Annotated in this window: 56 protein-coding genes (2 of these 56 only partly in view); 23 read left to right on the top strand and 33 right to left on the bottom strand. The window is 59.5% G+C overall.

All coding sequences use genetic code 11. The features are described from left to right. The 10 genes from cpaB to LRK71_RS11315 all read left to right on the top strand — a co-directional run. Window positions 1-183 carry the 3' end of a Flp pilus assembly protein CpaB gene (gene cpaB, locus LRK71_RS11360; RefSeq protein WP_232403717.1) on the top strand. Its footprint begins 678 nt before the window's first position, so 183 of the gene's 861 nt are visible here — the last part of the coding sequence; its start codon lies beyond the left edge, outside the window; its stop codon occupies window positions 181-183. A 243-nt stretch (window positions 184-426) separates the two neighbouring features. Then, window positions 427-1,821: a type II and III secretion system protein family protein gene (locus LRK71_RS11355; RefSeq protein WP_232403715.1), complete on the top strand. Its 1,395-nt coding sequence runs from the start codon at window positions 427-429 to the stop codon at window positions 1,819-1,821. Window positions 1,822-1,841: 20 nt separating this feature from the next. Beyond that, on the top strand, window positions 1,842-2,471 hold the full coding sequence (locus tag LRK71_RS11350) for an OmpA family protein (protein WP_232403713.1): 630 nt from the start codon (window positions 1,842-1,844) through the stop codon (window positions 2,469-2,471). Between the two features lie 139 nt (window positions 2,472-2,610). Next, window positions 2,611-3,849 (top strand): CpaE/TadZ family protein, encoded by a 1,239-nt coding sequence (locus LRK71_RS11345; RefSeq protein WP_232403711.1) that lies wholly within the window; start codon window positions 2,611-2,613, stop codon window positions 3,847-3,849. Window positions 3,850-3,893: 44 nt separating this feature from the next. Then, window positions 3,894-5,339, top strand: a complete 1,446-nt coding sequence (locus LRK71_RS11340; RefSeq protein ID WP_232403703.1) for a TadA family conjugal transfer-associated ATPase — start codon at window positions 3,894-3,896, stop codon at window positions 5,337-5,339. A 2-nt stretch (window positions 5,340-5,341) separates the two neighbouring features. Then, window positions 5,342-6,310: a type II secretion system F family protein gene (locus LRK71_RS11335; protein WP_232403701.1), complete on the top strand. Its 969-nt coding sequence runs from the start codon at window positions 5,342-5,344 to the stop codon at window positions 6,308-6,310. Between the two features lie 10 nt (window positions 6,311-6,320). Beyond that, window positions 6,321-7,301 (top strand): type II secretion system F family protein, encoded by a 981-nt coding sequence (locus LRK71_RS11330; protein ID WP_232403689.1) that lies wholly within the window; start codon window positions 6,321-6,323, stop codon window positions 7,299-7,301. Between the two features lie 2 nt (window positions 7,302-7,303). Then, window positions 7,304-7,912 carry a tetratricopeptide repeat protein gene (locus LRK71_RS11325; protein ID WP_408636001.1) on the top strand — a complete coding sequence of 203 codons (609 nt, stop codon included), beginning with the start codon at window positions 7,304-7,306 and terminating at the stop codon, window positions 7,910-7,912. 25 nt (window positions 7,913-7,937) lie between these two features. Continuing rightward, window positions 7,938-8,786 (top strand): tetratricopeptide repeat protein, encoded by an 849-nt coding sequence (locus LRK71_RS11320; RefSeq protein WP_232403687.1) that lies wholly within the window; start codon window positions 7,938-7,940, stop codon window positions 8,784-8,786. 2 nt (window positions 8,787-8,788) lie between these two features. After that, window positions 8,789-9,295 carry a prepilin peptidase gene (locus LRK71_RS11315; RefSeq protein WP_232403677.1) on the top strand — a complete coding sequence of 169 codons (507 nt, stop codon included), beginning with the start codon at window positions 8,789-8,791 and terminating at the stop codon, window positions 9,293-9,295. Between the two features lie 90 nt (window positions 9,296-9,385). On the opposite strand, the gene LRK71_RS11310 is transcribed toward LRK71_RS11315, so the two are convergent. Further along, a complete protein-coding gene (locus tag LRK71_RS11310; RefSeq protein ID WP_232403675.1) occupies window positions 9,386-10,765 on the bottom strand; it encodes a methyl-accepting chemotaxis protein in 1,380 nt (459 codons plus the stop codon). Between the two features lie 514 nt (window positions 10,766-11,279). Here LRK71_RS11310 and LRK71_RS11305 point away from each other — a divergent pair. Continuing rightward, on the top strand, window positions 11,280-12,587 hold the full coding sequence (locus LRK71_RS11305; RefSeq protein ID WP_232403673.1) for a DUF8689 domain-containing protein: 1,308 nt from the start codon (window positions 11,280-11,282) through the stop codon (window positions 12,585-12,587). 16 nt (window positions 12,588-12,603) lie between these two features. On the opposite strand, the gene LRK71_RS11300 is transcribed toward LRK71_RS11305, so the two are convergent. Beyond that, on the bottom strand, window positions 12,604-13,347 hold the full coding sequence (locus LRK71_RS11300) for a LytTR family DNA-binding domain-containing protein (RefSeq protein ID WP_232403671.1): 744 nt from the start codon (window positions 13,345-13,347) through the stop codon (window positions 12,604-12,606). A gap of 48 nt (window positions 13,348-13,395) precedes the next feature. Here LRK71_RS11300 and LRK71_RS11295 point away from each other — a divergent pair, with 48 nt between their 5' ends. Both LRK71_RS11295 and LRK71_RS11290 read left to right on the top strand, forming a co-directional pair. Further along, complete coding sequence (locus tag LRK71_RS11295; protein WP_332460259.1) at window positions 13,396-13,878, top strand: DUF2306 domain-containing protein; 483 nt, start codon at window positions 13,396-13,398, stop codon at window positions 13,876-13,878. After that, on the top strand, window positions 13,878-14,396 hold the full coding sequence (locus LRK71_RS11290; RefSeq protein ID WP_232403659.1) for a hypothetical protein: 519 nt from the start codon (window positions 13,878-13,880) through the stop codon (window positions 14,394-14,396). The genes LRK71_RS11295 and LRK71_RS11290 overlap by 1 nt, the downstream gene beginning before the upstream one ends. 109 nt (window positions 14,397-14,505) lie before the next feature. On the opposite strand, the gene folD is transcribed toward LRK71_RS11290, so the two are convergent. From folD to ruvC, 17 genes are all read right to left on the bottom strand, one after another. Beyond that, the gene (gene folD, locus LRK71_RS11285) at window positions 14,506-15,408 is read right to left on the bottom strand and encodes a bifunctional methylenetetrahydrofolate dehydrogenase/methenyltetrahydrofolate cyclohydrolase FolD (RefSeq protein ID WP_232403657.1); all 903 of its coding nucleotides are present in this window, start codon (window positions 15,406-15,408) and stop codon (window positions 14,506-14,508) included. Between the two features lie 39 nt (window positions 15,409-15,447). Further along, window positions 15,448-15,753 (bottom strand): chorismate mutase, encoded by a 306-nt coding sequence (locus LRK71_RS11280; protein WP_232403655.1) that lies wholly within the window; start codon window positions 15,751-15,753, stop codon window positions 15,448-15,450. A 58-nt stretch (window positions 15,754-15,811) separates the two neighbouring features. Next, complete coding sequence (locus LRK71_RS11275; protein ID WP_232403654.1) at window positions 15,812-17,488, bottom strand: formate--tetrahydrofolate ligase; 1,677 nt, start codon at window positions 17,486-17,488, stop codon at window positions 15,812-15,814. Window positions 17,489-17,675: 187 nt separating this feature from the next. Continuing rightward, window positions 17,676-18,251 carry an MOSC domain-containing protein gene (locus LRK71_RS11270; RefSeq protein ID WP_232403644.1) on the bottom strand — a complete coding sequence of 192 codons (576 nt, stop codon included), beginning with the start codon at window positions 18,249-18,251 and terminating at the stop codon, window positions 17,676-17,678. 142 nt (window positions 18,252-18,393) lie between these two features. Next, a complete protein-coding gene (ftsH, locus tag LRK71_RS11265; protein WP_232403636.1) occupies window positions 18,394-20,316 on the bottom strand; it encodes an ATP-dependent zinc metalloprotease FtsH in 1,923 nt (640 codons plus the stop codon). 75 nt (window positions 20,317-20,391) lie between these two features. Beyond that, a complete protein-coding gene (gene tilS, locus LRK71_RS11260; RefSeq protein WP_232404162.1) occupies window positions 20,392-21,669 on the bottom strand; it encodes a tRNA lysidine(34) synthetase TilS in 1,278 nt (425 codons plus the stop codon). 5 nt (window positions 21,670-21,674) lie between these two features. Then, window positions 21,675-22,523 carry a tol-pal system protein YbgF gene (ybgF, locus tag LRK71_RS11255; protein WP_232403635.1) on the bottom strand — a complete coding sequence of 283 codons (849 nt, stop codon included), beginning with the start codon at window positions 22,521-22,523 and terminating at the stop codon, window positions 21,675-21,677. A 4-nt stretch (window positions 22,524-22,527) separates the two neighbouring features. Further along, window positions 22,528-23,028: a peptidoglycan-associated lipoprotein Pal gene (gene pal / locus LRK71_RS11250; protein WP_232403633.1), complete on the bottom strand. Its 501-nt coding sequence runs from the start codon at window positions 23,026-23,028 to the stop codon at window positions 22,528-22,530. 111 nt (window positions 23,029-23,139) lie between these two features. Beyond that, window positions 23,140-24,477 carry a Tol-Pal system beta propeller repeat protein TolB gene (gene tolB, locus LRK71_RS11245; RefSeq protein ID WP_408636000.1) on the bottom strand — a complete coding sequence of 446 codons (1,338 nt, stop codon included), beginning with the start codon at window positions 24,475-24,477 and terminating at the stop codon, window positions 23,140-23,142. A 136-nt stretch (window positions 24,478-24,613) separates the two neighbouring features. Further along, window positions 24,614-25,762 carry an energy transducer TonB gene (locus LRK71_RS11240; RefSeq protein ID WP_232403631.1) on the bottom strand — a complete coding sequence of 383 codons (1,149 nt, stop codon included), beginning with the start codon at window positions 25,760-25,762 and terminating at the stop codon, window positions 24,614-24,616. A 15-nt stretch (window positions 25,763-25,777) separates the two neighbouring features. After that, entirely contained in the window at window positions 25,778-26,278 is a 501-nt protein-coding gene (locus LRK71_RS11235; protein WP_232403630.1) for an ExbD/TolR family protein, read from the bottom strand. Window positions 26,279-26,281: 3 nt separating this feature from the next. Further along, window positions 26,282-26,977 (bottom strand): protein TolQ, encoded by a 696-nt coding sequence (gene tolQ / locus LRK71_RS11230; protein WP_232403628.1) that lies wholly within the window; start codon window positions 26,975-26,977, stop codon window positions 26,282-26,284. A 176-nt stretch (window positions 26,978-27,153) separates the two neighbouring features. Continuing rightward, window positions 27,154-27,540 carry a tol-pal system-associated acyl-CoA thioesterase gene (ybgC, locus tag LRK71_RS11225; protein ID WP_232403627.1) on the bottom strand — a complete coding sequence of 129 codons (387 nt, stop codon included), beginning with the start codon at window positions 27,538-27,540 and terminating at the stop codon, window positions 27,154-27,156. Between the two features lie 78 nt (window positions 27,541-27,618). Next, window positions 27,619-28,284, bottom strand: a complete 666-nt coding sequence (locus LRK71_RS11220) for a hypothetical protein (RefSeq protein ID WP_232403625.1) — start codon at window positions 28,282-28,284, stop codon at window positions 27,619-27,621. 146 nt (window positions 28,285-28,430) lie between these two features. Next, on the bottom strand, window positions 28,431-29,462 hold the full coding sequence (gene ruvB, locus LRK71_RS11215; RefSeq protein WP_232403622.1) for a Holliday junction branch migration DNA helicase RuvB: 1,032 nt from the start codon (window positions 29,460-29,462) through the stop codon (window positions 28,431-28,433). A 70-nt stretch (window positions 29,463-29,532) separates the two neighbouring features. Further along, window positions 29,533-30,225 carry a Holliday junction branch migration protein RuvA gene (gene ruvA / locus LRK71_RS11210; RefSeq protein ID WP_232403621.1) on the bottom strand — a complete coding sequence of 231 codons (693 nt, stop codon included), beginning with the start codon at window positions 30,223-30,225 and terminating at the stop codon, window positions 29,533-29,535. Next, window positions 30,222-30,719, bottom strand: a complete 498-nt coding sequence (gene ruvC / locus LRK71_RS11205) for a crossover junction endodeoxyribonuclease RuvC (protein WP_232403618.1) — start codon at window positions 30,717-30,719, stop codon at window positions 30,222-30,224. The genes ruvA and ruvC overlap by 4 nt, the downstream gene beginning before the upstream one ends. 349 nt (window positions 30,720-31,068) lie before the next feature. Between ruvC and LRK71_RS11200 the strand changes: the two genes are divergently transcribed. After that, entirely contained in the window at window positions 31,069-31,287 is a 219-nt protein-coding gene (locus tag LRK71_RS11200; protein WP_232403617.1) for a DUF1127 domain-containing protein, read from the top strand. A gap of 325 nt (window positions 31,288-31,612) precedes the next feature. Here LRK71_RS11200 and LRK71_RS11195 read toward each other — a convergent pair whose 3' ends face one another. The 3 genes from LRK71_RS11195 to LRK71_RS11185 form a co-directional block, all read right to left on the bottom strand. Beyond that, window positions 31,613-31,957 (bottom strand): hypothetical protein, encoded by a 345-nt coding sequence (locus LRK71_RS11195; RefSeq protein WP_232403615.1) that lies wholly within the window; start codon window positions 31,955-31,957, stop codon window positions 31,613-31,615. 104 nt (window positions 31,958-32,061) lie between these two features. Next, on the bottom strand, window positions 32,062-32,934 hold the full coding sequence (locus tag LRK71_RS11190) for a 50S ribosomal protein L11 methyltransferase (protein WP_232403613.1): 873 nt from the start codon (window positions 32,932-32,934) through the stop codon (window positions 32,062-32,064). A 101-nt stretch (window positions 32,935-33,035) separates the two neighbouring features. Continuing rightward, window positions 33,036-34,271: an MFS transporter gene (locus tag LRK71_RS11185; RefSeq protein ID WP_232403611.1), complete on the bottom strand. Its 1,236-nt coding sequence runs from the start codon at window positions 34,269-34,271 to the stop codon at window positions 33,036-33,038. Between the two features lie 190 nt (window positions 34,272-34,461). On the opposite strand from LRK71_RS11185, the gene LRK71_RS11180 reads away from it, so the two are divergent. Further along, complete coding sequence (locus tag LRK71_RS11180; protein WP_232403609.1) at window positions 34,462-35,535, top strand: YeeE/YedE family protein; 1,074 nt, start codon at window positions 34,462-34,464, stop codon at window positions 35,533-35,535. A 4-nt stretch (window positions 35,536-35,539) separates the two neighbouring features. On the opposite strand, the gene LRK71_RS11175 is transcribed toward LRK71_RS11180, so the two are convergent. Continuing rightward, complete coding sequence (locus tag LRK71_RS11175) at window positions 35,540-36,115, bottom strand: hypothetical protein (RefSeq protein ID WP_027239326.1); 576 nt, start codon at window positions 36,113-36,115, stop codon at window positions 35,540-35,542. 97 nt (window positions 36,116-36,212) lie between these two features. Beyond that, window positions 36,213-38,408 (bottom strand): primosomal protein N', encoded by a 2,196-nt coding sequence (locus tag LRK71_RS11170; protein ID WP_232403607.1) that lies wholly within the window; start codon window positions 38,406-38,408, stop codon window positions 36,213-36,215. Between the two features lie 97 nt (window positions 38,409-38,505). Here LRK71_RS11170 and fsa point away from each other — a divergent pair, with 97 nt between their 5' ends. The 4 genes from fsa to LRK71_RS11150 all read left to right on the top strand — a co-directional run bounded on the left by fsa (window position 38,506) and on the right by LRK71_RS11150 (window position 42,562). Beyond that, a complete protein-coding gene (gene fsa / locus LRK71_RS11165; protein WP_232403605.1) occupies window positions 38,506-39,159 on the top strand; it encodes a fructose-6-phosphate aldolase in 654 nt (217 codons plus the stop codon). Between the two features lie 589 nt (window positions 39,160-39,748). Further along, window positions 39,749-40,459 carry a DUF484 family protein gene (locus LRK71_RS11160; RefSeq protein ID WP_232403603.1) on the top strand — a complete coding sequence of 237 codons (711 nt, stop codon included), beginning with the start codon at window positions 39,749-39,751 and terminating at the stop codon, window positions 40,457-40,459. Window positions 40,460-40,533: 74 nt separating this feature from the next. Next, window positions 40,534-41,475, top strand: coding sequence for a tyrosine recombinase XerC (locus LRK71_RS11155; protein WP_232403601.1), 942 nt, complete (start codon window positions 40,534-40,536; stop codon window positions 41,473-41,475). A 394-nt stretch (window positions 41,476-41,869) separates the two neighbouring features. Then, a complete protein-coding gene (locus tag LRK71_RS11150; protein WP_232403599.1) occupies window positions 41,870-42,562 on the top strand; it encodes a CDP-alcohol phosphatidyltransferase family protein in 693 nt (230 codons plus the stop codon). Between the two features lie 212 nt (window positions 42,563-42,774). Here the strand turns inward: LRK71_RS11150 and LRK71_RS11145 are convergent, their stop codons facing one another. Next, window positions 42,775-43,227 (bottom strand): methylated-DNA--[protein]-cysteine S-methyltransferase, encoded by a 453-nt coding sequence (locus tag LRK71_RS11145; protein ID WP_232403597.1) that lies wholly within the window; start codon window positions 43,225-43,227, stop codon window positions 42,775-42,777. Between the two features lie 209 nt (window positions 43,228-43,436). Here LRK71_RS11145 and LRK71_RS11140 point away from each other — a divergent pair, with 209 nt between their 5' ends. After that, window positions 43,437-43,820 carry a hypothetical protein gene (locus LRK71_RS11140; protein WP_232403595.1) on the top strand — a complete coding sequence of 128 codons (384 nt, stop codon included), beginning with the start codon at window positions 43,437-43,439 and terminating at the stop codon, window positions 43,818-43,820. A 95-nt stretch (window positions 43,821-43,915) separates the two neighbouring features. Here the strand turns inward: LRK71_RS11140 and ileS are convergent, their stop codons facing one another. Beyond that, window positions 43,916-46,831 carry an isoleucine--tRNA ligase gene (ileS, locus tag LRK71_RS11135; RefSeq protein WP_232403594.1) on the bottom strand — a complete coding sequence of 972 codons (2,916 nt, stop codon included), beginning with the start codon at window positions 46,829-46,831 and terminating at the stop codon, window positions 43,916-43,918. 402 nt (window positions 46,832-47,233) lie between these two features. Here ileS and LRK71_RS11130 point away from each other — a divergent pair, with 402 nt between their 5' ends. Continuing rightward, complete coding sequence (locus tag LRK71_RS11130; RefSeq protein WP_232403584.1) at window positions 47,234-47,689, top strand: group III truncated hemoglobin; 456 nt, start codon at window positions 47,234-47,236, stop codon at window positions 47,687-47,689. A 526-nt stretch (window positions 47,690-48,215) separates the two neighbouring features. On the opposite strand, the gene LRK71_RS11125 is transcribed toward LRK71_RS11130, so the two are convergent. Genes LRK71_RS11125 through LRK71_RS11115 form a run of 3 tightly spaced genes read right to left on the bottom strand, consistent with a single transcriptional unit; the run spans window position 48,216 to window position 51,126 of the window. Further along, window positions 48,216-49,247 carry a YcjF family protein gene (locus LRK71_RS11125; protein ID WP_232403582.1) on the bottom strand — a complete coding sequence of 344 codons (1,032 nt, stop codon included), beginning with the start codon at window positions 49,245-49,247 and terminating at the stop codon, window positions 48,216-48,218. Continuing rightward, entirely contained in the window at window positions 49,244-49,729 is a 486-nt protein-coding gene (locus tag LRK71_RS11120) for a GNAT family N-acetyltransferase (RefSeq protein ID WP_332460258.1), read from the bottom strand. Before LRK71_RS11120 ends, LRK71_RS11125 begins: the two co-directional genes overlap by 4 nt. Then, window positions 49,726-51,126 (bottom strand): YcjX family GTP-binding protein, encoded by a 1,401-nt coding sequence (locus tag LRK71_RS11115; RefSeq protein WP_408636004.1) that lies wholly within the window; start codon window positions 51,124-51,126, stop codon window positions 49,726-49,728. Before LRK71_RS11115 ends, LRK71_RS11120 begins: the two co-directional genes overlap by 4 nt. Before the next feature lie 124 nt (window positions 51,127-51,250). Between LRK71_RS11115 and truA the strand changes: the two genes are divergently transcribed. Beyond that, window positions 51,251-52,030, top strand: coding sequence for a tRNA pseudouridine(38-40) synthase TruA (gene truA / locus LRK71_RS11110; RefSeq protein WP_232403578.1), 780 nt, complete (start codon window positions 51,251-51,253; stop codon window positions 52,028-52,030). Between the two features lie 40 nt (window positions 52,031-52,070). Here the strand turns inward: truA and LRK71_RS11105 are convergent, their stop codons facing one another. Continuing rightward, on the bottom strand, window positions 52,071-52,877 hold the full coding sequence (locus LRK71_RS11105) for a thioesterase family protein (RefSeq protein ID WP_232403568.1): 807 nt from the start codon (window positions 52,875-52,877) through the stop codon (window positions 52,071-52,073). A gap of 3 nt (window positions 52,878-52,880) precedes the next feature. Continuing rightward, window positions 52,881-54,116, bottom strand: a complete 1,236-nt coding sequence (locus LRK71_RS11100; RefSeq protein WP_232403566.1) for an acyl-CoA dehydrogenase family protein — start codon at window positions 54,114-54,116, stop codon at window positions 52,881-52,883. Between the two features lie 74 nt (window positions 54,117-54,190). On the opposite strand from LRK71_RS11100, the gene LRK71_RS11095 reads away from it, so the two are divergent. Then, window positions 54,191-55,177, top strand: coding sequence for a 2-hydroxyacid dehydrogenase (locus tag LRK71_RS11095; protein ID WP_232403564.1), 987 nt, complete (start codon window positions 54,191-54,193; stop codon window positions 55,175-55,177). Window positions 55,178-55,220: 43 nt separating this feature from the next. Here the strand turns inward: LRK71_RS11095 and gcvH are convergent, their stop codons facing one another. Together gcvH and LRK71_RS11085 are read right to left on the bottom strand one after the other, a co-directional pair. After that, a complete protein-coding gene (gcvH, locus tag LRK71_RS11090) occupies window positions 55,221-55,580 on the bottom strand; it encodes a glycine cleavage system protein GcvH (RefSeq protein ID WP_232403562.1) in 360 nt (119 codons plus the stop codon). A gap of 207 nt (window positions 55,581-55,787) precedes the next feature. Continuing rightward, a protein-coding gene (locus tag LRK71_RS11085) for a glutamine synthetase family protein (protein WP_232403561.1) crosses the window boundary here: on the bottom strand, window positions 55,788-56,779 show its 3' portion. The gene runs 469 nt beyond the window's last position; 992 of the gene's 1,461 nt are visible here — the last part of the coding sequence; its start codon lies beyond the right edge, outside the window; it ends in the stop codon at window positions 55,788-55,790.

The following is a 56,779-nucleotide window of genomic DNA, read 5'->3' as shown; positions in this document are numbered from 1 at the left end:
TCGCTATCGCTAGTTGGGGCCGGTGACGATACCGTTGCTTCTGTCATAGAGGTGAACCAGCGCAGTCTTTTGGGGCTGGGCGAACGCCAGACACCAGAGCCGGTAGAGCAAAAACGCGTCTGTACCATCCGCACCCGGCGCGGCGCAGAGGTGGTCGAGATCCCGATCCCCTGCACCAACTGATCGGGACTGATGCCCCAGGGGCCACCATCTAGCCCCGGCAATAACTGATGTGTTCTCAACAAATTGCCCCATGTGCCGAGCCGCCCAGACAGGGGGGCTCGGTTTTGTCTGTTGCTGCCGACCCACAGCAAAGCCGCCTCAGAAGCCATTGATTCTTGCAATAATTCACGAATTGCAGCACAGTGCCTCACAACACCGGGCAAAAAGACCCGAAATCGAGGCGTGATCGGAAAGGCAGGTCACATGAAAATTCGTAGAATTATGACGGCGGCGCTCACTGGGCTTTCGCTGCTCTGCATGAATGCGCCAGATATGGCGCAGGCCAATGGGCTGCGGGTTGTCAAACGCGGCACCTCTGTCACCCTGGACGTACCAATGAACCGTGCGGTGGTGGTCGAAAGCGACGACCCCTTTGCCGAGCTGAGCATTGCCAACCCCAATATCGCCGATATCTCATCCCTATCGGATCGCACCATCTATGTGCTGGGCAAATCGCCGGGGTTGACGACGCTGACCCTGTTGGATGCCTCTGGTCAGTTGATCACCAATGTGAACGTACGGGTTGCGGCCGATGTGTCTGAATTCAAACAGCGCCTTGGCCAGATCCTGCCCGGTGAAAAGATCGAGGTCCGCACCGCCAATGACGGTATCGTGCTGTCCGGCAATGTCTCTAGCGCGGCCCGGCTGCAACGTGCCCTTGATCTGGCCGAACGCTATGCCCCTGAACGCGTCAGCAACCTGATGAGCGTCGGCGGTGTGCAGCAGGTTATGCTCAAGGTACGCTTTGCTGAAATGCAGCGCTCGGTCTCCAAGGCGCTGCATTCGTCAATCGCCCTAGGCAGCCAACACGGCAATACGGCTGGCGAGACCGGGCAATTTCTGGTTGGCAGTAATGGCCTCGGCAGCCCGCTCGAAGTCAAAGACGGCATTGCCGGTGCCCTGGCCTTTCAGTTTGGCATCGGATCCATGCAGGTCGGCCTGCTGCTGGAGGCTCTTGAGAAAAAGGGGGTGGTTCGCACCCTGGCCGAACCAAATCTCTCGGCCCTTTCAGGCCAGGAGGCCAAGTTTCTTGCGGGCGGTGAATATCCGATCCCGGTGGCACAAGAGGGCGGCACGTTTTCCATTGAATTCAAACCGTTTGGCATCGAGCTGAACTTTATTCCCCGTGTGGTTGATGGCGATCTGATCAACCTGGAACTCCGCGCGGCCGTTTCCGCCATCGACACCACCAATTCCGTCACCACCGGCGGGGTGGAAGTCAGCGCCTTTTCCCGGCGCGAAACCTCTACCACGGTTGAATTGCGCGACGGTGAAAGCTTTGCGGTGGCTGGTCTGGTGCAGGATGATTTCCTCGACAACAGCTCGCAGGTACCTTGGATTGGCGATGTGCCCATTCTTGGCAGCCTGTTCCGCAGCGCCGACTATCAGCGCAATCAGACCGAACTGGTGATCATTGTCAGCGCCCACCTGGTCACGCCCACCCGTGGCGAAGCCCTCAGCCTGCCGACCGATCGCATCAAGCCGCCAAGCGAGGCCGAACTGTTCCTGCTGGGCCGTACGGCCAATACACAGAAAGGCCCCGCCAGCGAAGTCGCCAGGCAAGACTTCAACGGCTCTTACGGCTATGTGATGGACTGATCTAAAGGATGACCGGGAAAATGATCAAAAGCATGACCCTCGTTGGGCTGGTTCTTAGCATCACAGCCTGCAGCTATAACCAAGCGGGAGAGACCTTGGATGAAAGCCTTCTGGGGGCCTCGACGCGCAATAACGCCGCGATGATGAGCGGCGAAAATGGCTATGCCATCCAACTGGCGACGCGCTTTGCCGAGGAAGTCCCAACCACCATCAACTTTGCTTTTGATGACGCCAGACTGGACGGCGAATCCCGCGCTGTTCTGGATCGTCAGGCCGGCTGGATCAAGCAATTTCCCGAAGTGCGCTTCCGCGTCTATGGTCATACCGATTCTGTTGGCAGCAGCAGCTACAACAAACGCCTGGGCCTGCGCCGCGCTCGCGCTGCCGTCAACCATCTGGTCAGCCGTGGCATCAGCCGCAATCGCCTAGAGGCCATGGTATCGCAGGGTGAAAGCCAGCCCCTGATCCTGACCCAACAGGCCGAGCGCCGCAATCGCCGCACAGTGACCGAGGTCAGCGGCTTCCTGAAGCGCCATCCTACGGTTTTGGACGGGAAATATGCGCAGATAGTCTACCGCGACTATGTGGCCAGCGCCGTGTCCACTACCACGCTCACGTCCAAGCAAGCACTGAGCGCCAACCTAGAATAGGTAAGGTTCCTTTAATAATTCCCTACATTTGGGGCTTTTTGGCCCCAATCTTGCCCAGATCTTCATCGACATTAAGCCTCAGAGGTAACCTGCGTTCCGTCTTACGTCAGGCTACTTTGAAACCAAGAGGATGATGTCGATGAGCAGTGAAGTATCACAAACAGAAACCCCTGCCATTGTCGCCTGCACCATCAGCCGCGACGTGCAGAACTTTGACCTCTTGATTGAAGATATGGAAGCGGCCCTGGGCGAGGCTTGGGGCGATCTGGGCTTTAACGAAACCCTAGCGTTCTTTGCCCAACCTGAAGCCGAAACGCTCGAATTTGTCGCCCTGGCGATGGATGGCGAAGACGAAGCTAACCTGGCCCAGATGGGAGAGATCATCAGCCAGGCCAAGGCGCGCGACATCAAGGTAATCCTGATCGCCGAAGAGGTCAGCCCAGCGGCGTTGCATACCCTGCTGCGCCAGGGGGCCGATGAATTTATCCCCTACCCGCTGCCGGAACGCGAATTACAGGCGGCAATTGACCGGCTGAGCACCCCTGAACCAGAGCCCGTCGCTGCAAGCACCCTGCACCCGCTGAAGAAAAATGCCCGCCGTGAAGGCGCGGTTGTCGTTTGCCATGGGCTGGCCGGGGGCACTGGTTCGACCACCCTGGCCGTGAACCTCGCCTGGGAACTGGCAGAAATGAGCACGCAGAAATCGCCTTCGGTCTGCCTGTTGGATTTCGATATGCAGCAAGGATCTGTATCCACCTATCTGGACCTGCCCCGCCGAGAGGTGGTGATGGAGATGTTCAACGAAACCGAAAACATGGATGCCGAAATGTTTGGCCAGGCCCTGTTGCCGTTTCAGGAAAAACTGCAGGTTCTGACCGCCCCCAGCGAAATGATTCCGCTCGAATACATCACAGTCGAAGATGTGGAACGCGTGGTGGAAATGGCCCGCAGCCATTTTGATTTTGTCGTCATTGATATGCCTCATACGCTGGTGCAATGGTCTGAAACCATCCTGCAGATGGCGCATGTATATTTCGCCCTGATCGAGCTGGACATGCGCTCTGCCCAGAACGCGCTGCGGCTGAAACGGGCACTGCAATCCGAAGGCCTACCTTTTGACAAGCTGCGCTTTGCCCTGAATCGGGCGCCAAAGTTCACCGATCTCAGCGGTAAAAGCCGGGTCAAACGGATGGCCGAAAGCCTGGACATTGCCATCGATCTGCAACTGCCCGATGGCGGCAAGCCCATCACCCAAAGCTGCGACCACGGGCTGCCGCTGGCCACATCCAACGCCAAGAACCCTCTGCGCAAAGAGATCGCCAAATTGGCGCGCTCTCTGCATGATCTGGGGGCCAGTGAGGCCGAGGCCGCCGCCTAGTTTCGAACCTCTGAAACGTCATAGAGCAACCTTGGGGGTCTCTCATGTTTTCCAAATACAAGAAGCCAATCGCAAAACCAAAAGCAGAAACCGCCAAACCAGCGGTCCCAGCCCCTGCCCCCGCGTCGGCTGACAGGCCAAGCGCCAGCCTGCGCCGCCCCACAACCGCGCGTATTGCCGCCGAGGCCACAGCCCAGGACAAGGAGCGCAAACGCCAGGAGCGACTGAGCGACATCAAGGTTCAACTCCACCGCGATCTTCTGGAAAACCTCAATCTGGCAGCCCTAGAAACCGCCCCCGAAGCAGAACTGCGCGGCGAGATATCGGCCATCGCCTCAGAGCTGCTTGAGGAAAAGGGCGTTGTACTCAACCGCGAAGACCGAATGACCCTGAACAAGGAACTCTACGACGAGGTTACCGGCCTTGGCCCGCTAGAGACCCTGCTGCAGGATGACACCGTCAGCGATATTCTTGTCAATGGTCCGCATCAGATCTTTATCGAGCGCAGCGGCAAACTGCAGCTGAGCAATATCGCCTTCAAGGATGAAAAGCACCTGATGCGGATCATCGACAAGATCGTCTCGGCCGTTGGTCGCCGGGTCGATGAAAGCCACCCTTATGTCGATGCCCGCCTTGCCGATGGTTCGCGTTTCAACGCTATGGTGCCCCCGGTCGCAGTGGATGGCTCGCTGGTTTCGATCCGGAAATTCAAAAAAGACAAGCTGGGCATTGATGACCTGGTTGAATTTGGCGCCTTCACCGAAGAAATGGCAGCCTATCTTCAGGCGGCCGTCTCTACCCGGCTCAATGTGATCGTCTCGGGCGGGACTGGCTCTGGTAAAACCACCACGCTGAACGCGCTATCATCGTTCATCGACAATTCAGAACGTATCCTCACCATCGAAGACACCGCCGAACTGCAGTTGCAACAGACCCATGTGGGCCGGATGGAAAGCCGCCCGCCCAATGTGGAAGGCAAGGGCGAAGTTTCCCCGCGCGACTGTCTGAAAAACGCCCTGCGGATGCGGCCTGATCGCATTATCGTTGGCGAAACCCGTGGCGAAGAAGTCATCGACATGCTGCAGGCGATGAACACCGGCCACGACGGGTCGATGACCACCATTCACGCCAACTCGGCGCGCGATGGGATTTCGCGACTGGAAAACATGATCGCCATGGCCGGCATGGAAATGCCAATCAAAGCAGTCCGCAGCCAGATCTCGTCAGCGGTGAACGTGATTGTACAGGCCTCGCGCCTGCAGGATGGCTCTCGCCGCATGACTTCGATCACCGAAATCACAGGCATGGAAGGCGATGTCATCTCGATGCAAGAGCTGTTCCGCTTTCAGCGCGTTGGCCTGACGCCGGATAACAAGATTATTGGCCATTTCACCGCCAGCGGTGTGCGCAGCCACTATTCCGAGCGCTTCCGTCTCTGGGGCTACGATCTGCCGCCGTCGATCTATGAACCCAGCCAAGTGGAGGTCTGAACATGCAACTGAGCGCAGAGCCGGTCATCTATCTATTGATCTTTGTTGGGGTGGTAGTGCTGGTTGAAGGCATCTACCTGGTGGCCTTTGGAAAATCCATCCGGCTGAACAATCAGGTCAACCGTCGCCTTGAAATGATGGAAAAGGGCAGTTCCCGCGAACAGGTGCTAGAGCAGCTGCGCAAAGAGATGGGGCAACATGGGAAATCCAAAACCATCCCGCTCTACTCCTTGCTGGCGGAACGGGCACAGAAGGCGGCAATTGCCTTTAGCCCCAAGCAACTGATGCTGATAATGGCGGGCCTTGCCACCTTTGCCTTTATCGGGCTGAGCATCGGCACCGGCACCCCCCTGCCCGCGCGGATCCTGGCCGCGATTGTCATCGGCATTGGCGGTGTGTTCTTCTGGGTCAACAAAAAAGCCTCTAAACGCATGAGCATGATTGAAGAGCAACTGCCCGACGCGGTTGAACTGATGGTGCGCAGCCTGCGCGTCGGCCATCCGTTCAATTCGACCGTGCAGATCGTCGCCAATGAGATCGAAGACCCGCTGGCCACCGAATTTGGCATCATCGCAGATGAAAGTACCTATGGCCGCGATATTGGCGAAGCCCTGAAGGAAATGGCCGAACGGCTTGATATTCAGGATCTGCGGTTTTTGTCGGTGGCAGTGACCATCCAGCAGCAATCGGGCGGCAACCTGGCCGAAGTTCTGGCCGGCCTGGCCAAGGTGATCCGGGCGCGGTTCCGGCTGTTTCGCCGGGTCAAGGCGATCACGGCCGAGGCCCAGTGGTCAGGAAAATTCCTGTCTGCCTTTCCCTTGCTGGCGCTGATTGCCACCCTGGTCAAGGATCCACACTACTACGACGGCGTCATGGATCACCCCTGGTTCATTCCTGCCTGTTTCTTTGTTGGGATCATGCTGACGATCAATCTGATTGTCATGCGCGTCCTAACCAACATCAAGGTATGAGGAGCACGACATGAGCATCCTGACCACAGCAGAGACCTTCCTGACCGACCAATTTGGCGCCTTTGGCCCGCTTTTGGTGCTGGGGGTACTGGGCGTGTTCATGGTTCTGCTGGCCGTTGTTTTGCTGCTGAACCAGCCCGAAGATCCACTCAGCAAGCTGCAGCGCGACATCGCCCCCGGCCCCCACAACAAGCCGCAAACAGAGCGCCTGCGCCAAAAAAACCGCAACGAGCAGCTACAAAAATTTGCCAGCTTCCTGGAGCCACAAAACGCCGAAGAGCTCTCAGCGATGGAGTTGAAGCTGCGCCAGGCGGGCTATGGCTCTAAGGATGCAGTGCGGGTGTTTCACTTCGCCCAGATGGCCCTGGGGTTGCTTGGTCTGGCGGCCGGACTGTTCTATGTCTATGTGCTGAACGCCGATTTCAAATTCGACACCCAGGCCATGGTATTGCGGATCATTGGCCCCGGTGGTGCGGGCTATCTGCTGCCGAAATACTGGGTCACCCGCCGCATTGCCGAGCGCAAGGAAGAAATCGAGTCCGGTTTCCCGGATTCGCTTGATATGATGCTGGTCTGCGTTGAAGCCGGTCAATCATTAGATCAATCCATCGTGCGCGTTGCTTCTGAATTGCAGGCCTCCTACCCGCAACTGGCCTTTGAATTTGAAATTGTCGCCCAGGAAATGAAGGCCGGCAAGGACAAAGAAAAGGTGCTGCGCGACATGGGCACCCGCTGTGGCGTGCAGGATATTTCTTCTTTTGTGACCGTGATGATCCAATCTGCAGCCTTTGGCACCTCGATCGCCGAAGCGCTGCGGGTCTATGCCTCCGAAATGCGAGATAAACGGGTCATGCGCGCCGAAGAGGCTGCAAATAAGTTGCCAGTGAAGATGACCATCGCCACAATGATGCTGACGGTGCCGCCGCTGCTGATAATTCTCGTTGGTCCGTCGATGCAAAATATTGCGAATATGGGCAACGCTGGCAACTGATGATGATGACATTCAAGCGGATCTTTTCCGTTTTCCGATATGGACCGCGCGCTGCCGCCCTTGCCTTTTGCTGGGTGGCAGTTGGCTGTTCCCCGGCTGCAATTTCCGAAAATACCTCTGACACCTGGGCCCCCGGCGTCGATACCCGACAAGAGGGCGAAGATCCGCTGGTGGTGGGGCATCGCCTGATGGCGGCCGAAGAATACGAACTGGCCCTGGATGCCTTTACGCGCGCCACGCTGGACCATGGGCTGACGCCGGAAATCCTGTCCAGCCTCGGCTCTGCCAATCTTGGGCTTCGGCGGTTGGGTCAGGCCGAAGACCTACTGCGACGCGCAGCCAAAGCCGCCCCTGACTGGGCTGCCCCGTACAATAATCTGGGGGTCGTGCTGCTTGAACGCGGTAAAACCGCCGAGGCGGTGCAGATTCTCAAGCGCGCCTATGCGCTCGACAATGGCGAAAGTGACGCAATTCGGGATAATTTGCGTCTGGCCCTCGAAAAATTTGAAAATACCCCCCATACTGTGCCGCAAAGCACCGAAAACAACATCTATAAGTTGGTGCAACAGGGCGGGGGAAGCTACGCAATTCGCAAAACCCCCGATCTCTAGAGGCAGAGAAGCAAAGGGACGCAAAATGCGCCACGTATTTCTAACATCTGCATGTCTGGCAGGCGCGCTGGCACTGTCAGCCTGCGAAAAAGATGCGGATGAAACCGTTGAACGCGCCTTTCAGGACGTCAATGTCATTGACGAAAGCAATCTCAACGACGTGATGATGACGGTGGCTGATCCCAATCAGGCGGTGAACTACTTCCGCGACACCGTCAAAGACAGCCCCGACAGGATCGACCTGCAGCGCGGCCTGGCCGTTTCGTTGATCCGTGCCAAGCGCAACACCGAAGCAGTGGCGGCCTGGAAAAAAGTAGTCGCTCTGCCAGAGGCAACCAACGATGATCATCTCGGCCTGGCCGATGCCCAGATCCGCACTGGCGACTGGGACGGCGCCAAGGTCGCATTGAACGCCATTCCGCCCACCCATGAAACCTACCAACGCTATCGCCTAGAGGCCATGGTGGCAGATGCCAATGAGGATTGGAAACGCGCCGACAGTTTTTATGAAATCGCCGCTGGCCTGACCACCAGACCCGCCAAGATCATGAACAACTGGGGATATTCCAAGCTGACCCGCGGCGACTACAGCGAAGCAGAGCGGCTGTTTGGCGAGGCCATCCATCAGGATCAAAGCCTGTTCACCGCAAAGAACAATCTGGTTCTGGCCCGCGGCGCACAGCGCAATTATGATCTGCCAGTGATGTCCATGACCCAGACCGAACAGGCCAAGTTGCTGCACACGCTGGCGCTTGCAGCGGTAAAACAGGGCGATGTAAAGACGGGCGAAGGCCTGCTGCGTCAGGCCGTGGCCACCCACCCGCAACACTTTGAGGCCGCAGCCAAGGCGCTGGACGCTCTGGAGAACGGCTGATCATGGTGGGGCTTGTCGGCTCGGCCGAAGTCGCCCGCTGGTTCCTGCCCTTTGTGCTGCCCCTGTGTTTTGCGGCCGCCTATACCGACCTGAGCATGATGCGCATCCCCAACTGGATCAATGACAGCCTCGGTGCGGTCTATGTAATCCTTGGGCTGTTCATCATGCCGACTTGGGCAGACTATGGCTGGCAATTGCTGCATCTGCCGATTGGCGTGGCGCTGGGGTTTGTGTTCTTTTCTGCCGGCGTCATGGGGGCAGGTGACGCCAAATTCATCGGCGCGGCTGCGCCGCTGGTTGTCCTGGCCGACCTTCCCGCCCTGATGATGATCTATTCTGCCAACCTGCTGGCCGCCTTTGCCACCCATCGCCTGACCAAATTCACCCCCCTGCGCAGCCTCGCCCCCACTTGGGGCAGTTGGAGCGCCGGCAAGAAATTCCCCATGGGCTTTAGCCTCGGCGGGACCCTGGCCATCTATCTGATCCTGGTGGCCAGTTTCGGGCAATAACGCTAGCCAGGGTTTCGCAAAAACTTGTGTCGGCAAAGTCGCCAAGAGCGCGCTATCGGAGCCTAAAAGCACAGGTCCAGGAACGGCGCATCAAGTTCCAAATGCAGCACTGTCATCGTAGCGATCGCCATTTGAAGCCCCCCTCGAAGGCAGTGATACGATGTTTCCAGGCTGGGTGCTGAACCTATCCACCTGCTGCGCCAGATTTGTTGCATCATTTGCCAGAATTTGGCTTGCTGCTGTGGTCTCTTCCACCATGGCTGCGTTTTGCTGCGTCACCGCATCCAGCTGGCTTACACCGGTATTGATTTCTTCCAGTGTTATCGATTGTTCCTGTGCACCACGGGCGATATCAGACACATGCCCTGAAATATTGCTGACATTGCTGATAATGGAATTCAGCTCAACTCCGGCTTTGCCAACCAGCTCCACCCCTTTGTTCACATGACCGGAACTTTCTGCGATTAGCTGTTTGATTTCTCCAGCAGCCTCCGTGGATCGTTGTGCCAAAGCCCGGACCTCCGAGGCAACCACGGCAAAACCACGTCCTGCTTCGCCTGCACGGGCCGCTTCGACCCCGGCGTTCAGGGCCAGAAGGTTTGTCTGGAAGGAAATATCGTCGATGACTGAAATGATATGAGAAATCTTGTCTGAGGATCCGCGGATATTATCCATTGCGACAATGGCATCTTGCACAACTTGATTGCTGCCTTTGGCGGCTGCTGTTGCAGCGGCAACAATATCTTCGACCTGCTTTGCACCCTCAGCTGCGGACCGTACGGTCGCTGTCAGTTCTTCAAGCGCTGCTGCGGTTTGTTCCAGGGTCGCCGCCTGTGTCTCGGTTCGGTTTGACAACTCCGAGGTTGATCCGTTGATTTCCTGAGCCGTGGCGGAAACTGCCACAGACACGGTTTTGACAGTCTCCATGGCCTCTGAAAGCTGTTTCATTGCTTGGTTCAGCGACCGGCCCAGAACACTTAGGTCCTCCAGACTAGAGATCTCAACGTGATGCGCTAGGTTCCCACTGGCCATTTCCGCCAAACCGCTGGCGATGTCCTCGGTATCTTTTCTACGTTGGGTTACATCGGTGGCCAGCTTGATGACATAGTCAACAGTTCCATCAGCCGCCAGAACAGGGGCGTAGGTTGCCTGGATCCAGATTTCCTCTCCGCTCTTGGTCACCCTTGGGAACTGGTCTGTAAAAAATTCACCCGCAGCGAGGTTTTTCCAGAACACCCTGTAGCTCTCTGTCTTGACGTATTCAGGGTCGAGAAACATAGAATGATGTTTCCCAACGATCTCATCCAGATCATATCCCAATGCTGAAAGAAAATTGTCATTGGCTTTCAGGATTGTTCCATCTGTTTTAAACTCAATAACCGCTTGAGTGCGGTCAATGACGTCCATGAATGCTCGTTTCTCTGCCAGTTCCCTGGCCTCGTCGCGTCTTTTTGAACCAAACAATGTCATCAACCTTATCCCAAATAACAACGCCTTACTAAGCAGCAGTATGTGACCCCTGCACCTAGAAAGGCTTAACACTCCCCGCTTCTCCTCAGGGTAGAAATTTAGGCGTATTTGGCCCCCCTTTAGTATAGAACTGAGACCTATTTCCCCTATTAAGTGCAGCCAGGCCATGCCCACAGCAGCATGGGTTACGAATCACTAGGACAAAATCCGCCTGTGCGAACCGCTGCCGGCCGAGGTTTTCCGGTTAAGGTCAAGCCCTCCTGGTCCTTGCCCCACCCCGTAATCAACAAAGCCTCTGATGGTTAAGCTTTCACCACCCGACCCTCTGAAAATGACCGTCGGGCGTGGACTGCAGGTATTGGCTCCAATCCATTTCAAATCTGTCGTACTGTACCGCCAAAATGCTTTGGCTTTGCCTCAGTCTTGCCGCAGTGGTGAATAGACTGTTGCGCAAGCCCCCTGCCCCCCGTTGGCAGGCCCCGACACCTTTGCGATCAGATGAGCAGGCCACCAGATGAATATGCACGACAGCCCCGTAACGGCCCCCCCCGCCCCCAAGGGCTTGGTGCAGATGCAACTTCCCATCGTGATGATGCGAGATATCCTGCTGAAAACGATCTACCGCAAAAACGTCAATGTCGTCAGTGAGGTGGCCGAGGCCATTTGCTTGCCCATCCCCGTCACCCAAGAGCTGATCGACCTGGCCCGCGAACACAAACTGCTGGAGGCCACTGGCACGCTCAACGCCAATAGCGGCAATGAAATGGGCTATCAGCTGACAGATGCGGGCAAGGCGCGGGCGCAGGATGCGCTGAGCCAATCTGAATACTTTGGTGCCATGCCAGTGCCTCTGGCGGTCTACCGCGAACAGATCGAACGCCAATCGATCCGCAATATCATGGTCACCCGTGCACAGCTGGTCAGTGCCATGGGCCACCTGGTGCTACCAGACAGCCTGCTGGACCATCTGGGGCCGGCAGTCAGCGCCGGGCGCTCTATCCTGATGTATGGCCCCCCCGGCAACGGCAAATCCTCGATTTCAAACGGCATTCGCGATGCCCTGGGCGATCATGTCTATGTGCCGCGGGCGATTGAATATGCCGGGCAGGTGATCACCGTCTATGACCCGATCGTACACAGCCTGATAGAGGAAGCCCCCGAGGACCCCACCGCCCTGCGCCGCCCCAAACGGTTTGACAGCCGCTATGTGAAATGTGAACGCCCCACGGTGATCACCGGTGGCGAGCTGACGTTGGATATGCTGGATCTGGTCTACAACCCCACCGCGCGCACCTATCAGGCGCCACTGCAGCTGAAATCAACCGGTGGCATCTTCATCGTTGATGACCTTGGACGGCAGGCAGAGCCGCCCCAATCGCTGGTTAACCGCTGGATTGTACCGCTGGAAGAAAACAAGGATATCCTGGCCCTTCAATCCGGGGAAAAGTTTGAGGTGCCCTTTGACACGCTGGTGATCTTTTCCACCAACTTTCACCCCAATGAGATCTTTGACCAGGCAGCGCTGCGGCGGATCTTTTTCAAGATCAAGATCGACGGGCCGAACCAGGAAAACTTTCTCAAGATCTTTGCCATGGTGGCACGCAAGCGAGGCATGCCGCTGAACGAAGGTGCGCTGGTGCATCTGCTGAAAGCAAAGTACCCGACAATCGACAACATCTACGCCAATTACCAACCGATCTTTCTGATCGATCAGATGATCGCCATCTGCGAATTCGAAGGCATCCCCTATCAGATGACCCCCGAACTGATCGACCGCGCCTGGGACAATATGTTTGTCAAGGACGAGCATATCGTGAAGTAGAGGCGCTGGCCCATTCTTACATCAGGCCACAGGCCTGGGCGGCGGGTTTGTAGCTGCGACTGATCGGCACCGCCGTACCATCCGCCATATGCAAAAAATCACGGCCCTTTTGCCGCTGGTGTCGCAGCACCCGGCCCCGCGACACCCAGTGGGAGCGATGCACGCGCAGCCCGGTTTCTGCCAGTTCGGCCTCGGCATCCCCCAATCGCATCAGCAGCGTCTCCTGACCGCGATCTGTTACTACCAGCAGATAGTGATCCTGCGCTTCCAACCGCACCAGAGGCGCGCGTTTATCCAGGGGCAGCCGCCGCAAAAAGCCAAGCTCCGCTGCGGGTTCTGCCGCAGGTGTCGCGCTGTTACCGGTAGGCTGAAACAAGAAATGGCGGGCAAGAAACACAAAGATCTCAACCAGCAGGACAAGAGAGGCGGTGGCGGCGAAGAGAAACCCAAAATCCGCCCAGCCGCCCCAATTGGGAAAGATCAGCAGGTTCATCCCCTGAACCAGCACTGCCAGAACCAGCGCATAGGGCAGTTGCGCCATCAGTCGAAGGGGCTCGGATTTTCCTCGCAACAGCTGGTGCAGCCCCCTTGTAAGCCCAATTGAAGCCCCGACAATTACCGCCCAATAGACCAAACGCCCGGGCAGAGCCAAGACATCAAATGTGCCAAAGGGTCCAACAGCGGCGGCAAAAACAGTGATCAACAGCCAAAGAGCCACCAGCTGCACCGCCCTGCTCTGTTCACGCATCGTCAATGACATTTGGTTGCAAACCCCTGCAAGTCACGAAACCTCGCCGTATTTGGCGCAATGGGCTTTGCCAAGGCAAGGGGCAACCTGCCAGCTCTGGCAAGAACCTATCCCAGCCCTGGAGCCAACATGTCCCTCGCACCGCTACTTGCCGCCCCGCCAAGCATTCAAATCCACGCGGGTGCCGCCCTGGCGCTGCTGCCTATCACCAGCGCGCAATTTGCCCCGCCACGCGGCAACAGGTGGCATCGGTGGATGGGCTCGAGTTGGGTTAGCCTCATGTCCCTGGGTGCCGTCACCAGCTTCTGGCTCCAGGAGATCCGGCTGATTGGCGGCTTCAGCCCCATTCATCTGCTTTCGGTTCTGACCCTAGGGGCTCTCTGCTACGCGATCCATATGGTGCCCCCGAAGACACCTGGAGATCCACCGTCGCGTGATGATCTGGCTAAGCTTTGGTGCCCTATTGGGGGCGGGTGCCTTTACCCTACTGCCGACTCGACTGATGCACATGGTTATTTTTTGTCTTTGAAAGGAATTCTGTGATGGAAATATTTTTTGCCATTCTGGCCGGCGCACCGGTCTGGATCTGGCCATTGCTGCTGGTCTTGGTGCTTCTGGGGCTGCATTCTTCCCGCGATCACCCGGTGCTGATCCCTACCTATCTGGCGATGCCCCTGATTGCGATCAGCAATTTGCCCACCCTACAGGCGCAGCCCAACCTAGAGCTGGCGCTAGCGGTCTGGGGCGTGACCTATCTTTGTGGTGCGCTGCTGGGTCATCGCCTGCAGGCCCGGTGGATGATCACACGCCGAGGGCTGAAAGCCTGGGTCCGTGGCGAATGGTTCAGCATGGCTATGATGATGCTGTTGTTCTGGGTCAATTTTGCCAACGCGCTGGTGGACGCAGTTGCGCCTGAAATCAGCGCCTCGCTGGCCTTTGGGCTGATCCTTGCCACCCTGCTGGGTCTGGCCTCGGGCAGTTTTCTGGGACGGGCTTTGCGGATCCTGTTTTGGCAACCACAACCAGCGGACGCAATGTCCCAGAGACTGGGCGAAACCTGACGCGGCCCTCTTCCTTTCCTGCCCTCTGCCCCGCCCCCGCGCGACAGCGGCACAAAAAGGGCCCCCAAAATGGGGGCCCCTGTCCAATCTCAACCCACCGTGGCCAGGATCAGGCAGTCAGGCCTTCGGGCTCTGCCAGACCATGCGCGCGGCAGCAGGCCGTGACCGTATTTGCCAGCAAGCAGGCAATAGTCATCGGACCCACACCACCGGGAACTGGCGTAATTGCCCCTGCACGCTCTGAACAGCTGGCGAAATCAACATCACCTACCAGTTTCATCTTGCCGTCACCTTTTTCAGGTGCCGGGATACGGTTGATACCGACGTCAATCACCGTGGCACCTTCCTTGATCCAGTCGCCGGGCACCATTTCGGGGCGACCAACGGCGGCAACCACGATATCCGCGCGGCGCACCACATCGGCCAGATCTTTGGTGCGGCTATGTGCAATGGTCACGGTGCAGCTGTCGCCCAGCAGCAGTTGCGCCATCGGCTTGCCCACGATGTTGGAGCGGCCAATCACCACCGCATCCATACCCGACAGGCTGCCGTGATAGTCGCGCAGCATCATCAGACAGCCCAGCGGGGTGCAGGGAACCATGCTTTTCTGCCCGGTACCCAGCAGACCAACGTTAGAGATATGGAAGCCATCCACGTCCTTCTCGGGCGCGATGGAATTGATAATCAGATCCTCGTTCAGATGGGCCGGCAACGGCAGTTGCACCAGAATGCCATGCACCGCAGGATCATTGTTCAGCTTGTCAATGACTGCCAGCAGATCCTCTTGCGAGGTCTCTACATCCATTTTGTGTTCATATGAATTCATGCCCACCTCGACGGTCTGCTTGCCCTTGGAGCGCACATAGACCTGGGAAGCAGGGTCTTCCCCTACCAGCACCACGGCGAGGCCGGGGGTGATGTCGTGTTCTTCCTTCAGGCGCGCAACATGGCCTGCCACCTTGCCACGTACAGTTGCGGCAAAGGCCTTGCCGTCAATGAGATCTGCTGCCATTGCATTCTTCCTTCTACCGCGAGACCAAACCGGCCCGCATTATGTCTCGTGGATCACGCATGCTTCGCGCGCAATCGACCATTCCACCAGCTGGCGCCACAGGCTCTCGATCAGATCCGGATCCAGCCCGGCCTGACCCGCCTTGGCGCGGGCGTTTGCGACGACCTCTTCCACCCTGGCTGGGATCCGCGCGGGCCAGCCATTTTGGGTTTTCAGCTCAACCGCGCGGTCAATGTATCCCGCCCGCTTGGCCAGCAGCTCTACCAGTATTTTATCCAGATCATCAATCTGGCTACGCAGTTCGCTCATGTCAGCGCAGTGCTGCGCCGGAATCAATTCAGTCATCAGTTAAAACTCTTGCGGCCCGAGAATGTCTCGGGCCGCAGATTGCGCTTTTTTCAGCTTAGAACAAGCCTTCGATTTGGCCACCGTCATTCAGGCAGATACTTTCCGCCGCAGGAGTACGGGGCAGACCCGGCATTGTCATGATTTCACCACAGACTGCGACAATAAACCCTGCCCCCGCCGAAAGCCGTACCTCACGTACCGGCACCGAATGCCCTACTGGGGCGCCGCGCAGGCTTGGGTCCGTAGAGAAGGAATACTGCGTCTTGGCCATGCAGACCGGCAGATTACCGTAGCCGGCCGCTTCCCATTCCATCAGCTGATTGCGGATCTTGGTATCGGCCAGCACCTCATCGGCGCGGTAGATACGCTTGGCGATGGTGTCGATCTTGTCGAACAGGGACATCTCGTCCGGGTAGATCGGGGCAAAGTTGGCCTGACCGGCATCAACAATTTCCACAACCTTTTCCGCCAGTGGGGCAGAGCCTTCCGAGCCCAGTTCCCAGTGGCGCGACAGCACCGCCTCGACGCCATGGGTGGCGGCATAGGCCTTGACCGCATCGACTTCGGCCTCTGTGTCGGTGACGAAGTGGTTGATCGCGACAATAACCGGCACACCAAAGCTCTTGATGTTTTCAATATGACGACCAAGGTTGGCACAGCCGTTGTTCACCGCATCGACGTTTTCTTCCCCCAGGTCCGCCTTGGCAACGCCGCCGTTCATCTTCATTGCGCGCACAGTCGCAACCAGCACCACAGCCGAGGGCGCGATTCCGGCCTTGCGGCACTTGATATTCATGAACTTCTCAGCGCCCAGATCCGCACCAAAGCCCGCTTCGGTCACAACGTAATCGGTGATTTTCATCGCGGTCTTGGTGGCAATTACCGAGTTGCAGCCATGGGCGATATTGGCGAAGGGACCGCCGTGCACAAAGGCGGGGTTGTTTTCCAGCGTCTGCACCAGGTTTGGCTGCATCGCATCCTTCAACAGCACGGTCATCGCGCCCTCGGCCTTGATGTCGCGGCAGTAGACAGCTGTTTTATCGCGGCGGTAGGCCACGATGATATCGCCCAGGCGGGTCTCCAGGTCCTTCAGATCGGTGGCCAGGCACAGAATTGCCATAACCTCGGAGGCCACAGTGATGTCAAAGCCGGTTTCGCGTGGGAAACCGTTGGACACCCCCCCCAGCGAGGCGGTGATCTGGCGCAGGGCGCGGTCGTTCATATCGACCACACGACGCCAGGCCACGCGACGGATGTCGATGTCGCATTCGTTGCCCCAGTAGATGTGGTTGTCGATCATCGCCGACAGCAGCGAGTGCGCCGAGGTAATGGCGTGGAAATCGCCGGTGAAGTGGAGGTTCATATCCTCCATCGGCACAACCTGTGCATAGCCGCCACCTGCTGCGCCGCCCTTCATGCCAAAGTTTGGCCCAAGCGAGGCTTCGCGGATGCAGACCATGGCGTTCTTGCCAATGCGGTTCAGCCCGTCGCCCAGCCCCACAGTGGTGGTGGTCTTGCCTTCGCCCGCAGGCGTCGGGTTGATCGCAGTCACCAGGATCAGCTTGCCATCTTCGCGGTCTTGCACCGAATTGATGAACGCTTGGCTTACCTTGGCCTTATCGTGGCCATAGGGCAGCAAATCGTCGCTGGAAATGCCCATCTTGGCACCGATTTCTTGAATCGGGAGCTTCTGTGCCTCGCGGGCAATCTCGATATCACTCTTGTAGCTCATGGCCTGGTTCCTGACTGAGAGTATAGATCATTGGCATGTCAACGCCGGTTCTGTTTCAGATCTAGACAGAATGCGGCACAACGCGCGCGTGATTTCCGACATTATCCGGCCATGAAGCGGCGTTCCTCTACAGTTTGCCGGAAACGAATGACGTGCAAACGAAATCCCTGCCCCAATTTGCCCATTCTCAGGGGGCCCAGACGCGCTGATCGGGCACAAACAAGCGCAGGCTGTCCCCGATCTTCAACTGGCCGGGGCGTTCGACCCAGGCGGTGATTCCCCGTCGTTCGCCTGCAGCGGGTTTGAACTTGGGTCCAAAACCTTTGTGCGTTTTTTCGATTTCACGCCCCGGAAAGATGCAGGGGCGGTTTTCCATATCCACCGTCAAGGTCACACCATCTGGCCCCTGCAGCCGCGACGAGGGCGGCACATAGGTAAAATCCGGGATCCCGCGCAGCACCAGATTCGCCCCCAATGCACCCGGGTCAACCTGCTCCAGCCCCATATCCGCGGCAATCAGCGCCAGCTCTTCCTCTGAGAGGATACTCAGCTGTCGCACGTTGCGGATGGTGGTGCCCTGGGGATAGAGGTTGGAGACTCGCACACATGAGGCGCGATTTTCACCCTGGTGGCGTTCGCCCAGCAGCCCGTGAAATCCCAGGGTCAGCACCCCAGAAGACGTCGACGAAACGCCACCATCAGCCGGTGTTGCACCTGCCCAGACCACATCGCCTTTGTATTCGGTTTCCAGCAAGACCGGCATGTCCGTTCCTATCCTTGTTGCAGCAGTTTTTCTGCGCGCAACCATAAAGGCAATGAACCCAATAGAAAGCCCCAAAAACCAGCAGCGGTTTTTGGGGCTTTCTCTCGTTTTGACCGTGGCAAAGGACGCAGGCCCTTAGCCCCTATGAGGTGGGTTCAGGCTCCAGCCCGGAATCCTTGTCAGCCTCAGAAGATGGCTTTTTCGGCTTGGCCTTGGGGATGGCAGTCACCGAAGAATTGCCCTCGTCTTCGTCGGAATCATCACCGCTTTCATGAGGCGACTCGCCGCGCATGACACGTTTGATTTCTTCGCCCGTCAGGGTTTCATATTCCAACAGCCCCAGCGCCAGGCGTTCCCATTCTTCCTTATGATCGGTCAGGATCTGAAAGGCACGATCATAGCCATTCTGGATAAAGACGCGGACCTCTTCCTCGATCAACTCTTTGGTATGGGCTGAGATCGAAAAACCGGTGGTATTGCCACTATAGCCTTCATGGGCCTCGGCGTAGTCAATATTGCCCACCTTGTCTGACATGCCCCAGCGCATGATCATCGCGCGCGACAGCTGGCTGGCCTGCTGGATATCGCCGGCAGGTCCATTAGAGACATGGTCTTCACCATATTTGATGACCTCTGCCGCCTTGCCCGCCATGGTCATGGCCAGCTTTTGATTGCATTCATCCTTGTGCCAGTTCAACCGATCCATTTCCGGCAGAGACACAACCATGCCCAAGGCACCGCCGCGTGGAATGATTGTCGCCTTATAGACAGGATCACATTCCGGCAGCTTCAGGCCAACAACAGCATGGCCTGCCTCGTGGAAGGCGGTCTTTTCCTTCTGGTCCTGCGTCAGCACCATAGAGCGACGCTCAGCCCCCATCATCACCTTGTCCTTGGCGGCTTCAAAATCCTCCATGGTGACAAAGCGGCGGCCAACACGAGCAGCCATCAAGGCAGATTCATTCACCAGGTTGGCCAGGTCAGCACCCGAGAACCCAGGGGTGCCACGCGCAATGATGCGTAGATCGACGTCGGGACCCAGCGGGGTCTTGCGGGCATGTACGCCCAGGATCTTTTCGCGGCCCTTGATGTCGGGGTTGCCGACGGTGACGTTGCGGTCAAAACGACCGGGGCGCAGCAAGGCAGGGTCCAACACATCTTTCCGGTTGGTTGCGGCCAAGATGATGACGCCCTCATTGGCCTCAAACCCGTCCATTTCAACCAGCAGCTGGTTCAAGGTTTGTTCGCGTTCATCATTGCCGCCGCCATAGCCGGCGCCACGATGGCGACCCACAGCGTCGATTTCATCAATGAACACAATACAGGGCGCATTCTTTTTCGCCTGCTCAAACATGTCACGCACACGAGAGGCCCCGACGCCGACAAACATCTCAACAAAATCAGAGCCCGAAATGGTGAAGAACGGTACACCGGCCTCACCTGCGATGGCGCGGGCCAGCAGGGTTTTACCAGTACCGGGAGGGCCCACCAGCAGCGCGCCCTTGGGGATCTTGCCGCCCAGACGCGAGAATTTCTGCGGGTTGCGCAGGAATTCAACAATCTCTTCCAGCTCTTCCTTGGCCTCATCAATGCCGGCAACATCGTCAAAGGTGACGCGACCCTGTTTCTCGGTCAGCATCTTGGCCTTGGACTTGCCAAAGCCCATAGCCCCGCCTTTGCCGCCGCCCTGCATCCGATTCATGAAGTAGATCCAGACGCCGATCAGTAACACAAAGGGCAACAGGGTGATCAGGAAAGACTGGAACCCAGACTGCTGCTGCTTTTCGGCGCGAACCGGAATGTTGTTTTCGATCAGCAGCGAGGTGACTTCTGCATCGGCTGGCTTGATGGTGACAAAACTGCTGCCATCCGAAGTGGAATAGCGAACCTGCTCCCCATCCAGAACCACAGTGGCGACCTGCCCTGACTCAACCGAGGTGACAAAGTCAGAAAAGGTGCGTTCATTGCTCTGCATCGTTCCGCCTGAGCCACTGAACAAATTGAACAGCGCCAGGATCAAGACGAACAGAACAACCCAGAAAGCGATGTTACGTGCGTTACCCAAGGAATATCTCCCAATATCCGGGCCCCTTCACAGGGTGCCCTCGTTACGCATAAAATAAGGAACATTCAGGCAGGTTCAATGCGATAAAAGCGATGCATAGAACTCTTCTACACTATTTACTACTTCTGCCCGGCTTCCATTGCTCAATCCGGCCAACGGCGCGGCCATCAGATCCCCCCCGCGCCACAGCGCAGGTGTGGCCTCCAGAACCGGGGCAGGACAGCCGATCTGACGCCAGTCGGGGCAGGATTTCAACCCCTGTTCGCCAAGAGGCCTGACCTCACAAGCCTTTAATTTACCTGCATAAACGCGCCAGTTTTGATCCCAAATCTGCCCTGGCAAGGCGGTCGCTTGTTGCACAGCGGCACCTTCACGGCAGATCCAGATATTGCCTTTATGGCCAAGGATGCGGCAGCCCGACAACGTCAGAGAGCCCCCCCGTTGCGCAAGTGCGACAGCATCGATCATAGGTTGGCGTCTGGGCGGGTATTGGCTGCCAGAGATCCACAAAAGCGCCTGCGACATCAACCGATGAGAGATTTCATCCGGCAAAGCGCGAAACTTTCGCAACTCAATCACGATGGCGCCGACCTCATGCTGAATCATATCACGTGCAGCCAAAAAAGCATACCATCCCAATGCCCGCTGGGCTTTGCCCATATTCTGAGCAACCGTAGACAGCGCCTCTACTGTCAGCCCCAGATCCTCCAGCGCGCCGAGAGCTTTGCGGGTTTTGATGCGATCGAACCGTTCATCCTGGTTCGAGGGGTCCTCGATCCAGGTCTGCCCACGAGAACGTAAATAGGCCCGTAACTCTGCCCGGCGCAGACCCAGCAGCGGCCGTATCAGTGTGATGCCATCCTGGGTGCGCCGCCGCGGCATTGCCGCCAGACCATTAACCCCAGAGGCGCGCATCAGCCGCATCAGAACAGTTTCAGCCTGATCATCCGCCGTATGCCCAAGCGCCAGCTTCGCAATACCGTTCTGACGCGCCCAGCCCGTCAACAACCCGTAGCGGGCGCGGCGGGCCTGATCCTGCAGGTTACCAGTCTTTGTTGGCCCCTCTGTCCAACGCAACAGGGTATGCGACAGGCCTAGATCCCGCGCCATGTCGGCAACCTGCACGGCCTCTTGATGTGCTTCGGGGCGCAAACCGTGATCCACCGTTGCCACCATCAGCTCCACCGGGGCGTCGCAAAAACAGTCCTGCAGCAGATGCATCAAGGCGACAGAATCACCACCGCCTGACACTGCAATGCCAATGCGCGCTGGCAGATCCGACGAAAACTGGCCGCGCAGATGCTCTACCAGTGCCTGGCGCCGCTGTTCCGTATCTGTCTGATCCGGGTTCATTCCGGTCAAGAGCACCCCAGCGTGGCCATTTCAGAATTGGCCTGCGCGACGGTCTCATCCCCTGGAAAGCGCACACCAACCTCAGACAGGGTGATGCAGGCCTGATCAAGTTGCCCCAGCCGCCCCAGAGCCGCTCCCAACTCGAACAGCGCCTTGGGCGCGATGGAGCCGGTTGCATCGCCAGAAAACGATGCCAGATAGGCGCGCGCGGCTTCACGGGTATCGCCCAGCCCATCCAGCGCCTTGCCCCGGTTGAAATCTGCCTCTGGTGCCAATGGGCTGCCAGGATAGGATTGCGAGAAGATGGCAAATTTTTCTGCAGCCACCTGATGCGCCCCCTCGCTCAGGGCTTGCGCGGCGGCGTTGAAATCCGCCTGTTCGCCCACTGCAAGTTCGGTATCTTGCGCATCCATGGCGTCGCCACCTGCCGCAGAGCCAGCCCCAGCCTGATCCAGCGTTTCTACGCCGCCCAGGGTGGTGGTTTCGCCAAGAGCGGCAATATCGCCACCTTCCAGTTCAACCAAGCGAAATTCCAGATCGCCAATACGGTTGGTGCCGTCTGCGACGATGCGATTGATCCGGTATTCCAACTGTTCGGTTTGCGCGGTCAGCCGCTGCAGCCCGGCCTCAATCGCGCCGACGCGGTCCAGCACCGAACTGCCCGCCGCCGCGCCAGACCCAACACCGCCGGTGGTCGACAGTTCACGTTTCAGGCGTTGGATATCCACGTGCAGCACCGTCAACTCTTGGCGGATATCCGCCAGGGTTTGCTGGTCCTGCGCCAAAACAGGCCCCGCAACGGGGAGCACAGTCAAAAGGGTGGCCGAAAGAAAGGCGGCTTGCAACAGGCGCATCATCTTACCCCGTCAATCCGCCAGCCAACACGGTCACCGCGCGCCGGTTCTTGGCATAACAGCTTTCAGCCGAGCAAATTTCAAGCGGACGCTCCTTGCCATAGCTGACCACCTGAATGCGCGAGCCGGCAACGCCCTGCGAGATCAGATATTCACGGGCAGAGTTAGCGCGGCGTGCGCCCAGGGCGAGGTTGTATTCCCGTGTGCCCTGTTCATCCGCATGGCCCTGAATGGTGACCACATAATCAGAATTACTGGCCAGCCAACGCGCCTGTCCCTGCAGGATCGCTTCGGCTTCGGGGTTCAGAGTGGACTGATCGATCAGAAACAGCACCCGGTCGCCAATGGCTTCCTGGAAATAGGCCGGGCTGGCAGGATCAAGGTTGGACCCGGCAATTCCGCTGCCACCCGCGTTGCCCGCCCCGGCATCATTCCAGGAGGTGTTGCTACAGGCTGCCAGCCCCAGGGCCGCAACCAGTACGAATGCCTTTTTAAAACCGCTCATCACAATGCCTATTCCTTTGGTTTCTGACCACAACCTACCACAGAGGCGGGGTCGATTCTATGCAGGTCTTCCTGTCTTGCCTATCGGCACCGGATTGCGCCGAACTGTGCCTTATTGCTGCAGCGGCGACCAGGCCGGATCCGAGGCCCCGTCCGGCGTGCGCACCGGTTTGAGGTTCCGCCCAAGGATATCCACCGAATAGAGCAGCGCCCGACCATTGGCACCCTGGGTTTCGCGGGTGAACATGATCACCCGACCGTTTGGCGACCAGGTTGGCCCCTCATCCAGAAATGACGCCGTGAGCAGGCGCTCTTCGCTGCCATCCACCCGCATCACGCCAATATGGAAACGCCCCTTGTTCTGCTTGGTAAAGGCGATGAGATCACCACGCGGCGACCAGACCGGGGTACCGTAGCGCCCCTTGCCAAAACTGATCCGGCGCGCTTCGCCGCCCGAGGCGGCCATCACATAAAGCTGCGGCGAACCGGAGCGGTCGCTTTCAAACACGATCTGGCTGCCATCGGGCGAATAGGAGGGTGCCGTCTCGATCGAGGGGGCATTGGTCAGCCGGGTACGGCTGCCGGTGGCGATATCCATGGTATAAAGATCGGTATTGCCGCCTTCGGCCTGCGAATAGACCACCATCTTGCCATCCGGCGCAAAGCGGGGGGCAAAGCTCATGATACCTTTGTCTGCCGACAGGACCCGCCGCTGCACCTTGCCCACGTCCAGCACATGGATCTGCGGAAAGCCGCTTTCATAGCTGGTATACAGCACCCTGTCGCCAGTGGGCGAAAACCGCGGCGCCAGCACCAGGGCGGCGCTATTGGTCAGGTACTGCACTTCCGCGCCGTCGTAATCCATGATTGCCAACCGCTTGCGGCGGTCGTTCTTGGGGCCGGTTTCGGAAACGAACACAACCCGGCTGTCGAAATAGCCGCTTTCGCCGGTGATCCGGCTATAGATGGCATCGGCCACCTTATGCGCCATACGCCGCCAGCCATCGGTGGTACCACTGAATTGCAGCCCCGCCCCCAGCTCTTTGTCGGCAAAAACGTCATAGCCACGAAACCGCACCGTCAATTGCTTGCCATTGACCGACACCGCCCCGGTGATCAGCGCCTGGGCATTCACCGCTTTCCAATCGGCAAATTTCACCGGTGCGTTGAAGTCGCTCACCGTTGAGATATGCGCCGTTGCCGGTACTTCGCGGAACAATCCGGTGCCGTTCAGATCAGCCGCAACGACCCGGGTGATTTGATTGGCCAGATCGGCCGCAGCCGGGGTTTCAGCCAGGAAACCCGGCACCGCATAGGGCAAGGGCTCGATCACGCCGTCGGTGATTTCGATCCGCAGCGGGCCATTCTGGGCCAGGGCTGCGCCGCCGGATGTCAGCAGCGGTGCCGCCAGCAGAAGGCTTGCCACCAGGGCTGTCAGTTTGCGCCTCATTTGCCTCGCGTCCTTTCAGAAATGGATTTCATGTGAGTGTTGGGTCGTCCGCGCCGGGATGTGGCGGCCAAAACGCCCGCCTGTTGCCCAGTGTCATAGCCGCGCCCAGCCTGCGGCGCTGTCACTTTTTCGTGTCTCATTTGATACGCATCTTTTCAGGGTTAAATGTCATCACGATGTCGCGCCAGTGGTCATATTTATCGCCCGGTAATTGAAAGCCAGCAGCGCCACAGCGGATGATCGCCCGCCGCGCCGTCTCATAGGCCTGCTGTGCCGCGCCGCTGGATCCACCGGTGCTGGATACCATGCGAATGGTTCCAGCCCTTGGACGGCCATCTCGCTCCAGCGAAACCGCAACCTCAACAGTGGTTTTCAGCGCTTCAGAAGACAGCGAGCCGACATTCCAACACTTGGAGACCGACACCCGCAGGACCTCTTTTTCACCCGGTGTCAGCGGCGGGCCAGAAGGTTCAGGCGCCGCCACCTCGCCGCCGCCTGCAATGGCCGCCGCAAGCGCATCCTCAATAGCTGAAGACTGCGCATCTTCTTCCGGCGCCTCTGGTGTGGTTTCAGCCACCTCTGTTGCGGGCTCTTGCGCGGGCGCGGGCCTGCGGGGGCGCGTTTTTGGCCGTACCGAGGTCACAGGAGCAGTCACCGGCGGCGCGGGGTCAGCCTCGTCGTTCTCGTTTGCTTCGGTGACGATACGATCGCTGGCCGCCTCGGGCGCAGTGGCCTCTTGCACCTCTTGCGCGCTTTCAGCGCCCGCATCAGGGCTCACTTCCGGTTGCACCAGATCATCCAGCGCCACCTCTGGCTCCGGCGCCTCCACCGGGACCGGGGCGACACGATCCGCCGGGCGGAGCGCTTCAGGCTCTGTTGTGTCCAGCAGCGGCGACAGCGGCTCTGCCGTTTCTGGCGGCACCAACGGATCGGGAAGGCTATCGCTCACCTCTGGCTCCGGTTCGGGCTGGGGCTCGGCAGGAACCGGGGCTTCAGCTTCGGGGATAGCGGGGCTTTCGGGGGGCGTCACATCGGGGCGATCCGCCGGGCGCATTGGCACCTCCGGCGGCTCTGGAGTGGGGTCTGGCGCGGCCAGGCTGCTCGGCGTTTCGATCACATCGGGGGCCTGGGTTTGCTGGCTCAACTTGGCAAATTCCGCCTCAGAGATCACCGCAACCTCCTGCACCTTGATAGGCAGGGGTTCCGACGAAAACCAGCCGCCCAGGGCTGCCCAGCTCACCAGAAAGCCATGCGCTGCAAGAGAAATTTTGGTTCCGGTCTGCACGCTGCGTGCCCCCGCCTATTCCGTCGCGCCGGCTGAGACACCATCCGTGGTGCCACCGTCCAACGCAGGGCCCGCCGTATCCGTGACCAGTCCGACATTGGCAAAGCCCCCGGCGTTCAGCGCCCCCATGACCTGCATCACCTCGCGGTAGGAAATCCCCCCATCTGCACGCAGATAGACCCGATCAGAGCTCCGCTCTGCCGCGATGGCGCGCAGTTTGCCCACCAGCTCTTCGCGTGCCACTGGCGTCGTCTGGATCTGGATTTCGCCACCGGCGATCATGGTGATGGTCAAGGGCTCTTCCTGTTCACTTGGCAGAGCACCAGCGGCGGTTTTGGGCAGATCAACCGGTACGCCAACCGTGGTCAGCGGTGCCGCCACCATAAAGATGATCAGCAAGACCAGCATGACGTCCACAAAGGGCGTCACATTGATTTCACCCATCGGCTTGGCCCGGTTGCGACGTCGCCCACGACGGCGCCCACCAGCGGAAGACTGTTGTACAGCAGCGCCCATAGATCAGGAATCCAACTGTCGGCTGAGGATAGTGGCAAATTCATCGGCAAAGGCTTCATAGCCGCCAAGGATGCGATCGCTATCGGCGCTCAGCTTGTTATAAAACACCACTGCCGGAATCGCCGCCAGCAGCCCCAGCCCGGTAGCCAAAAGCGCCTCGGCAATGCCGGGGGCAACCACCGCCAGATTGGTGCTTTGCTGCTGCGCAATCTCGATAAAGGCGGTCATGATACCCCAGACGGTCCCAAACAGCCCGACAAAGGGCGCGGTTGATCCCACGGTTGCCAGCACCGACAGCCCGCTTTGCAAATCTTCGGTCTCTTTGGCAATTGCCACATCCATAGAGCGGTCAATCCGCGCCTGCGCTCCGGGAATAAGGCCGCCATCACTGCGATGACTGCGCCGCCATTCGGTCATGCCTGCCGCAAAAATACGTTCTGAATGACCAGAGGGATCCGGACCCAATTGTTCGAACAACCCGTCCAGCGGCTCTCCGGACCAGAACGCTTGATCAAACAGGGCAGCCTGCCGACGGGCACGACGATAGTTGATCTGCTTTTGAATAATGATACCCCAGGACCAGATCGAAGCCCCGGTCAGCAACAACATCACCAGTTTCACGGTAAGGGTGGCCCGCGCGAAAAGACCCCACATAGAGAAATCAATCTCTTGCGCCAACGCCAGAGTTTCTGCTTCCATTTGCCTGCTCTATCTCTGCCGGATCGCTCCGGTCTTACTCGTTATCGCCCTACTGCCCCCATAAGGGAAAGCACAGCGCCTTCAGCCCCGAGCCGTCTGTTGCGGCTTTCATTGCGGCGAGGCTAGCTCAGTTTCATGCCAAAAGCCAAGCAAACAACGCGCCAAGCGCCGGAATGTTACAGCAATGCGCGAATCTCTGCCGGAAGCCGGGTGGGCCGTCCTGTGTCAGAGGCAACACAAACGGCGGTGACAGTGGCGCGAAACAGCGCGGTCTCCCCCCGTTTGACGAGTTGCGCCATGGTCAGTCGCGCGCGCGAAAGGTTGCGCACCTCGGTCTCGATGGAAAGCAGGTCATCGTATTTGGCCGGGGCCAGATAATCCGCCTCGATCCGTTGCACGACCCAGATCACCCCGGCGTCACGCATTGCGTTCTGGTCGTTGCCCAGACCACGCACCCAATCGCTGCGGGCGCGTTCAATAAAGCGCAGATAGTTGGCGTGATAGACAATGCCACCCATGTCAGTGTCTTCGTAATATACCCGAACCGGGAAGATATGCGGCATCAGAAAGCATCCTGTTTCGTCGCGCCACCCTAGAATCTGCCGCCCGGCCCCGCAAGCCCGGCCCTGATCAGGCGCGGATCACTGCTCGGGCCCGACCTGTGGCCCCGCCTGCCCCTGCAGCCGCGCAAACAGCCGCAGCGCATGCGAGGCATCATTGGCGCTGGGGGGCATCATGCGATCATAGCCCGCCGCAATGATGGCGGCAATTTCAGGGCGCAGAATGGTGGCGCCGGTTTCTGGCAGGATCGCCAGCGGCGAGGTCTGGGCAAAGGCCTGATCCGCCCACAGCAGGATGATTTGTGCCGCTTGGCTCAGCGCCAGGGTTTCGGCAGGCAGTTCCGCCATGGCACCCTGCATCCGCAAAAAGACAAAGCTGGCCTGGATTGCCCCTGTGTCATCAAATCGAAAGGCACGGTACTGGCTGGCATCCGCCGCCAGCAGCCGCGCCACCAGCGGCGCAAGATCCGGGATCAGGCGATCCAGATCCGGCACATCCAACAGCTCATCCCAATTGCGGAAGAAAAAGAACATAAGATTGGATCCCAGCTCAGGATCGGTCTCTGCCATGGGCTGTCCTGCCAGGGTCGCAACGGCTTCAATCGCCCCCTTCACCACCTTCAGGGTTTCATCCTGCACGCCAAAGACAATTGGCGCAATCGGCCGCCCCCAGCGGGCAAACCCGTAAGAGCCATCGCTGCGGGTGAACAGGGCTTGGATTTCTTCCGGCGTCAGATCCAGGGACATGCAAGGGCTCCATCAAGGCTGAAACATCGTAATGCGGGCTTATGCCTGCTGCAGCGCCAAACGACAAGGCGGTGCCCCTCCCCTCCGACCGAGTTAGGTAACGGATCCGGCCAGCCAGCAGCGATATGGCTGCTGGTGAGAGTCGCTTAGCCGAACAAATCCGTTGCCCGCTGCGGCGGGGCAATGCCAAGATGCGTCCAGGCCTTTTGCGCCAGCATCCGCCCGCGTGGCGTGCGCTGGATCAACCCCTGTTGCAGCAGATAGGGCTCGATTACATCTTCCAGCGAATCCCGGCTTTCGCTCAAGGCGGCTGACAGGGTTTCAATCCCCACCGGCCCGCCGCTGTAGTTTTCCGCAATAAGCCGCAGATAGCGCCGATCCGCGCCATCAAGCCCCAGCTTATCCACACCAAGCCGGGTCAACGCCCCATCGGCGAGATCTCGGGTGATATGACCGTCGCCCTCCACAACCGCAAAGTCCACCACGCGGCGCAAGAGCCGCCCGGCGATCCTTGGTGTGCCGCGGGCGCGCCGCGCGATCTCACGGGCGCCATCGTCATCAGCTGGAGTGCCGAGCTTGCGGGCATTACGCCGTACGATCTCAAACAACTCCTCCACCGTGTAGAACTGCAGCCGGGTTGGAATGCCAAACCGGTCGCGCAGCGGTGTAGTCAGTAGCCCCATGCGCGTCGTTGCCCCCACCAGGGTAAAAGGCTGCAGTTCAATGCGCACGGTGCGCGCGGCGGGCCCTTCACCAATCACCAGATCCAGTTCAAAATCCTCTAGCGCCGGATAGAGGATTTCCTCGACCACTGGATTCAGTCGGTGGATTTCGTCAATGAACAAGACGTCGCGCGCTTCCAGATTGGTCAGGATCGCCGCCAGATCCCCTGCCTTGGCCAAGACGGGCCCCGAGGTCATGCGGAAGTTCACCCCCAACTCGCGTGCCACGATCTGCGCCAGCGTGGTCTTACCCAGACCGGGCGGCCCATGAAACAGCGTATGATCCATTGCCTCGCCGCGCCGACGCGCACTTTCGATAAAGATCCGCAGGTTGGCGCGGGCCTCGGCCTGGCCGATGAATTCGCTCAACCCCTGCGGGCGCAGGGCGCGATCCCCCTCCCCCAAGCTATCTTCAGGTATCGGCTCGGGGCGCAGGGTCGGGTCTGCATCGATCATGGCAGCTGCCTCTCGCGGCTTTGCAATTCTTGACGGTCGGCGGGCGCGGTTGGATCAGGCATCGCCGCACTCATCCCTTTGGCGCCAAGAGCCGCAGGGCGGCGCGGATCAGCGCGGCCTCATCCGCCTCCGGGCTCTCGCCTGCGGCAGAGGCCACGGCAGAGGCCGCATCGGCAGGGCTGTAGCCCAGATTGCCAAGCGCCGAGAGCGCCCCAGCCGAAGCAGCTGCCGCGCCGCTGGGCTGCTTGGCGACTGATTTACGCCCGGTCTTCTTGGCCGGGGTCGGATCTGCCGGTTCAACCACCGCGTCAAGATCCATGCCTTCCATCGCCTCGGGCAAGGTGCCGCCCAGGGCCATGACGCCGGGGGCCTTGTCTTTCAAATCCAGCACGATGCGCTGCGCGGTCTTGGGACCAACCCCCTTGGCCGCCTTGACGCTGCCCCAGTCGCCCAGAGCAATCGCCCGACCAACCCCATCCGGCCCCAGGGTGCCCAGGATCGCCAGCGACACCTTGGCCCCAACCCCCTGCACCGAGGTCAGCAGGCGGTGCCATTCTTTCTCCACCAGGGAGGTGAAGCCAAACAGTTGCATCAGGTCTTCGCGCACCACCAGGTCAGTATAGAGCGCAACAGGTTCGCCAACACCGGGCAGCTGCATCAGCGTACGTTCCGAGCAATAGACCAGATAGCCTACCCCGCGCACATCAATCAGCACATGATCCGTGGCGCGATACTCCAATCGTCCTGTCAGCTTGCCAATCATGCCCGTGCCTCCTTGAGCTGCCTTTGCTGGGTGCCCCCGTAATAGGCGTGACAGATGGCAATCGCCAGCGCATCTGCGGCATCGGCCCCTTTTGGGTCGCTGCCCGGCAGCTGCAGCTTGACCATATGGATCACTTGCTCCTTGCTGGCGTGCCCCACCCCGACAACCGTCTTTTTGACCCGGTTGGGCGCATATTCACCCGTTGGCAGCCCGGCCTTGGCCAGAGTCAACAGCGCAACGCCGCGTGCCTGGCCCAGTTTCAGCGTCGCCACCCCGTCCTTGTTGACAAAGGTCTGTTCGATCGCCGCCTGGTCTGGCTGATAGGTCGCTATGACCTCGGTGACCTGATTATGCAGCGACAAAAGGCGTTCGCCCAGATCATCACCATCCGAAGTGCAAACACCGTTGGCGATATGGCTCAACCGGCTGCCCTGTGATTCGATCACACCCCAGCCAAGGTTACGAAGCCCCGGATCAATTCCCAAAATGCGCATGTGCTGCCCGGCCTTTGCCTGAGTGTTTGAATTATTTTTCCATCAAATAGCACAAAACGCGAACATGTCCAATTGCTTTCCCAGGGCGCCCGCATTGGGAAAAGGCCGGAATCCTATTCCAAAACCGACTCTTTGCAGCGGGTGTCGCGACATTTTTTGACGCCCTGTTAACAAGGGAAAAACTGCCTCATTTTGTCATGTTCAAGATATGCATTTTGCACATGGAACACATGCAAATTTCGCTCTTGCCTGGCGGAAAAATCGCCTCTAGAGCCGGAATCCGTACGAAGACAATGCTGGGCATCGCCAGCGCAGAAACACGTTCACTCAAATAAAAAAGGATGAGGATATGGCTGCATTTGACACCACCCGCACCACCTATGGCTCCACCGGCCTGTTTGGCCGTATCGGCACATATTTTGTCGCGGCAGCCGCCGCCGTAATGTCCTGGAGTGACGCCCGCACGGCCAAAAAGACGCTTGGATCATTGACCGACCGCGAATTGGCAGACATCGGTCTGTGCCGCGGCGACATCGAAGATATCGCGGCAGGCAAGCCAGTCTTTTAAGGCCGCCACCTTACAGATCAAACCCAGACAAGAGCGGTCCCATTTACGGGTGACCCGCCGCATACCGGGCAAACCAAAACCGCCGCGCGCCAAACAGGCCGCGGCGGTTTCTATATGCGAAGCGGGCGTCAAACCGGATCAGCGCAAACGCAGCCCTGTCTGAATACCGTCCCTATTATCATTCACGTGCTGCAGTCCCTCCGCGCTGTCAGACTGGCACCCGCAAACTGGCCGCCGCAGACTGCAATCCTGGCAAACTGGTAAATTGATGGTTTCGCAGCTCTCCCCCGGCGTTATTGCAAAGCGGGATGAGAACTGGCAGATGTTAGCGCAGGATGGGGCCTATTTTATGCGCCCCCCAAGTCGAAACCGGATCCGCCTGCATCAACACCGCGCCCAGCTTTTCGATCATGGCACCAGAGGCCAATTTATTCACCCGTTCATCATAGCTGGCAAATCCGACAGCCGCCATCAGGAAGGCCTTGAAGATCAGAAAACCGGTCAATATCAACAGGAAAACACGGCCAGAGACCCGCGAACGGAGCCTGCGTGGCTCCACAATGATAAGCCCGTCCGATTGAACGCGCGCTGTATAGCCCCGTGAAAAAGCAGCATGTTTGGTCTGCAAACGGGCCACACGGCCGTGAAACTCTTTATGTTGAACAGTCATAAACTTGCCCCGAACTGGCCCCCACCAGCGGATGAAAGTTTATAGAACTGAATTGAGGCGATTCCAAGGCAGTTGCCTAAAATCTAACTCAATCCTTCGTAAAATTAGACGCTTCTCTGCAATAGCAGGGTGGTCCATTCACCAATCACGTCGCGATGCACAAGATTGGTTCCATTTTCGGCATAAGCGGCAATCACACTTTCGGCCTGTTCGTTCAGAATCCCCGAAAGAATGGCGTATCCGCCTGGCCGCAGATTGCCACAGAGATCCGGCGACAGGGCCACCAGCGGACCTTTCAGGATATTGGCAAAGATCAGATCATAGGGGGCCGCCGCCTTCAGGCCCGGATGGTCAAAGCCGGCAGCTTCCAGGCAGGTGACAGCTCCGGCCATGCCATTCGCCTTGAGATTGGCCTCGGCCACCTCTACGGCGACCTCGTCGATATCACTGGCGATGAACTCTCCCTGCCAGACCCGTGCGGCGGCCATAGCCAGAACGGCGGTGCCGCAACCAATATCCGCCACCTTGGCACCGGTAAAGCCCTCTTCAATCAGGTAATCCAACGCCTTGAGACAGCCCAGCGTGGTGCCATGGTGGCCAGTACCGAAGGCCATTGCCGCCTCGATCAACAGTGGGATGCGCCCCTCGGGCACGGTTTCGGCATCATGGCTGCCATAGACATAAAACCGCCCGGCTTCGACAGGGGCAAGTTCGCGGCGCACATGCGCAACCCAATCGGTTTCCGGCAGCTCTGACACGGCAAATTCCTTGGCACCATGCATGCTCGCCAGCAGGGCAAGGCCAGCCTGGTCGGGGGTTTCGGTGAAATAGCCGCCGACTTCCCACAGGCCAGAGCCATCTTCCATTTCAAAAACGCCAACACCTGTGGGTTCGGGGATCAGATGTTCCATCGCCGCGCCTAGGGCTTCCGCCTGAGGTTTTCCAGGTAGGGTGGTCAAAGCGGTAAAGGTCGGCATATCGGATCTCCATCAGGGCTGCCAAGCGCCTAGGCCCAAGCTTTGGCAGGGTCAAGACCAAAGCTCTTTCAAAGCCTATGACGCCCGTTCCCGGCTTGGCCTTATTCTGCAGCTGCAGCCAGGCGGAACTTGGTAAAGATCGTCTCATTTCCCGGGCTGGGGTGACGCGGGATCAGGCAGGACAGGCCCAGCGACAGCAGCGCCATAAGGGCCGCCAGCACAAAGACCAGCGCCGGCGACACCACCCACAACAACCCCAGCAGAACCGGCAGAAACACCGCAGCAATATGGTTGATGGTAAAGGCCACCGCCGCCGTTGGCGCAATATCCGCCGGATCGGCGATTTTCTGGAAATAGGTCTTGAGCGCCAGCGCCAGGGCAAACAGCACATGATCCACCACATAGAGGCAGGCCGCCAGCAGTACCCCCCAGCCAAACCAGTAGATCCCGCCATAAAGGGCAAAGACCAGGGTCAGCCCGGTATATTCGATGACCAATGTCCGGCGTTCGCCAAAATAGGCAACAAAGCGCCCCAAAAGCGGTGCCACCAGAATATTGATCACCAGATTGATCAGAAACAGGCCTGTGACCTCATGCACATCAAAGCCAAAGCGTTCAACCATCATGAAGCCGGCGAAAACGACAAAGATCTGACGTCGCGCCCCCGCCATGAATTGCAGCAGGTAGTAGAGCCAATACCGCCGCCGCAGGATCAACTTCTTGTTCTGTGGCGTGGGTGAATCGAACTGCGGATAAACCAGCAGGCACAGCAGAGCAATCACTGTGGTCACACCGCCCGCAGTCATGAAGACCAGATTATAGCTTAGATCGAATGTCTCCCACAGCAGCACGATCAGCCCATAGACCACCAGCGTCGAGGCAGACCCGGTGGCGATAAGCCAGCCAAGCATCTGTGGGGCACGGTCCTTTGGCAGCCATTGCAGTTGCAGTGACTGATTTACCGTCTCGTAGTAATGAAACCCGATTGAGCTCAGCAAGGTGATCATCAAGATCCCCCCGAGCGAGGGAAACCAGCCTGTCAGCATGGTGGCAATGCCCAACATTACCAATGAAATCAGACCCAGCACCTGCTCGCGTACAAACAGAATGATGGCGATGACCCCCACCGCCAAAAAGCCGGGGATTTCGCGTACCGTATGCAACAGGCCAATATCGGCTCCGTCAAACTGTGCCACCTCGATGACAAAGTTGTTGAGCAAAGCAAACCAGCCATTGAAGGCAATAGGCATGCAGATCGCCATCACAAACAGCAATGTGGTCGGGCGACGCCATAGCGGCAGATCATGGGCCGCTTCCAGGGAAAGAGGTTTCATCATAGACGCGGTTTACGCCTCTTTCTGACCCAGCGCGAGTGCAAAGACATCGCGCACATAGATCGCTGCATCCACGCACAGCAGGCGGAACGAGCCACCGCCCAGCCCCTGCCTGCAAGCTGATCTGCATCAAAGTTGCAGGCATCAACTTCACGTATATGATTTATTGAATTTTACTGGAAAGGGCCAAGGCATGGATTTGCTTCTGCTCATAGAGACCCTGGCTGATCGCCTGGGCGAAGCGTCCCTGGCGGCGCTCTTTGGTCTGGCGACCGGCGTCACCTTTGGCATTGCGGCCCAGCGCTCTCGGTTTTGCCTGCGTGCTGCCACGGTGGAATTTGCCCGCGGCCAGCTGGGAGATCGGATGGCGGTCTGGTTGCTTACCTTTTCCACCGCCGTGGTCTGGGTGCAAATGGCCGAACTGTCGGGCCTGATGCACAGGGCAGACGCCCGAATGATGGCAGTACCGGGCAGTTGGTCTGGTGCCATCTTGGGCGGGCTGATCTTTGGCGTTGGCATGGTGCTGGCGCGGGGCTGTTCGGGTCGGCTGCTGGTGTTGGCCGCAACTGGCAATCTGCGCTCTGTTGTTTCTGGCCTGATCTTTGCCGTGGTGGCCCAGATGAGCCTCTCTGGCATGTTGTCCCCACTGCGCGACACACTTGCCCAGCTCTGGGTTACCACGGGCGGGCGCAATATGGATTTGCTGGTGGAATTTGGCCTGCCCGACTGGGGCGGTCTGGCGCTTGGGCTGGCCATCGCAGCTATTGCGCTGGCACTGTCGCGGCACAATCAGATTAGCGCGGTGCGGCTGGTCTTTGCTTCAGGCGTCGGCTTTGCCGTGGCACTGGGCTGGGTACTGACCTATGGGTTGAGCCAGGTTGCCTTTGATCCAGTGCAGATCGAAAGCGCCACCTTCACCGGGCCCTCGGCGCATACGCTGATGTTTTTTCTCGACCGCAATGCCATTCTGGACTTTGACATCGGCCTGGTGCCTGGCGTCTTTATCGGCGCGATGCTGGCGGCCTGGTCTGCGGGCGAGATGAAACTGCAGGCCTTTGACGATACCGCAACCATGCGCAAGGCGATGATTGGCGCGGTGCTGATGGGGTTTGGTGGTATGCTGGCAGGCGGCTGCGCCATTGGCGCCGGGGTGACCGGCGGGTCAATCTTTGTCGGCACCGCTTGGCTGGCGCTTTTCTTCATGTGGGTCGGCGCCATGGCGACGGATTTATTGGTCGATCAGCGCGGGGCTCAACTAGCCACCTGATCACCTATCTGGATTGCAGATAGGCGAAACGCTCTGCCAGCAATCCAGAAATCTTCCTGGCCTCCCCACGTTCCAGTTCCAGGCCAAACCCCAAGGTAAGATTGCCATAATCGAACTTAACGCTGCCGTGCCTAAAACCAGAGAGGATCCAAGGCGGCTGTGATCTGCCAAAAGACGTCGATGGGGCCTCATCTACCGCCCGCAGATCTGTGATGTAGTCTGCTTTACAGCTCCTGCTGCGCTGAAAGACACCAATCTTGCGCGCAATCTGGATACCCTGAGAAGTCACTGTCACAACCTCCTTTCCGGCCAACATCCAAGCAACGAAACTTATCGCAAACATGCCACCCACGGTCCATGCGCAAAGCCAGAAAATCAAGAACAGCCCTCCAGATCCAGCCGCGCCCGACGCTAAGGTGGTAAAGGCCGCGATCCAGCCAAAGGCCCAGCCGCAAAGCCAGAATGACAAAAACAGCGCTATTAGGATTCTCCGCGTGGCCGGCACCACAATGCGCAGGCCTTCCGGTGTCTCATAGACGGTAGCTCTGCTCATGTTGGGATCGAGGAAATCTTGTTTCATCAGAGGGCCTAAATACCTTTCTTAGACGGGAATTCACACTTCATCCACGCGTTAAACAAGAGCCAACCGCTGTCGTCAACGCGCGAAAATGGGAAGTTCAGAAGAAATTCTGAGGGTCGATATCAATGCTCAGCCGCAGATCGCCCTTCATGCGAAAGGGCCGGGTCCAGCGGGTCAGGGCCGCCTGCAGCGGCACCCCCTTGGCTGCCTTGACCAGCAGCCGCACCCGGTGACGCCCACGCACCCTGGCGATCGGCGCTGGCGCCGGGCCAAACAGCTGGGCACCAACCTGACGCAGCGGGCCGTCGTTGCGGGCCAGCGCATTGCCCAGATCAAACACCTGCGCCAGATCCGTTCCCGACAGGATAATCCCCGCCATCCGCCCATAGGGCGGCACCCCGGCTTCGCGGCGCTGTGCAGCCTCTGCCGCCCAAAAGGCCTCTTCGTCGCCACTCAGGATGGCGCGAATGACCGGATGCTCCGGCTGAAAGGTCTGCAATAGGGCCTCTCCGGGACGTTCCGCCCGCCCGGCCCGACCCGCCACCTGACGCATCAGTTGAAAGGTGCGCTCTCCGGCCCGCAAGTCAGATCCCTGCAGTCCGAGATCAGCGTCAATCACCCCCACAAGGGTCAGCAGCGGAAAGTTATGCCCCTTGGCCACCAGCTGGGTGCCCAGAATGATATCGGCCTCTCCGGCGGCAATTTCTTCGATCCGTGCCTTCAGCGCCCGGGCTGATCCAAAAAGATCAGAACTCAGCACCGCGATGCGCGCCTCAGGAAACAGCGCCGCGGCCTCTTCTCCCAGACGTTCGATCCCCGGCCCAACAGGCGCCATCTTACCCTCCACCTGACAGGAAGGGCATATTTCGGGGATCGGCTTCGTCTCGCCGCACTGATGGCACATCAACCGCTTCATAAAGCGATGCTCCACCATGCGCGCATCACAATTGTCACAGGCCACCTGCGCCCCACAGGCCCGGCAGATGGTCAGTGGCGCAAATCCACGCCGATTGAGGAACAGCAGCGATTGTTCGCCCCGGCTGATCCGATCCTGCATGGCCGATTTCAACCGTGGCGAGATCCAGGTTGCAGGGGCAAGATCCTCGTCGCGCATATCCACCGCCCGCATGACCGGCAAAACGGCAACGCCAAAGCGCGCGGTCAGATCAACGCGCTGGTATTTGCCCGCCTCGGCATTGGCCCAAGTCTCCAGACTGGGCGTGGCAGAGGCCAGAACCACCTGCGCCGAACACATGGCCGCCCGCAGCACCGCCATGTCGCGGGCATTATACAAAACGCCCTCTTCCTGTTTATAGGCCGTATCGTGTTCTTCATCGACAATGATCAGCCCCAGATCGCGAAATGGCAGAAACAACGCCGACCGCGCACCGATCACCAGCTGCGCATTTCCCTGCCCCAGCATTCGCCAGACCCGGCGGCGCTCTGTCATGGTGGCACCCGAATGCCACTCGGCGGGGGTGGCGCCAAACCGCGCCTCAACCCGTTTCAGAAACTCCGCCGTCAGGGCGATTTCAGGCAAGAGCACCAGCGCCTGGCGCCCTTGGCGCAGACAGGCGGCCACCGCCTCCAGATAGACCTCGGTCTTGCCCGATCCCGTCACCCCCTTCAGCAAGGTGGTACCATAGGTGCCGCTTTCGACCCCCGCCGCCAGGGTTGCCGCCGCACTGGCCTGATCCTCTGTCAGCACTTTGCCGGGGCGTGCGGGGTCCAATCCCGGATAGGGTAAATCACGCGGGGTCTCTTCCTCGCCCAGGGTCCCCTGGGTCACCAGCCCCTTGACCACCGAAGGCGTCACCCCAGCCATGTCGGCCAGCTCTTTCGGGGTAAAGGCCATGGTGGCAAACTCATCCATCACCGCCAGCACTTTGCCACGGGCAGGAGTCATCCGGTCGGGTTTCTTATCGCCGAGACGCAGCACCCGGCGCATCGACGGCGGATCCGCGAGCCCCGGGGCTCGCGTGGCCAGCCGCAGCATCGCCGACATCGGCGTCAGGGTGTATTCGGCGGCCTTGCCCAGGAACTGGCGCATCTCTTCGCGCATCGGTGCCACATCCAGCACCCGATTGACCTGCCGCAGCTTGGCCGAATCAAACTCACCGTCCCCCGCGCCCCAGATGACTCCCAGAACTTTGCGCGGCCCCAGCGGCACCTCGACAAAGGCACCCCGAAAACAGCCCCCCTCGGGAGCGCGATAATCCAACAAGCGATCAAGAGGTTGCGCGGTCAAAACCGCCACCCTGTCGCCATGATGGAAAAAATCCTGCGCGCTCACCTGTGCTGCCTCCAAACCTCGGGGCTTTTTAATGCCTGCGCCATGCGCTAAAGGCTAGCGCAATCAAGGCCAAACTTTCCCAAAAGGATCCCTGCCGATGAAATTCTTTGTAGATACCGCCGAAATCGACGCCATCGCCGAGCTGAACGACCTTGGAATGGTAGACGGTGTGACCACCAACCCCTCGCTGATCAAAAAATCCGGTCGCGACATCATTGAGGTCACCAAAGAGATCTGCGCCATGGTCACCGGCCCCGTCTCTGCCGAGGTAACCGCCACTGACGCCGAAACCATGATCGCCGAGGGCCGCAAACTGGTCGAAATCGCCGAAAACATCGCCGTCAAAGTGCCGCTGACATGGGATGGGTTGAAAGCCTGCAAAACCCTCTCTGCTGATGGCCATATGGTCAATGTGACGCTCTGCTTCTCCGCCAATCAGGCGCTGATTGCCGCAAAGGCCGGCGCCACCTTCATTTCACCCTTCATCGGCCGCCTCGACGACATCAACCTCGACGGCATGGAGCTGATCAACGATATCCGCCAGATCTATGACAACTACGGCTTCGATACCGAAATCCTTGCCGCGTCGATCCGCTCGGCCAATCATATCCTCGACAGCGCCCTGATCGGTGCCGATGTGATCACCGCCCCCCCCGCCGTGATCAAGTCCCTGGCCAACCACCCGCTGACCGACAAGGGCCTGGCCACTTTCCTGGATGACATCAAAGCCGCCGATATCAAAATCCTGTAAGGATATTCCGCATGCTCTCATCGGCATGAACCTGGTGATGGTGGCTCCAACAGATCGGGGCCACCACCGCGGGACGCAACAATCGCCGCATCCCACCGCAGCGCCCAGGCTGCGGCTCGTCAATCAAAGATATCCGCTGACACAGGTCATGGCTCTGCCAGCCCGGCTCGGCCAAGTATCGTTGCCAGCCAGGTAGCCACCAATTTCTGCTTTTTCGGGGTCAAGGGGCGCGCAAGCGCCCGCGCCCATGGCGCGGCTTGCCCTTGAGGCAGCAAAAGCCCTTTAAACTTGCAAAGGCGCGTTTAGGGGCAGTCCAGCCCCTAAACCGCTTCTCAGCCCCCTGTCTTTTACGCCGGGCAATGCCCGGCGCCCGGCCCAACCGGGGCAAGGGATCTTTGATCCAGCCGCCCTGGGCGGGAGCGCCCCCTCGTCGTGTCCCTCCCATAGAAAACCGCTCTGCCCTCTCCCAAGCGACACTCCGGCGCTACGCAGGGTCCTTCGGCCTTTTCCTGCCCGTAAGGATTTTTTAGCCACTTTGCCGCAAAGCCTGTGTTATACCCCAGGCCAAACGCCCAATAGAGGTTCAAGAATGAGCAGCCCTACCGCAAAACTCGCCCCCCCCCTGCGCGACGCAATCCTGGCTAAACCAGACGCCATCCTGGATGATCTGGGCGTGATGAATGCTCTGGTTACAGCCAATGAACGCGCCATGGGATCCAATATCGTTGACCTGCGTGGCATCGCGATGGAACGCATGGAGGCACGGCTGGATCGGCTGGAAGATACCCACCGTTCGGTGATTGCGGCGGCCTATGAAAACCTGGCCGGTACGAATCAGATCCACCGCGCCGTGTTGCGCCTTCTGGATCCTGTCGATTTCCCTGGATTTTTGCACACCCTCAACACCGACCTGGCAGAGATACTGCGGGTGGACTGCGTGGCGCTGGTGCTGGAAACGCATCAGGATGACGGCACCGCCGCGGCTGCGCGCATGGGAGAAGTGCTGAAAGTTGCCGCGCCCGGATTTATCAACTCCTACGCCGATACCGGGCGGGGTGATCCACAGCGCCCCGTTCTGCTGCGTCAATTGCAGGCTGGAACGGACACCGTGTTTGGCGCAAAGGCGCAGGATATCCGCTCAGAGGCCTGCCTGAGGCTGGACCTGGGCACCGGACGCCTGCCGGGCCTCTTGGTGCTGGGGTCCGCAGATCCCAACCAGTTCACCCCGCAGCATGGCACTGATCTTCTGACCTTTTTTGCCGGCGTATTTGAACGCAGCATGTGCCGATGGTTGTCCTGAACCCTGCAGCCTGGCTAGTGCACCACGGAAACACTGGCAACCACACATGACGGCTTCCATATGAAGGCCCCCGCATGAAGACGACAGACGCCGCACCTTCTCTGATTTCCCCCGCCAGCCGCGACGCCTTGCAGCTGTGGCTACAGGGGCTCAGCGCGCTTGAAGGGGCAGCGGCCAATACCATCAACGCCTATCAGGGGGATCTGACTGGGTTTCTCACCTTCATGACCACCCATAGCGGTGCGCGTCAGGGGCTTGGCGCATTGGCGCAGATCAGCACTTCGGATATGCGGGCCTGGATGGCGCAGGAGCGCAACAGCGGCACTGGCCCGCGCTCTTTGGCGCGCAAGCTTTCGGCGGTGAAGAGCTTCTATCGCTGGCTGGCCGAACGTGAAGGGTTTGAACCGACAGCCGTTCTGGCGGCACGCGCCCCCAAGTTTCAAAAGAAATTGCCGCGTCCCTTGGCCGAAGATGCCGCCCGCGCCGTCTTGGACACCGTCGAGATGCAGTCGAGCAAAAGCTGGGTGGCTGCGCGTGATGTGGCTGTGGTGACCCTGCTCTATGGCTGTGGCCTGCGCATCTCCGAAGCGCTGGCGCTGCCCGGCAGCGCGGCACCACTGCCAAACAGCCTGCGCATAGCAGGCAAGGGTGGCAAGGAACGACTGGTTCCGGTGATCGCAGCCGCCCGCAACGCCGTCGATCGGTATCTCGCCCTGTCGCCACATCCGCAAGAGAACGACAAACCGCTGTTTCGTGGCATGCGCGGCGGGCCGCTGAACCCCCGCCAGATCCAGACGGTGATGGCCCAAACCCGTGCCCAGTTGGGCTTACCGGCCACCGCCACGCCACATGCGCTGCGCCACAGCTTTGCCACCCACCTGCTGGAAGCGGGCGGCGATCTGCGCGCCATTCAAGAACTGCTGGGGCATTCTTCGCTGTCGACAACCCAGGCCTATACCGCCGTGGATACCGCCCATCTGATGGCGGTGTACAACCGTAGCCATCCCAAGGCGTGACCCGTCATCAGCGGCCTGTACTCCCCCCCTTGCCCCAAGCACCCCCTAAAATTTGAGCTAATATTCGCGCGGAACTGCATCTGCGGTTAATCCCTTCCCCCGTATCTAAAAGCACCCGATGCTCCAGAAAGGATGCCAAAAGATGACATTTGAAACGCTCTCGCTTCATCCTGCCCCAGCGGCGCCTTCGCCTGCGCCCTCGCAGATCCGCTTTCCCCAGATGCCGCACAAAAACCGCAGACCCGACCTACCGGCTCCAGGCACCAGCCGGGCAAGAATGGTGCTGCGGCAGGCACAGTTGAATGCAAAAAAACTGCTCCAGGCCCATGACGAATCGCCCGTTTGGTTGCACTGAAGCCTTGCAGCCGCGGATGAAATTCGCCATCACGGGGGCATGACACCACAGATCCGCGCCCTCTCCGTTCACCTTCTCACCGCAACAGGCGCTGTTTTTGCCATGCTGTCCATGCTGGCAGCCGTGGACGCCAAATGGAGCCTGATGTTCGTCTGGCTGGTGGTTGCCTTTGCAGTGGATGGTGTCGATGGCCCGCTGGCCCGCCACTACCAGGTGAAACGCTATGCGCCGCAGTTTGACGGCGTCTTGCTGGATCTGATCATCGACTACCTGACATATGTCTTTATTCCGGCCTTTGCCCTGTTCAAATCAGATTTGATGTCGGGCTGGACCGGTTGGTTTGCGATCATCGTCATCACCTTTGCCAGCGCAATGTATTTTGCCGATACCCGGATGAAGACCAAGGACAATTCCTTTTCCGGATTTCCCGGCTGCTGGAATATGCTCGTCCTGGTGATTTTTGCGCTAGAGCCAAATCACTGGACCATTCTGGTACTGGTAACGCTGCTGTCTATTGCCATGTTCCTACCCCTGAAATTCATTCATCCCGTCCGCACCGAGCGCTGGCGTCGCCTGTCGCTGCCGATCGCGCTGGCCTGGACCTTTTTTGCCGGCTGGGCCGCCTGGGTCGATTTCCATCCTGAAAGCTGGGCGCATTGGGGGCTGATTGTGACCTCAATCTATCTGGTCTTTGTCGGCATTGCCCAGCAGATCATCCCCGAAAAACGCTAGGCACCCGGCTCCGTAACGCGATCCCTGCGAAACAGCCTGCCCAGACCAAAGCCGCCCAGACCAGCCTAGGCCGACAGATCCCACTCTGTGATCAGCTCCGCGCGCTCTTTACCTGAGCCTGCGCCGGGCATGGCATTGGCTGTAAAGTTGGAAAACATGAAAACCAGCGTCAAGCCAAAGACCTGATGCTGGTGCCCGCATCTCTCACAGCGCTATATCAGCAGACCGGCGGCACCTTCGTGTTTTAGCAGGGCAACCTTGGTTTCAACCCCGCCCCGGCCGGAAAACCCACCCAGACCATTGGCGCCCAGCACCCGATGACAGGGAATGATCACTGGAATGGGGTTGGCCCCGCAGGCATTGCCTATGGGCTGTGGCGGCGCCTTAAGCACCCTGGCCAAATCGCCATAGGTTCGGGTTTCTCCCAGTGGGATTTGCCGCATGGCGTCGCAGACCGCCCGCTGAAAATCAGATCCCGCGACATGCAGCGGCAGATCAAAAACCTGCAAATCACCGGCAAAATAGGCCTCTATCTGATCAACTGCCCGGCGCAGCAGGGCCGTATCATCCGCGCCGCCCCACTGCCAACCCAACCCGGTGATAGCACCATCAGTTTCACTCAGGCACAGGGGGCCGACGGGGGTATCAACTGTCGCTGAAGGCACCTTGGCATTCTCCACATTACGCGTATGGAATCATGTTAATCACGCGGATCTGCCAAAGCACAGTGCAAACCTTTCGCAAGGTATCCCACAGCGACAAGAGACACATTCGTATAGATCCTATTCTGATTTCCCCTTCCGGTGACCCAAGGGGCTGCTCGGCTTTATTAAAATTCAGTTAAACTAAGAGGATCGCAACAAATAGGTGTATCATGATTTCGGCAGTTGGGTCCGGCTTTCACGTCAATAGCGTAGCAGCGTCTTACAAGGCAGGTGTTCCGGCGGTGGATGCAAGCCTGAATGAGGGCAAGTCCCAAGGCTGGAATCGCGCCATCCAACACCAGACCGCGCTGACCGGAGGCGTCTCTCCTGCCTCCGGCAAGCCCACGGCCCATTCCCCGAACCAGTCTCAAGGCCCGGCGTTGGATGTTGCCCGCGATCAGGCGCTGGGGCGCGGTCGCTATAGCGAACAGGCTCTGATGACGCATTTTCTGGTCCAGGCGTCGAACTATGCCCCCGGCCCCAAGCCCACCAGCAGCCTGATCGCAGAGCGCGCATATCGCGACGCCCGCAGTGTTATTGCGCATACCTGCTGACATCAGTTCCCTCCAGATTTCCAGTGTTCAGCAAAACAAAAGGCCCCCGGTTTCGGGGGCCTTTTTCAGGTCGGTACAGCGGTTTCATCCGAGGATCAGGCCAGCGCAGCCTCGCAGCGCCCACAGACACCCGCATGGTCATGGGTTCCGACATCCGGCAGGATCTTCCAGCACCGCTGGCATTTGTCGCCCTCGGCCTTTTCAAACACCACCGAGATCCCCTCGACCTCTGGCATGCGGAAGGCTTCGGCCGGTGCAGGATCACCTGTAAGGCTGATATCAGAGGTGATACAGATATCCGCAAAGTTCACCGATTTCAGCAGTTCCAGAACCTCTGCATCGCGCAGATGCACCACCGGATGGGCCTCCAGAGAGGCGCCGATCACCTTGTCGATACGCTGTATCTCTAGCGCGGCGGTGACCACCCGGCGGGCCTGCCGGATCTTCGCCCATTTCGCCGCCAGGGGCTCATTCAGCCAATCGCCCGGTGTCTCGGGGATATCGGTCAAATGTACCGAGCTCTCTTCACCAGGGAAGCGTTCAAGCCAGACTTCCTCCATGGTGAAGACCAGGATCGGGGCCAGCCAGGTGGTGAGCCGATGGAACAGGATATCCAGGACCGTGCGAGCGGCGTGCGCGTTCAGCGTGTCACCATCACAATAGAGCGCATCTTTGCGCACATCAAAGTAGAAAGCCGAAAGATCCACAGTGGCAAAGGTAAAGACCGCTTGCCAAACGCCATTGAAATCAAAGGCCTGATAGCCTGTGCGCACCTGGTGATCCAGCTCTGCCAGACGGTGCAGAACCCATTGCTCCAGTTCGGGCATATCGTCTGCCGCAACCCGCTGATCTTCGGTGAAATCGTGCAGAGAGCCCAGCATATAGCGCATGGTATTGCGCAGGCGGCGATAGCTGTCAGCAGTGCCTTTCAGGATTTCAGGCCCGATGCGCTGATCCGAGGTATAATCAGTCTGCGCCACCCAGAGCCGCAGAATATCGGCACCGTATTGCTTGACGATTTCTTCCGGCACGATGGTATTGCCCAGGGATTTGGACATCTTGTTGCCCTTGCCATCCAGGGTAAACCCATGCGTCACCACATTGCGATAAGGAGCGCGCCCCTTGGTGCCGCAGGCCTGCAACAAGGAAGAGTGGAACCAGCCGCGGTGCTGATCTGTGCCTTCCATGTAGACATCGGCAATACCGTCCTCGGTGCCATCTTCGCGGTCGCGCAACACAAAGGCATGGGTAGAGCCAGAATCAAACCACACGTCGAGCACATCAAAGACCTGCTCCCACTCCTCTGCATTGTAGTCCGATCCCAGGAAGCGTTCCTTGGCACCGTCCAGATACCAGGCATCCGCGCCTTCAGCCTCAAAGGCTGCAACGATACGGGCATTGACCGCATCGTCGCGCAGCAGGAACCCGTCGTCCGTAGGCAACAGCCCCTTTTTGACAAAGCAGGTCAGCGGCACACCCCAGGCACGCTGGCGCGACAGCACCCAGTCAGGGCGGCTCTCGATCATCGAATAGAGCCGGTTTCGACCGCGCTGCGGCGTCCATTTCACCAGCTCGTCGATGGAACGCAGCGCGCGTTCGCGGATGGTTGTGCCCATCTCGTCCTGGCCATCGCCAACCGCACGGTCAACACTTGCAAACCACTGCGGCGTATTGCGATAGATGATCGGCGCCTTGGAACGCCAGGAATGCGGGTAGCTGTGCTTGATCTTACCACGCGCCAGCAGCCCGCCGACCTCGACCAGTTTGTCAATGATCGCCTTGTTTGCATCACCCTCGCCGCCCTTGCGGTTCAGGATGTACTTACCACCAAAGAACGGCAGATCAGCGCGGAAGCCACCATCGTCCATCACGTTATAGGTGATGACGTCCTCCAGCATCCCCAGATCGCGGTAGAGTTCGAATTCCTCCATCCCGTGGCTTGGGGCGCAGTGCACAAAACCGGTGCCCTCTTCATCGGTCACAAAGGGGGCAGCGCGGAAATCGCGCGGCGCGTCCCATTCGCCATTGGAGCCTTCGGCCCCGGCAAGGGGGTGGGCCAGCGAAAGGCCAGAGAGTTCTTCGGCCGACACAGAGCGCACACGGGTATACATACCCTCTTCCAGACGGGCCCGTTTGAAGACATCGCCTGCCAGCTTGTCGGCCAGCAGGAAGCGGTCGCCTTTGGCAGCCCAGCATTCTTCGGGGGCATCGGTGACCTCATAGAGGCCGTAATCGAATGTTTCGCCGTAGACCACCGCCTTATTGGACGGGATGGTCCAGGGGGTTGTGGTCCAGATGACGACGCTGGCACCCGCCAGATCGTCGGCACCGCCAGAAACCGCAAACTTCACCCAAACGGTAAAGCTGTCCTTATCCTTGTATTCCACCTCGGCCTCGGCCAGGGCGGTTTTTTCAACTGGCGACCACATCACGGGTTTTGAGCCCTGATACAGCGTGCCGTTCATCAGGAATTTCTGGAATTCAGCCGCGATCACCGCCTCGGCGTGGTAGTCCATCGTGAGATAGGGATCGGCCCAATTGCCGGTAATGCCAAGACGCTTGAACTCTTCGCGCTGGATATCCACCCATTTGTCGGCAAAGGCGCGGCATTCCTGGCGGAATTCCACCACATCCACCGCGTCTTTGTTCTTACCCTTCTTGCGATACTGTTCTTCGATCTTCCATTCGATCGGCAGACCGTGGCAATCCCAACCCGGCACATAGCGCGCATCAAAGCCCATCATCTGATGGCTGCGCACGATCATGTCCTTGATGGTCTTGTTCAGCGCATGGCCGATGTGCAGATGGCCGTTGGCATAGGGCGGGCCGTCATGCAGCGTGAAAGGCTTGCGGCCTTGCTTTTCCCGCAGCCGGTCATAAACGCCAATCTTGGCCCAGCGATCCAACCAGTTGGGTTCGCGCTTGGGCAGGCCTGCGCGCATCGGAAAATCGGTTTTGGGCAGGTTGAGGGTCTGCTTGTATTCAGGGGTATCAGCTGTCTCGGCGCACATGGGTGGCGTCCTTTGGATAATCGGTTCGGAAACTGGGTATTTTAGTGCGGCGCGATAGCTCAAGCGCCTTTGCCCGGCGTCTCATTCAATCAGAGCGCCGGGGATATAATTCGAATAATGATGGCCACGATATGGGACATGGGGGCGTTATAGGCCGCTAGAGCGCCGGGGTAAAGCGGGGTTGTGATCCCGCCGCCAAAGCGGGTTTTCTATTCGCCGCATGTCAAATTTGATCAGAGCAGCCACCACCAGCAACTGCGTCACACCGCCACCACCCATTGCCCCGGAACCGCGCCCCTGCCATATGCCTAACAGGAATTTCCAGCAGAGCATTGGCACCCCACGCTGGCCCGAGGGCTGGCGCAGAGGACAGCGCCAAATCTACGTGAAACAGGACAGATGATGCGCCAGCCCACAGATCAACCAGCCCCAGATCACCCCGACCGAGACTACCCCATGCGACGCTTTGACATTTCTGCCGCCCAGATCGACCGGGTCGTCACCCTGTTCTACATCCGCGTGCGCGCTGACAGGGTGCTTGGTCCGATCTTTGCCCGCTATGTGGCCGATGGCGACTGGCCCGAGCACGAGGCCAAGATCGCCCGGTTCTGGCGCAACGCCATCCTGCGCGAGAAAAGCTATAGCGGCAATCCAATGCGGGTGCATGTGTCGCGGCCAGAGATCCAGGCCGAACACTTTGCGATCTGGCTCGGGCTGTTTCACCAGGTGCTGCAGGCCGAACTCTCGCCCCGGCTTGCCCTGCAGTGGGGAACCCTGGCGGACCGTATCGGCGAAGGCTTCCGCACCGGAATTGTGGCCATGCGACAGCCCAAGGACGCGCCGCCCAAGCTGTTCTGATGACCCTATCGGATGAATTGGCAACCGACATAGCCGATCTCACCAGCCCGAGCCCTCCCGACAGGGTAAAAAGTGGAAAAAAGCGAATTACTTCCCTGAATCAACGCAAATACCCTTATATTAAGTTGATAAAAGGCAATTGTGCGGCGGCAAAAAATGAAAATCTCAACCAGATTTCCTGTGCATGAATATCCCTGATCTGTTGATAACCCTGCCAAACCTGTGGAGAAATCCAATTACGCCCCACCAAGCCAACTGACCCTGGCTTGGTATCGGTTTCACATGCGCGACAGGCTCTATTCAGCGCTCGTGGCTGAAAGACCAAAGCGCCAGATGCAGCCTCCGCCCGCCAGGGCAGCTGCGCGTGTCTCTTTAAGGCAAGGACAGAAGTCTTTCTATTTCATTAACTTTTGACGTACAGAGAAAAACATCCACAGGCATATAAACCGACTTATCCACTGGGGGATCTCCCCGTGCCAGCGCCGCGCCCAGCCAACAGTGTCAATGATCTGCAGAGGCTCTGCAGCTATGGGGTGTCTGTCTCGCGGCGGAACAATCCCGCCAATGCGCCCTGGATCACCCGGCGGGTCGACGGGCGGTGCGGTGGGGAAAACGGCATCGGGCGGCAGACCTCCATGGCGGCAATCCCCACCCGCGCTGAGAGCGCACCGTTCACCACGCCTTCGCCAAACCGGCGTGACAGTTTTGACAGCACTGACCCGCCCAGCACCGACTCCAGCAGATCATCCCCAGCGGCAACCGCCCCCGTCGCGGCCAGATGTGCCAGCACCGCCCGCGTCAGCCGCCAAGAACTGAACAGCCCAGAACGCCCGCCGTAGATCTGTGCCACCTGGCGGATCATCCGCACCGAGGCCAGCAGCGCCACAACCACATCCGCCAGCGCCAGCGGCACCAGCGCGGTCACCGTGGCCACCTGCCGGGCAGCTGCCTCGACCTCTCGCAGGGCACGGGCATCCAGGGGCAGCAGCAGCTCTTCTTCTGCCAGCATCAGCAAGGTATCCGCATCCAGCACCTCTGCGCGGCGTTCGGCCAGACGCGCCAGCTGCCAGGACATATCCGGTCGTCCGGCGTAAAACGCCTCCAGCCGGGCAAGATGCGCCTTGGCGGCGGCAAGATTTGCACTGGCAACCGGGCTGTCGCGCCGCAGCCCATCCACCCGCTTTAACCGGGCCAGCGCGGCAAATTCCCGCAGCGCCAGGATCAGGGCCAAGAACAGCGCCAGTCCCAGACCCGCGCTGACCGCCCAGCCGAGCAACGGCCAGCGGATCAGCAATCCTGTGGCAAAATCCCAGGCCGCAACCGAGACCACACAGCCCAAGAGCGCCAGCACCACACCCCAGAACCAGCGGCTGAGCCGTGACGGGCGCCGGGTCGCCAGTCCTGCCGCCTGCCCGCCAGACCTGGCCTGATCCGATGACATAAAGTCAGGCACCGGCGGCGCGGCGGCCACATCCGGCATTTCAGGCCCAGCCGCCCGGCTTTGCGCATCGCGCTGTGCGTCGGCTTCCAGATCGAACAAGACAGGTTTACGGCTCATGAGGCGGTCTCTTTCTGGCAGCTGTCGTGCCATTCAAAGCGGATATTGGGCAGGGCCTCTGCAGTATCAGAGCCATCACTGCGCCCGACCTCGTTGAACCCCTGACGCAGGTAGAATCTGCGGGCAGCTTCATTGGCGGCAATCACCCGCAACCAGAGCATTGGCCCAGCCTCCTTGGCCGCAGCCATCAGCGCCGCCCCCAGCCCCTGCCCGCAGGCCCCCGGAGCCAGATACAAACTGCAGATCTCGGCCCCATCGCGCGCCACAAAGCCCTGAATCACGCCATTCTGCACCGCAACCGTGACCCAGCCACGGTCAATCATCACGCCGCAAAAGGCGATCATTTCCACCTCGGCATAGAGCTTGGGCAGCCACTGCGCATACTGCTGCGCCTGAAACAGGATCGCGCCCAGCCGTCCGGCATCGGTAGGCTGAGCGGCGCGCAACATCGGGGCCGTCTTGGGGGATCGTGGCGCGATCATAGCTGATCCCCGATTAAAAACTCTGCCGCCCGATCCAGCCGGATATGCGGCGGCCCATCCCCCGGTTTCAGGTTCAGCGGCGCCGGGGCAAACTGCATCGCCTGATACTCCCCCTCCAGCCAGCGCGCGGCCCCTTGTCGCGCCGGGATCAGCAGCTGCGCCGGATCCTCTGGCAGCGCACCGGGATAAAAGGCGGCCTGACGGCCACTGTCCAACAGGCGGCCGCGCACGCAGGGAAGCTCTGCCCCGTCGTGCTGTCGCGTTTCCTCAGTGGTGGCGCGCAGGGCCGCAAGCGTCAGCGCGGCGGTCTCGGCCCCGGCAAACTGCGCCCGATCGCGCGCCTCGCGGGTCAGGGCCTCGATGATGGCCGTCATCTGCGGGTGTTGCAGGTGATGCAGATGATCGGCCTTGGTTGCAGCAAAGAGGATCTTTTCCACCCGTTTGCCGCGCAGCAGCGAGGTAAGAAAGCCATTGCGACCAGGGCGAAAGGCCGCCAGTACATCCCCCATGGCGCCGCGCAGATCCTCAACCGCCTGCGGGCCGGAATGAATGGCGCTCAGCGTGTCAACCAACACCACCTGGCGATTAATCCGCGAGAAATGGTCGCGAAAAAAGGGTTTCACCACCTTGGCCTTATAGGCCTCGTAGCGGCGTTCCATCTCGTGCCACAGGCTGCGACGCGTCGCGGCCTCCTCGGGGGGGATCGGTGCAAAGGTCAGGACCGGAGAGCCGGCAAGATCGCCCGGCAACAGAAACCGCCCCGGAGAGCAATCGTAAAACCCAGCAGCGCGTGCGGCCTGCAAATAGTCGGTAAAGACCGCCGCCAGCGCCTGGGCTTTGGGTTCATCATGCGGGGCTTTTGTCTCGATAGTGGTCAGCAATTGCAGGAATTCGGCCGCCACCGGCCGGGCGGGCAGCCGCGCCAGCAGCTCAACCGACCATTGGGCATAGGTTTTATCCAACAGGCCCAGATCCAGAAGCCATTCGCCGGGGTAGTCGACAATATCCAGATGCAGGCGGCGCGGCCCCTGTATCCCGGACAACAGCCCCCCTGGCCGCAGGGTCAAGCTCAGCCGCAGTTCAGACACCGCGCGGGTGCTGTCGGGCCAGTGCGGCGTGGGTCCCGTCAATGCGGCCAGGTGATCCTCATAGGCAAAGCGCGGCACCGTATCGTCGGGCTGTGGCTGCAGATAGGCGCTCTCGATCCGTCCCTGTCGCGCCGCGGCCAGCTGCAGCATGCGGCCCCGGTTCAACAGGTTGGCCACCAGAGAGGTAATAAAGACGGTCTTGCCAGCCCGCGCCAGCCCCGTCACCCCAAGGCGCAGACTGGGTTCAAAAAATCGCGATGATACAGCGCTGCCAAGGCTGCTCAGCCCGCGCGCCGCGCCATCCGTCACTATCGATACTACCACGCGCCGCACCTGCTGTTTTGGATCACTGCCCAAGATAGTCAGACCCCGTCCCGGTTTCCAGAGCGTCAGGCCACTTGCCTCGACGGTGTTGCCGGGTTACGTGCTGCCCATGCCCCGATATGCCCTCAAAGTCGAATATCATGGAAAGCCCTTTGCCGGATGGCAGCGGCAAAAGGATCAGCCCTCGGTACAGGGCGCGATAGAGGATGCCCTGGCGCGACTGGAACCCGGCCCCCATACCATCGCCGCAGCCGGGCGCACCGATACCGGGGTGCATGGGCTGGGCCAGGTGGCCCATTGCGACATGGTCAAAGACTGGAGCCCCTTTCGCCTGTCAGAGGCCCTGAACCACCACCTGAAGCCTAACCCTGTGGCGATTGTGGCCTGTGCTGCCGTCGATGACGACTGGCATGCCCGCTTTTCCGCAATTGAGCGGCAGTATCTGTTTCGCATCCTGATCCGCCGTGCGCCCGCAACCCATGACGCAGGCCAAGTCTGGCAGATCAACAATGATCTGGACGTCGAGGCCATGCAGGAAGGTGCCAATCACCTGCTGGGCAACCATGATTTCACCACCTTCCGATCTTCCATCTGTCAGGCGCAAAGCCCGCAGAAAACCCTGGACGAGCTGCGTATCGAGCGGGTCGCGGGCCTGTCCGGTCCTGAGGTGCATTTCCACGTGCGCGCCCGGTCGTTCCTGCACAACCAGGTACGCAGCTTTGTCGGCACACTGGAACGCGTCGGCGCGGGTGCCTGGGATCCCTTGGATGTAAAAACCGCGCTTGAGGCCCGAGAGCGGGCCGCCTGCGGGCCCGTCTGTCCCGGCCACGGCCTTTATTTGGCACGGGTGGGCTATCCGGTGGATGTCTTCAAACGCCCACGGGGCTGATCCCTATGGGCTGGCAGGCCAAACCGACTACCAACAGTCCTCAGACCTTGGGCGGATGCAGCACAAGTGTCTGCAGCGCTGTGGCCACCGGGCCGTCTTCGTCCTGCAACACCGACTGCGACATGCCGATGCCCGTGCTGTGCCAATGCGAAATAGACTCTGAGGCATGCCAATCGCCCTGGGGTTCGCGATGCACATTGAGGGTGAGATCGGTATTCATAAACCCCATCTCCTTGGGGTGCGCATTCCACGAGATGCCATTGCCACAATCCGCCAGCGCACAGAGCGACTGAATCGGCGATTGCTGCTCGCCCTCCAGCAGGTTTGGGGTGCGCATCCACAGCGTCTTGGGGCCCGGATGCAGACCAAACTCCGGCGGGTAGGCCACATCCAGAAACTGACCAAAATAGGGTTTGTCATGCAGACCCGCCCCAATGGAAAAGGGGCCCGGCACCGCCTTGGCGCGGTCTAGCGGCACCACCGCTGCGGTTGGCACATCGCCCAGATCCTTGCGCACCAAATGCATCGTCGTGCCCAGCGCGCAAAGGCTGTTGTCAAGATCATGCACGGTGATCTGTGTCGTGGCCAATGTGCGGGTATGCCGGGTGGTTTCAGCCGCGACCCGCAGCCCTGACAGGGGCAGCGGGCGCAAAATATCCAGTGTCATCCGGCAGAGCATTTTCTCTGCACCGATTTCGATCTCGGCTGCGCGGGCGGCCAGGCCGGTAACCGGCCCGGCATGGCAGTGATCGGCGGACCAAGGCCCCCGCGCCGGGTCATTGCCCACAAAAACCCCATCAGAGTTTTGCGAGAAGAACGATGGCGCCGTGAGAGCCTTGGACGTCATGGATCAGACCTTTTCCTGGGTGTATTTCTTCAGCTCTGCGCGCGCCACCTGGCGGCGATGCACCGCATCAGGGCCATCGGCCAGGCGCAGGGTGCGCACATGGGTCCAGGCAATTGCCAGAGGCGTATCCTGGCTTACACCCTGCCCGCCAAACATCTGCACGGCCTCGTCAATCACTTTCAACGCAACGCGTGGTGCCACCACCTTGATCTGGCTGATCCAAGGTGCAGCGGCACGGCCATCGCCCTGATCCATGTACCAGGCCGCCTTGAGGCACAGCAGACGCGCCATTTCGATTTCCATCCGGCATTCCGCAACGATGTCATAGTTCGCACCCAGATGGGCCAGTTTCTTGCCAAAGGCTTCGCGGTTAAGCGACCGTTTGCACATCTGCTCCAGCGCGCTTTCCGCCTGACCGATAGCGCGCATACAGTGGTGAATCCGTCCAGGCCCAAGCCGCCCTTGGGCAATTTCAAAGCCGCGGCCTTCGCCCAGCAGAAGATTTTCCGCAGGCACCCGCACATTGGTAAAGCGGATATGCATATGGCCGTGTGGTGCGTCGTCGTGGCCGTAGACCTCCATCGGGCGCAGCACTTCGATGCCAGGGGTATCCGCCCCCACAACGATCATGGATTGGCGCTGATGCTTGGGCTGTTCCTCACCGCCGGTTTTCACCATGACGATATAGACCTTGCAGCGCGGATCACCCGCCCCCGAAGCCCACCATTTTTCACCGTTCAGCACATAGTCATCACCGTCGCGCACGCAGGACATCGACACATTTGTCGCATCCGAAGAGGCCACATCCGGTTCGGTCATCAGATAGGCAGAGCGGATCTTGCCCTCCAGCAGCGGTGCCAGCCACTGCTGTTTCATCGCCTCCGTGCCGTAACGCTCAAACACTTCCATATTGCCGGTGTCCGGCGCGGCGCAGTTGAAGACCTCGGCCCCCAGCGGTGTCTTACCCATTTCCTCGGCGAAATAGGCATATTCCACCGTCGACAGGCCAAAGCCCTTGTCGCTATCGGTAAGCCAGAAATTCCACAGCCCCTGCGCCTTGGCCTTTGCCTTCAATCCCTCCAAGATTTCGGTCTGGCGAGCAGTATACTGCCAGCGATCTCCGGTGGCGACTTCGGCCTGGTATTCGGCCTCCAGTGGCATGATCTCGTCGCGCACCATGGTGGCGACCCGCTCCAACAGCTTGCGGTTCTCTGCCCGCATGCCAAAATTCATATCCATCCCAGAATCTCCTCCACTGCCGCTTTAGCTTTAACAAAAACCATGGCTTAGTCTGGCAAGATCTGTCCAGCGCAGTGACGGAACGTTATTGGCTGACAAAGGAAAAACAACTGAAAGGAACGGGCATGGCGCTCTTGGTGAACATTGGGCACGACGGCTGGTACAAGGACGACGAATTGGCACAGGAGCTGCGCAGGCAAATGCCAGAGGCCGATATTCGCACCCTGGACGCCCCCGGAGATCTGGCCGACATCACCATGCTGGCGGTATCAGCGCTGGCCGCGGATCTGCCGGCAAAACTGCCAAACCTGGCCCTGGTGCAGAAACTGGGCGCCGGGGTGGAAACCATCATCGCCCATCCCGCCATCGCCCCCGAGGTGCAGGTGGCACGGCTGAAACCACTGGAACCGGCCCGCGAGATTGCCCAGTATTGCCTGGCCTATGTGCTGCATGCCCAACGTAATATTGCCGCCCACGCCGAGAGCCAGACCCGTGCCGCCTGGGAACCGCTGGCGCCAAAACAAAATCACAAAACCCGCGTCGGGGTGCTGGGGCTGGGCCATATCGGCAGTCAAACGGCGCTGCTGATGCGCGATCTCGGCTTTGACGTGCTCGGCTGGAGCCGCTCTGCCAAGGAGATCCCCGGCGTGACCTGCCACCATGGCAGCGCCACGCTGAAACCGATGTTGGGACAATGCGATTACGTCTGCGCCATCCTGCCCTCAACCGCGCAGACCCGCGCTTTGATCAATGCCGAGAGCCTGGCGGCAATAAAACCCGGTGCCACGCTGATCAATGCCGGGCGCGGAGATCTGGTGGATGAGGCCGCGCTGATTGCGGCGCTGGATCGCGGCACCCCTGGCCATGCGGTGCTGGATGTTCTGTGCAGCGAACCTCTCCCCGCGTCAGATCCCCTGTGGCAGCACCCGAAGGTCACCATCACGCCGCATGTCTCTGGCTGGCATCTGGGGGATGCCCTGGGGGATGTGACCGAAAATTTCCGCCGATTGGGCGCAAAAGAGCCGCTGCTGCATCTGGTTGACAGGCAGCGCGGCTACTGATGCCAATTCCCCGCTGCACATTGGGTACAACGGGGAAGCATCTTCAGCCGATGAAGGCCTTGTAGGCGGGTTCTTCCATATAGTCTTCCATCGGAGAAAGGTCTTCGACCTTCAGCTTGAAAAACCAGGCATCCCCCTGCGGGTCATCGTTTACCTTGCCGGGGGTTTCGGTCAGGGCTTCATTCACCTCGACCACTTCACCATCCAGCGGCGACAGAATATCCGAAGCCGCCTTGACCGATTCAATCACCACGATCTCGTCGTCCTTGGCAAATTCATCGCCAACTTCGGGCAGCTCGATAAAGACCACATCCCCGAGTTGCTCTGCGGCATGGGCAGTGATGCCAACAGTCACCACATCGCCATCCACATCCAGCCATTCGTGTTCTTCGGTAAATTTCATCGCTGTCATCCTGTCTTTTTGCCTATCCAGATCGCTTGCCTATCTAGGTCTGGCCATCCAGATCGGGGGTGGTGCCGATCCAATCTTGGTTCGATCGGGCGCGAAGGCACCTGCCGCCTGGGCCTGCCATAGACAGGAGCGTAAAGTACCAGCGCCCAGAGGTGCGTTCAAGATGCAAATGCGCGCCGAAGCCCGCACAAACACAGTCTAAAGCAGGTTGAAATACTCTGCCTGCTCCCATTCGCTGACGGTATTGAGATAGCGATCCCATTCAAACCGTTTCAGCTGCGACAAATAGCTGACGAACTCTGGCCCCAGGGTGGTGGCAAACAGATCCGAACCCTCAAAAGCCCCCAGCGCCTGCCCCAGAGAACGCGGCAGCCGCGCCGCCGTCCCTTCATAGGGCGAGGTGGTTGCAGTCGGCGCCTGCAGCCCTGCCGCCATCCCGGCAGAGCCCGCCAGGATCTGCGCGGCGATGGCATAATAGGGATTGGCAGAACTGTCCGGCGCGCGGTTTTCAATGCGCGAGGCCGCGTCGCCCGGCTGCATCAGGGCGCGCAGCATGGCACCACGGTTGTCCTGCCCCCACTGGATGCGATCCGGTGCCAGCTGAAAAGGCAGGTAGCGTTTATAGCTGTTCACCGTCGGCGCAATCATCACCGAACAGGCCGCCGCATGGGTCAACAGCCCCGCGATCCAGCCCGAGGCGGCCGCACTGAGACTGCCGTCGGCATTGGGTTCAAACAGGTTGCGCCCAGTTTCACGATCCACCAAGGATTGATGCAGGTGCCAGCCATTTGCCATGGCGTTTTCCAGCCGCGGCTTGGCCATGAAACTGGCGTGCAACCCAGCGCGGGAGCAGACCTCTTTTACCATGGTGCGAAACATCACCATGGCGTCAGCCTGCTGCACGGCGGGCAGCGGCGCAAAGGTGAATTCAAACTGGCTCGGCCCCATCTCGATTTCGACCGAGTGCACCAACAGGCCCAGCGCCTGGGCATTGCGGCGGATCTGGTCCAGCATCGCCTCGCAATCGCCATAGCGGGTTTCTGTCAGATACTGATAGCCCTGGGTCAGGTTGCGGGTAGCAATGGGCGCGCCGGGCATGGTGCTTTGCCCATGGTTCAGCCCGCTGTCCTGACGTTCAAAGACCTGAAATTCAACCTCCAGCCCAAAGATTGCCTCTTTTCCCCCAGCCT

It is taken from the genome of Pseudophaeobacter flagellatus, assembly GCF_021228235.1.
Classification (GTDB): Bacteria; Pseudomonadota; Alphaproteobacteria; order Rhodobacterales; family Rhodobacteraceae; genus Pseudophaeobacter; species Pseudophaeobacter flagellatus.
Note: the sequence above shows the minus strand (reverse complement) of the source record. Positions and strands in the feature narration are given on the sequence as shown.

Coding starts and splice junctions, on each gene's coding strand:
- LRK71_RS11355 (WP_232403715.1), top strand. CDS start 427: ATGAAAATTCGTAGAATTATGACGGCGGCGCTCACTGGGCTTTCGCTG.
- LRK71_RS11350 (WP_232403713.1), top strand. CDS start 1,842: ATGATCAAAAGCATGACCCTCGTTGGGCTGGTTCTTAGCATCACAGCC.
- LRK71_RS11345 (WP_232403711.1), top strand. CDS start 2,611: ATGAGCAGTGAAGTATCACAAACAGAAACCCCTGCCATTGTCGCCTGC.
- LRK71_RS11340 (WP_232403703.1), top strand. CDS start 3,894: ATGTTTTCCAAATACAAGAAGCCAATCGCAAAACCAAAAGCAGAAACC.
- LRK71_RS11335 (WP_232403701.1), top strand. CDS start 5,342: ATGCAACTGAGCGCAGAGCCGGTCATCTATCTATTGATCTTTGTTGGG.
- LRK71_RS11330 (WP_232403689.1), top strand. CDS start 6,321: ATGAGCATCCTGACCACAGCAGAGACCTTCCTGACCGACCAATTTGGC.
- LRK71_RS11325 (WP_408636001.1), top strand. CDS start 7,304: ATGATGACATTCAAGCGGATCTTTTCCGTTTTCCGATATGGACCGCGC.
- LRK71_RS11320 (WP_232403687.1), top strand. CDS start 7,938: ATGCGCCACGTATTTCTAACATCTGCATGTCTGGCAGGCGCGCTGGCA.
- LRK71_RS11315 (WP_232403677.1), top strand. CDS start 8,789: ATGGTGGGGCTTGTCGGCTCGGCCGAAGTCGCCCGCTGGTTCCTGCCC.
- LRK71_RS11310 (WP_232403675.1), bottom strand. CDS start 10,765: ATGACATTGTTTGGTTCAAAAAGACGCGACGAGGCCAGGGAACTGGCA.
- LRK71_RS11305 (WP_232403673.1), top strand. CDS start 11,280: ATGAATATGCACGACAGCCCCGTAACGGCCCCCCCCGCCCCCAAGGGC.
- LRK71_RS11300 (WP_232403671.1), bottom strand. CDS start 13,347: ATGTCATTGACGATGCGTGAACAGAGCAGGGCGGTGCAGCTGGTGGCT.
- LRK71_RS11295 (WP_332460259.1), top strand. CDS start 13,396: ATGGGCTTTGCCAAGGCAAGGGGCAACCTGCCAGCTCTGGCAAGAACC.
- LRK71_RS11290 (WP_232403659.1), top strand. CDS start 13,878: ATGGAAATATTTTTTGCCATTCTGGCCGGCGCACCGGTCTGGATCTGG.
- folD (WP_232403657.1), bottom strand. CDS start 15,408: ATGGCAGCAGATCTCATTGACGGCAAGGCCTTTGCCGCAACTGTACGT.
- LRK71_RS11280 (WP_232403655.1), bottom strand. CDS start 15,753: ATGACTGAATTGATTCCGGCGCAGCACTGCGCTGACATGAGCGAACTG.
- LRK71_RS11275 (WP_232403654.1), bottom strand. CDS start 17,488: ATGAGCTACAAGAGTGATATCGAGATTGCCCGCGAGGCACAGAAGCTC.
- LRK71_RS11270 (WP_232403644.1), bottom strand. CDS start 18,251: ATGCCGGTCTTGCTGGAAACCGAATACAAAGGCGATGTGGTCTGGGCA.
- tilS (WP_232404162.1), bottom strand. CDS start 21,669: ATGAACCCGGATCAGACAGATACGGAACAGCGGCGCCAGGCACTGGTA.
- ybgF (WP_232403635.1), bottom strand. CDS start 22,523: ATGCGCCTGTTGCAAGCCGCCTTTCTTTCGGCCACCCTTTTGACTGTG.
- pal (WP_232403633.1), bottom strand. CDS start 23,028: ATGAGCGGTTTTAAAAAGGCATTCGTACTGGTTGCGGCCCTGGGGCTG.
- tolB (WP_408636000.1), bottom strand. CDS start 24,477: ATGAGGCGCAAACTGACAGCCCTGGTGGCAAGCCTTCTGCTGGCGGCA.
- LRK71_RS11235 (WP_232403630.1), bottom strand. CDS start 26,278: ATGGGCGCTGCTGTACAACAGTCTTCCGCTGGTGGGCGCCGTCGTGGG.
- tolQ (WP_232403628.1), bottom strand. CDS start 26,977: ATGGAAGCAGAAACTCTGGCGTTGGCGCAAGAGATTGATTTCTCTATG.
- ybgC (WP_232403627.1), bottom strand. CDS start 27,540: ATGCCGCATATCTTCCCGGTTCGGGTATATTACGAAGACACTGACATG.
- LRK71_RS11220 (WP_232403625.1), bottom strand. CDS start 28,284: ATGTCCCTGGATCTGACGCCGGAAGAAATCCAAGCCCTGTTCACCCGC.
- ruvB (WP_232403622.1), bottom strand. CDS start 29,462: ATGATCGATGCAGACCCGACCCTGCGCCCCGAGCCGATACCTGAAGAT.
- ruvA (WP_232403621.1), bottom strand. CDS start 30,225: ATGATTGGCAAGCTGACAGGACGATTGGAGTATCGCGCCACGGATCAT.
- ruvC (WP_232403618.1), bottom strand. CDS start 30,719: ATGCGCATTTTGGGAATTGATCCGGGGCTTCGTAACCTTGGCTGGGGT.
- LRK71_RS11200 (WP_232403617.1), top strand. CDS start 31,069: ATGGCTGCATTTGACACCACCCGCACCACCTATGGCTCCACCGGCCTG.
- LRK71_RS11195 (WP_232403615.1), bottom strand. CDS start 31,957: ATGACTGTTCAACATAAAGAGTTTCACGGCCGTGTGGCCCGTTTGCAG.
- LRK71_RS11190 (WP_232403613.1), bottom strand. CDS start 32,934: ATGCCGACCTTTACCGCTTTGACCACCCTACCTGGAAAACCTCAGGCG.
- LRK71_RS11185 (WP_232403611.1), bottom strand. CDS start 34,271: ATGATGAAACCTCTTTCCCTGGAAGCGGCCCATGATCTGCCGCTATGG.
- LRK71_RS11180 (WP_232403609.1), top strand. CDS start 34,462: ATGGATTTGCTTCTGCTCATAGAGACCCTGGCTGATCGCCTGGGCGAA.
- LRK71_RS11175 (WP_027239326.1), bottom strand. CDS start 36,115: ATGAAACAAGATTTCCTCGATCCCAACATGAGCAGAGCTACCGTCTAT.
- fsa (WP_232403605.1), top strand. CDS start 38,506: ATGAAATTCTTTGTAGATACCGCCGAAATCGACGCCATCGCCGAGCTG.
- LRK71_RS11160 (WP_232403603.1), top strand. CDS start 39,749: ATGAGCAGCCCTACCGCAAAACTCGCCCCCCCCCTGCGCGACGCAATC.
- LRK71_RS11155 (WP_232403601.1), top strand. CDS start 40,534: ATGAAGACGACAGACGCCGCACCTTCTCTGATTTCCCCCGCCAGCCGC.
- LRK71_RS11150 (WP_232403599.1), top strand. CDS start 41,870: ATGACACCACAGATCCGCGCCCTCTCCGTTCACCTTCTCACCGCAACA.
- LRK71_RS11140 (WP_232403595.1), top strand. CDS start 43,437: ATGATTTCGGCAGTTGGGTCCGGCTTTCACGTCAATAGCGTAGCAGCG.
- ileS (WP_232403594.1), bottom strand. CDS start 46,831: ATGTGCGCCGAGACAGCTGATACCCCTGAATACAAGCAGACCCTCAAC.
- LRK71_RS11130 (WP_232403584.1), top strand. CDS start 47,234: ATGCGCCAGCCCACAGATCAACCAGCCCCAGATCACCCCGACCGAGAC.
- LRK71_RS11125 (WP_232403582.1), bottom strand. CDS start 49,247: ATGAGCCGTAAACCTGTCTTGTTCGATCTGGAAGCCGACGCACAGCGC.
- LRK71_RS11120 (WP_332460258.1), bottom strand. CDS start 49,729: ATGATCGCGCCACGATCCCCCAAGACGGCCCCGATGTTGCGCGCCGCT.
- truA (WP_232403578.1), top strand. CDS start 51,251: ATGCCCCGATATGCCCTCAAAGTCGAATATCATGGAAAGCCCTTTGCC.
- LRK71_RS11105 (WP_232403568.1), bottom strand. CDS start 52,877: ATGACGTCCAAGGCTCTCACGGCGCCATCGTTCTTCTCGCAAAACTCT.
- LRK71_RS11100 (WP_232403566.1), bottom strand. CDS start 54,116: ATGGATATGAATTTTGGCATGCGGGCAGAGAACCGCAAGCTGTTGGAG.
- gcvH (WP_232403562.1), bottom strand. CDS start 55,580: ATGAAATTTACCGAAGAACACGAATGGCTGGATGTGGATGGCGATGTG.